The sequence below is a fragment of the Gryllotalpicola kribbensis genome, from assembly GCF_039538245.1.
GTDB lineage: Bacteria > Actinomycetota > Actinomycetes > Actinomycetales > Microbacteriaceae > Gryllotalpicola > Gryllotalpicola kribbensis.
Genome location: NZ_BAABBX010000018.1, coordinates 1 through 56,655 on the forward strand (window position 1 = coordinate 1; position 56,655 = coordinate 56,655).

Below are 56,655 nucleotides of genomic sequence, written 5' to 3' on the forward strand. Positions count from 1 at the left end.
GCCCGTCATCGTCTACAACGACGAGAACCCCCGCGGGAATTGACACCACGCTATGGGACTCGCCCATCGCCACGCCGGCGTAGCCCGGCTCGCGAACCGTCTTCGGCCGTAACGCGCCGCAACGCTTCGTCATGTGGCGCGCCTCGCGTGGCATCCGCCGCGTGGCTCGCCATAGCGTCGCGGTATGACGGTGACCGACGTAGAGAACGCGACAGACTTCGCTGATGCATGGCGCGCATGGCACGCGCGTCATGAGGAGCAGCGGGCGAGTGAATACGGATTCCTCGCCATCACGAGCATCCGATGGCTCGGCGACGTTGCTGAGCGATTCGAGGATGCCCCGGGCGCATGGTCGACGGGCGAGAACGGCATCGTCGTCGAGCTCGCAGAGGGCGAGTCGCTCGAGTTCGGCGGGGCGGTGCTGACCGGGCGCCACGAGTTCGGGCAGCTCGCCGAGCGGGCCACCGAGTTCGCCTACTGGCAGGCGCCAGAGGGCCGCGCGGCCGTCGAGATCGCCCGCCGCGGCGGAAACGACATCATCCGCCCGCGCCACGCGAACGCGCCGATCCGCTCCGCCTACCAGGGGACGCCGGCGTACGAGCCCGACCCGCGCTTCGCCGTCGAGGCGCGCTTCGTCGCCTTCGACGCGCCGCGCGAGGTGACGGTCGGCTCCGTGGTGGACGGGCTGCAGCACGTCTACGACGCGGTCGGCACCATCGAGTTCGAGCTCGACGGCCCGCGCTCGCTGCTCGCCTGGGGCGGGCACGCCGGCGGGCTGCACGTGCTCTTCACCGACCTCACGAGCGGCGTCACGACGTATGCCGCGAACCGCAGCCTGAATACGGCGGCGCCCGACGCCGACGGCCGGGTGCTGCTCGACTTCAACCGGTCGACCAATCTGCCGTGCGCCTATACGCCGTATGCGACCTGCCCGCTGCCGCCCGCCGAGAACCGCCTCGGCGTGGCGGTCGAGGCGGGGGAGAAGGCACCCATTGCGGAGGCGAGCCGATGAGCGCCCACTTCTCCCTCGCCGTCGATCTCGACGGCGCAGGCGCGCACCCGGCGGCCGCCGACGCTGCCGGGCTCACCACCCGCGAGCTGCTTGCCGCCTCGTATCTCGCGGCCCACGTGCGCGAGGCCGAGCGGGCAGGCTTCACCGCCGCGACCTTCCCCGACTCGCCGCTCGCCACCCGCATCGACGCGATTCAGCGCGCGTCGTTCGTCGCGCCGCAGACGAGTGCGCTCGGTCTGATCCCGGTCGCGCACTCCGTGTACTCCGAGCCGTTCCACGTCGCGACGCAACTCGCGACCGTCGACTTCGCCTCCTACGGTCGCGCCGGCTGGATCGTCGGTGTCGACGCCGACCCACGCATCGCGGTCGAGTACGGCCGCGACGCCGTCGGCCCCGAGCTCGCCGCCGCGGTCGCCACCGATGCCGTCGAGGTCGCCCGCCGCCTCTGGGACAGCTGGGAAGACGACGCGGTCATCCGCGACACCACGACCTGGCGCTACCTCGACCGGGACAAGGTGCACTACGTCGACTTCGAGGGCGCAAGCTTCTCGGTGAAGGGGCCGAGCATCATCCCGCGACCGCCGCAGGGCCAGATTCCGGTGTTCACGGATGCCACCTCGGGCGTCGTCGGCGACGTGGCGCTCGTGACCTCCAGTGCTCAGGCCGCGGTCTCAGCAGCACGCGACGCGGGCGCGCGCCTCGTGTGGCTCGAGCTCGAGGTCGCCCTCGATCGCGCGGGGCTTCCCGGCGCCGAGCGCGTCGAGCGGCTCGACGCCATCGCGCCATGGTCGGGCGAGGGCATCGGCCGCTATGTCGGCGACGCCGCAGGGCTCGTCGAGCTGCTCGCCGAGCTGTCGGGCCAGGTCGACGGGGTGCGCCTGCACCCCGCGGTGCTCGCGGAGGACCTCGAGGAGCTCGGCCGCGCCGTGCTGCCCGAGCTGCGCCGCACCGGAACCCACACCCCGCCCGTCGTCGGCACGACCCTGCGCCAGAGCATCGGCCTGCCGGCATCCGTCAACCGCTACGCAAAGGCCAACGCATGAGCGCGACCCAGCCTCAGGAACGCAACCAGATCCAGTTCGGCGTCTTCTTCCAGGGGGTCAACTTCTCGACCATCTGGACGGAGCCCGAGAGCGGCTCGCAGATCGACTTCGAGTCGTTCCGCCGCGTCGCGCAGACAGCCGAGCGCGGGCTGTTCGCGGCGTTCTTCCTCGGCGAGGGGCTGCGCCTGCGCGAGCACCTCGGCAAGCTGCACGACCTCGATGTGGCCGGGCGCCCCGACGCGCAGACGCAGCTTGCCGCGCTCGCCGCCGTGACCTCCAAGATCGGCCTCGTCGCCACGCAGAACGCGACCTACAACGACCCGTTCGACCTCGCGCACCGGCTACAGAGCCTCGACCTGCTCTCGGGCGGCCGCGCCGCATGGAACGTCGTGACGACCGACAACGCGTGGACCGGCGCGAACTTCCGCCGGGGCGGCTACCTCGACCATGCCGATCGCTACACGCATGCCGAGCAGGTCGTCGAGACGGTGCGGGCCATCTGGGATTCGTGGGACGACGCGGACGGCAGCGCCCGACTGGTCGCGCGCGACTTCGGCGCGTTCGACGTGCGCGGGGTCGGCCGGCTGCCGCGCAGCCCGCAGGAGCACCCGGTGCTGTTCCAGGCCGGCGACTCCGACGAGGGGCGCGACTTCGCGGCCCGAAGCGCCGAGGTGATCTTCAGCGCGCACGGCCAGTTCGAGGCGGCCTCGGCGTTCGCGGCCGACATCCGCCGTCGCACGGCGCTCGCGGGCCGCCCGGCCGACGACCTCAAGATCTTCCCGGGCCAGCAGTTCGTGCTCGCCGACACCGAGGCCGAGGCGCACGAGAAGGCGCTGTGGGTGCGCGAGAAGCAGATCACTCCCGCCACCGCGCTCGCCTTCCTCGAGAACATCTGGGGCACGTCGCTGGCCGACTACGACCCCGATGGGCCGCTGCCCGACATCGACCCCGTCGTCGAGGTCACGGGCGAGACCCGCGGTGCGGGTTTCCGGGCGAAGAAATCCAAAGAGACGGCGGATGCCTGGCGCGAACAGGCCGCTGCCGAGAACCTCTCGATCCGCGAGTTCGTCTTCAAGGTGGGCGGTCGCCTCGAGGGCGGCATCATCGGCAGCTACCAGCAGGTCGCCGATCTGCTCGCGCGCTACGCAGACGAGCACATCGTCGACGGTTTCAACATCTCGCCGTTCCTGATTCCGTCGGGCCTCGACGACATCGTCGACCGGCTCGTTCCCGAGCTGCAGGAGCGGGGCGTCTACCCCACGGAGTACCGCGGCGACACCCTGCGCGAGCACCTGGGCCTGCGCCCGCCGCTCACACGCCGCGGAGAGCCGGGGGACGCCGCCCGCCAGACTCCGTCGTTCGACCTCGTCTAGGCGCCCGGCGAGGCGATCAGGCCAGCGCGGCCGCGATCGCCTCGCCGAGTTCGACGGGCTTCGTGAACTGCGGCCAGTGGCCGGTGTCGATGTCGACCCAGGTGATGTCGCGGAACTCGGCGAGCTCTTTCATCCACGGGTGGCCCTGCTCGATCAGCGGCCTGTATTCGGTCGACGGAAACGCGGTGCAGATCATCGTGAGCGGCACGTCGTGCCGCCGATCGTCGTGCAGTTCGACCGGTGCCGTCGTTACGCCGGCGGGCTCTGGAACGGCCTCGGCCCGGATCCGGTCGCGCAGCTCGGGCGTGAGCCCCTTCACCTCGTCGTCGCTGAACGCCGACCAGTCGGGAAGGGGCACGTCATCGCCCTCGACCGGGAACTCGGATTCCATCGGGCCGCGCTCGGGAACCGGGAAGGTGTCGACTTCGATGACCCTCGTGACCCTCTCGGGCCGGGCGTCGAGAGCGCCGTTCGCGATCGCGCTGGCGCCCGAGTGCGCGACGAGCGCCACCGGCCCCTCATTCGCATCGATCTCGGCGATCGCCGCTTCGATCTGCGTCTGCAGCGTGATTCCCGCACGCGGCGCGTCGCGCGACTCGAGGCCGGGCAGCGTCAGCGGGTGCACCGAGTGCCCCGCCTTGGCAACGATCGGCGCGACGTCGCGCCAGGAGGAACTGCCGAGCCAGTAGCCGGGAAGCATGATGACGTCCATGCGCCCAACGTAGGCCCACCCGCCGACATCGCATATCCTGAAGCGGTCGAAGGGGAGTATCCCTACGCACAGCGGTCGTCATCACGAGCTTGCTCCGGGCGCTGTGGCACTTCGGTGCGGGAGAGACTTTCGGAGCCGTTCAACGACCCCGGAAGGCCTCGCACATGCACCTCGAACTCCCGTTCTGGTTCGAGTTCGGCTCCTACGCCGTACTGTTCCTCATCCTCATCGGCGACCTCGTGCTCGCCTACAAGCGGCCGCACGTGCCGAGCCCGCGCGAGAGCGGTCTGTGGATCGGCTTCTACGTCGTTCTCGCGCTGATCTTCGCGGGCATCCTGTGGTCCGTCGGGGGCGCCGAGCACGCGGGCCAGTTCGTCGCAGGCTGGCTCACCGAGTACTCGCTCTCGGTCGACAACCTGTTCGTCTTCGTGCTCATCATGGGCCGCTTCGCGGTTCCGCCGAAGTACCAGCAGGAAGCCCTCATGGTGGGCATCATCTTCGCGCTGGTGTTCCGCGGCGTGTTCATCGTGCTCGGCGCCGGCCTCATCGCCGCGTTCAGCTGGATCTTCTACTTCTTCGGCGCCTTCCTGCTCTACACGGCGATCAGGCAGGCGTTCGAGAAGGAGGGGGAGGACGAGAGCGTCGAGGATGCCGAGGGGCCGGTGGCCCGCTTCCTGAAGCACCACCTGCGCATCGGCAACGAGTTCAACGGCAACAAGCTGCACACCGTGGTGAACGGTCGCCGCGTGCTCACCCCGCTGGTGCTCGTCTTCATCTCACTGGGCACCACCGACCTGCTCTTCGCGCTCGACTCGATCCCCGCCATCTTCGGCATCACGCGCAGCCCCTTCCTCGTGTTCTCGGCCAATGTGTTCGCACTGATGGGCCTCAGGCAGCTCTACTTCCTTCTCGGCCATCTGCTCACGAAGCTCGAGTACCTCAAATACGGCATCGCCGTGATCCTCGCGTTCATCGGCGTCAAGCTCGTCTTCGAGGCGCTGCACACGAACGAGGTGCCGTTCATCAACGGCGGCCACCACGTCGAGTGGGCCCCCGAGTTCTCGACCGTCACCTCGCTCGCCGTCATCGTCGTCACCATGGCGATCGCGACCGCGGCGAGCCTCATCCGCCTGCGGCTGGTGCCCGAGCGGGAGTGATAGCCTCATCGCATGCCGGCTGCGCAGCTCCTCCTCCTTAGCTGCCGCGACGGGGCTTAGTTTCCATAGGCCTTCCCGTCGCGGAGTCTTGTGTTGGGCTGAACCCGCAGGAACCAAGGAGCAACGAAGCAATGAGCGAACCCAGGACGCTGGCAGAGAAGGTCTGGAACGACCATCTCGTTGTCAAAGGCGCTGGCGGCGAACCGGACCTGATCTACATCGACCTCCACCTCGTCCACGAGGTCACGAGCCCGCAGGCGTTCGACGGTCTGCGCCAGGCGGGTCGCCCCGTTCGCCGGCCCGACCTCACGATCGCCACCGAAGACCACAACACCCCGACCATCGGCATCGACAGGCCGATCGCCGATCTCACGAGCCGCACCCAGATCGAGACCCTGCGCAAGAACGCGGAAGAGTTCGGCATCCGCCTGCACTCGCTGGGCGACCTCGAGCAGGGCATCGTGCACGTCGTCGGCCCGCAGCTCGGCCTCACCATGCCGGGCATCACCGTCGTCTGCGGCGACTCGCACACGTCGACCCACGGCGCCTTCGGCGCGATGGCCTTCGGCATCGGCACGAGCGAGGTCGAGCACGTGCTGGCCACGCAGACGCTGCCGCTCAAGCCGTTCAAGACGATGGCGATCAACGTCGAGGGCACGCTGCGCCCCGGCGTCACCGCCAAGGACATCATCCTCGCCGTGATCGCCAAGATCGGCACGGGCGGTGGCCAGGGCTACGTCCTGGAATACCGCGGCAGCGCCATCCGCTCTCTCTCCATGGAGGGCCGCATGACGATCTGCAACATGTCGATCGAGGCCGGCGCGCGCGCCGGCATGGTCGCACCGGACCAGACGACCTTCGACTACCTGAAGGGCCGCCCGCACGCGCCGCAGGGCGCCGAGTGGGACGAGGCCGTCGCCTACTGGAAGACCCTCGCGACCGACGAGGGAGCGGTCTTCGACGCCGAGGTCGACATCGACGCCGACACTCTCGAGCCGTTCGTCACCTGGGGCACGAACCCCGGCCAGGGCGTCTCGCTGTCGGAATCCGTGCCGGACCCGGCGAAGATCGATGACCCGAACGCGCGCGCGAACGCCGAGCGCGCGCTCGAATACATGGATCTCGCGGCCGGCACGCCCATGAAGGACATCAAGGTGGATGCCGTGTTCATGGGCTCGTGCACGAACAGCCGCATCGAGGACCTGCGCGCCTTCGCCTCCATCATCAAGGGCAAGAAGAAGGCAGACGGCGTGCGGGTCATGGTCGTGCCCGGCTCGGCGCGCGTGCGCATCGAGGCCGAGGCAGAGGGCCTCGACAAGGTGTTCGAGGAGTTCGGGGCCGAGTGGCGCTTCGCCGGCTGCTCGATGTGCCTCGGCATGAACCCCGACCAGCTCGCGCCGGGGGAGCGGTGCGCCTCGACGAGCAACCGCAACTTCGAGGGCCGCCAGGGCAAGGGCGGTCGCACGCACCTGGTGTCGCCGGTGGTCGCCGCGGCGACCGCGATCCGCGGCACGCTGTCGAGTCCGTGGGACCTCGGGCCCGAGGGGAGCAACTGATGGAGAAGCTGTCCGTCGTGACCGGGGTCGCAGCGCCCCTCAAGCGGTCGAACGTCGACACCGACCAGATCATCCCCGCTGTGTTCCTGAAGCGCGTCACCAAGACCGGGTTCGACGACGCCCTGTTCTACTCGTGGCGGCAGGACCCCGACTTCGTGCTCAACCAGGCGCCGTACCAGGGCGCCGAGATCCTCGTCGCCGGGCCCGACTTCGGCACCGGCTCGTCGCGCGAGCACGCCGTGTGGGCGCTGCGCGACTACGGGTTCAAGGTCGTGCTCAGCTCCCGCTTCGGCGACATCTTCCGCGGGAACTCGGGCAAGCAGGGGCTGCTGACCGGCGTGGTCGCCGAGGCCGACATCGAGAGGCTGTGGGCCGTGATCGAGGCAGAGCCCGGCACCCGGCTGACCGTCGATCTCGAGGCGCGCGAGGTACGCGCCGGTGACCTGACCGTCGCATTCGAGATCGACGATTACACTCGGTGGCGCCTCATGGAGGGGCTCGACGACATCGGGCTGACCCTCCGCAACGAGGGCAAGATCACCGAGTTCGAGGGCCGTCGCGAAGCGTGGCGCCCGAAGACACTTCCCGTGAGAGCCGGGTAGCTACCAAAGAACCCCAGGGGGTTACGTGAACACACTCCTCGAAGACGCGCAGGCCGCTGGCGCGAGCGTCGGTCTCACCGCAGACCGCATCACGCTGCAGGGCGGCAAACCGCTCGTCGGCCGCATCGAACTCAAGGGCGCGAAGAACCTCGTCACCAAGGCGATGGTCGCCGCGCTTCTGGGCGAGACGCCCAGCGAACTCCGCAGCGTTCCCGAGATCAGCGACGTCCGCGTCGTGAAGGGCCTGCTCGAGGTCCACGGTGTGAAGGTGTCCAGCGTCGGCGACGACACCCTGCTGCTCGACCCGTCGAACGTCGAGAGCGCGCACTTCGAGGTCATCGACGCGTATGCCGGCTCCAGCCGCATCCCGATCCTGTTCTGCGGCCCGCTGCTGCACCGCCTCGGCGAGGCGTTCATCCCCGACCTGGGCGGCTGCCGCATCGGCGACCGGCCGATCGACTTCCACCTCGACGGCCTGCGCCGCTTCGGCGCCGTGGTCGACAAGCAGCCCCAGGGCATCCGCTTGACGGCTCCGAACGGGCTCAAGGGCGCGAAGATCGAGCTGCCGTACCCGAGCGTCGGCGCGACCGAGCAGGTGCTGCTCACGGCCGTCCGTGCCGAGGGCACGACCGAGCTGCGCAACGCGGCCGTCGAGCCCGAGATCATGGACCTCATCAACATCCTGCAGAAGATGGGCGCCATCATCTCGGTCGACACCGACCGCGTGATCCGCATCGAGGGCGTCGAGCGCCTCGAGGGCTACAAGCACACCGCGCTCTTCGACCGCAACGAGGCCGCGAGCTGGGCGGCCGCCGCGCTCGCGACCAACGGCGACATCTTCGTCGGCGGTGCGCGCCAGTCCGAGATGCTCACGTTCCTCAACGTCTACCGCAAGGTCGGCGGCGCGTTCGAGATCCAGGACGACGGCATCCGCTTCTTCCACCCCGGCGGCAAGCTCAAGCCGGTCATCATCGAGACCGACGTTCACCCCGGATTCATGACCGACTGGCAGCAGCCGCTCGTCGTGGCGCTGACCAAGGCCGAAGGCGTCTCGATCGTCCATGAGACGGTCTACGAGCAGCGCTTCGGCTTCACCGACGCCCTCGTCGACATGGGGGCGCAGATCCAGCTGCACCGCGAGTGCCTCGGCGGCGCGGAGTGCCGCTTCGGCCAGCGCAACTTCAACCACTCCGCCGTCATCGTGGGCCCGACCGAGCTGCACGGAGCCGACGTGGTCGTTCCCGATCTGCGCGGCGGCTTCAGCCACCTGATCGCGGCGCTCTCGGCAGAGGGCACCTCGACCGTCAGCAATGTCGGCATCATCGCCCGGGGGTACGAGAACTTCATCGAGAAGCTGCGCGCCCTCGGCGCCGACTTCGTGCTCGAGGCCTAAGGGGTGGCGCTCAAAGAGACCCATCGGCCGTCGATCTTCTGGCCGATGGCGTGGGTCTGCTTCGGCCTGCTCGGCGCGAGCGTCAAGTTCCGCGTCGCGCACCCCGAGCGGATCCCCGCACGCGGCGCGTACGTCATCGCCCCGAACCACTACAGCGAGATCGACCCGGTCATCGTCGGCATGATGCTCTACCGCGCAGGCCGCATCCCGAGCTTCCTCGCCAAGGCGAGCCTGTTCAGGATCCCGGTCGTCGGGTGGTTCCTGCGCCGCAGCGGCCAGGTGCCCGTCGAACGCACGCCCGCGGCGGCCGCGCGAGCGGCCTCGCCGCTCGCCGGAGCGCGAACACTGGTCGAGAAGCAGCGGATCGTGGTCGTGTACCCCGAGGGCACGCTGACGCGTGAGCCCGACATGTGGCCAATGCGCGGCAAGACCGGCGCGGCGCGCATCGCGCTCGAGCAGGGGATTCCCGTGATCCCGGTCGCCCACTGGGGAACGCAGGCCCTGATGGGCAGGTACGCCAAGAAGGTCAGCCTCTTCCGCCGACATCCGATCGACTTCGCCATCGGCGAGCCCGTCGACCTCTCCGAGTTCGCGGGGAAGCCGATCGACCAGCACGTGCTGGCCGACGCGACCGAGAAGATCATGGCGGCGATCACGGCCCAGCTCGAGACGCTGCGCAACGAGAAGGCGCCCGCGCACCGGTGGGACCCCGCGGCGCGGGGCCAGAGCGAGACCGGCCGCTTTGAGTCCTAGAAGAGCAGAGCACCACCACCGCGTGACCGTGGTGGGTGCGGGCAGCTGGGGCACGGCGTTCGCCAAGGTGCTCGCCGACGGCGGCGCCGAGGTCACGATGTGGGCGCGCCGACCTGAGGTCGCCCGCGAGATCCGTGAGACGCACCGGAACACGCAGTACCTGCGCGGCATCAACCTGCCCCGCACCATCACGGCGACGAGCAGCCTGCGCGACTCGCTGCGCGGCGCGCAGCAGCTGTACCTCGCGGTGCCGAGTCAGACGCTGCGCGACAACCTCGAGGCGCTGAAGCCGATGCTTCCCGCCGACATCCCCGTCGTCAGCCTCATGAAGGGCATCGAGAAGTCGACGAACGAGCGCATGAGCGAGGTCATCGCGAGCGTGCTCGACCTCGACGAGGAGCGGATCGCGGTGGCATCCGGCCCCAACCTCGCCCTCGAGATCGCGAAGGAGCAGCCGACCGCCGCGGTGGTCAGCTCGGTCAGCCTCGAGACCGCGCAGACGGTCGCGATGGCGGCCACGAACCGGTACTTCCGGTCGTTCGTGAACACCGACGTCGTCGGCACGGAGTTCGGCGGCGTGCTCAAGAACCTCATCGCCGTCGCGATCGGCATCGTCGACGGCGTCGGCTACGGCGAGAACACGAAGGCGTCGATCATCACGCGCGGCCTCGTCGAGATGACCGACTTCGCCGTGGCGCACGGCGGCCACCCCGACACGCTCTCGGGCCTCGCCGGCCTCGGCGACCTGATCGCGACGTGCCAGTCGCCGCTGTCGCGCAACAACACGGCGGGCAGGCTGCTCGGGCAGGGCTATGCGCTGCACGAGGTCGTCCGGCAGATGAACCAGACGGCAGAGGGTCTCGCCTCGGTGGCTCCGATCCTCGCGCTGGCGCGCGCCCGCGGGGTCACGATGCCCATCGTCGAGCAGGTGCACCAGGTGCTGACCGGTACCCTCGATCCGAAGGACATCGCCCCCCACCTCACGACCGACGACACGCCCACGGGCGAAAGGATCACGGATGACCACGAAGCTCGCACTGGCTCTGCTCTTCGGCGGGCGCTCAAGCGAGCATTCGGTCTCGGTGGCGACCGCGGGCGGGGTCCTGGGGGCGCTTGACCCCGAGAAATACGACATCGTCCCGGTCGGCATCACGCGTGATGGGGCCTATGTGCTCGGCTCGACCGACCCGGCCGACTACTTCATGGGCGACGGGCGGATGCCCGAGGTGCACGACGACGGCAGCCGGGTGGCGTGGCCGCGTGACGCGCGCTCGCACGAGCTGACCGTCGTCGGCCCCGATGGGGCAGAGCGCAGCGTGCGCGTCGACGTCGTCTTCCCGATCCTGCACGGGCTCTGGGGCGAGGACGGCACGGTGCAGGGCATGCTCGAGCTGGTCGACCTGCCGGTCGTCGGCTCCGGTGTGCTCGCGAGTGCCCTCGGCATGGACAAGCACTTCATGAAGACGGTCTTCGTGCAGGCGGGGCTCCCGGTGACGCCGTGGGCGACGATCTCGCGCCGCCAGTGGGCCGAAGACCGGGCATCCGTTCACGCGGCCGCCGAGGCGCTCGGCTATCCCGTGTTCGTGAAGCCCGCGCGCGCGGGTTCCAGCGTGGGCGTGGGCAAGGCGACGGATGCCGCGAGCCTCGCGGTCGCCGTCGAGGGGGCGCTCGCGGAAGACAGCCGTGCGCTCATCGAGCCGGCGATCGTCGGCCGCGAGATCGAGATCGCGGTTCTCGGCGGCCGAGGCGGCGCGGCGCCGCGCGCCTCGCTCGCGGGCGAGGTGCTGCTCACGGGCCGCGACTTCTACGACTTCGAGGGGAAGTACCTCGGCGGCGACGGCGTCGAGCTGCAGCTGCCGGCCGTGCTCAGCGACGCCGAGCTCGCCGAGATGCAGGGCCTCGCGGTGCGCGCCTTCGAGGCGATCGGCGCCGCTGGGCTGTCGCGCGTCGACTTCTTCCTCACCGACGCCGGCTGGCTGATCAACGAGATCAACACCATGCCGGGGTTCACGCCGATCTCGATGTACCCGAAGTGCTGGGAGGCATCCGGCCTGCCCTACCCGGCGCTCATCGACGAGCTCATCGCGCTCGCCCTCGACGCGCAGGGCTGACTGCGCGCTACTGCACGTCGTCGGCGGCGACGCACTTGTGCTTCGACGCCTGCGGGATGCTCGCGACGGCCTGCGCGAGGTCGGGCAGCACGTTCGCGTCGCTGACGCCGCCCGCACCGTGCTTGATCGTCACCTCGACCGCGGGGGTGCGACCGTAGGTGACATAGGTCAGCACCTTGTCATCGGGGTCGTTCGTGAGCACCCAGTCGACCGAGTCCTGACCGCTCGCGACGGTCACGCACGGCTTCGTCGTGGGGCCGAGCGGCGCGACGCCGCAGCGCAGCTGCACGGTGACGGGGTCGCCCCACGCCCCGGTCGCCTGGGCATCGGTGTAGTCCTGCTTCTGGCCGGCCACCTCGGCGGGCAGCTCGACTGTGACGCTCGCACAGGCCGCGTCGTTCGCGTGCGGCGCGGACTCCATCGCGACGGTCGGGGTGCACCCCGCGAGCAGGGTCGCGAAGGCGACGGCGGCGAGGGTTGCGGCGGCGACACGGAGGCGGGACATCTCGATCGCAACGCTAGCGTGGTGGCTATGGCGGAAGCTGAGCGGCCCACCCTCGAGGAGCTGGGCGAGATCGCCGTGCTTGCGCGCATCTTCCCGCGACTGCCCGCAGCGGATGCGGCACTCCTCGGCCCCGGCGACGACGCGGCGCTCCTCGCCGCGCCCGACGGGCGCTTCGTCGTGACGACCGACATGCTCGTGCACGGGCCGGACTTCCGGTGGGAGTTCTCGACGGCAGAGGACCTGGGGTGGAAAGCCGCCGCGACGAACCTGTCGGACGTCGCCGCGATGGGCGCCCGGCCGACCGCGCTGGTCGTCGCGCTCGCGGCGCCGCGGTCGACGCCGGCCGCGGTGCTCGAGTCGTTCGCCGACGGGTTGCGGCTCGCCTGCGCCGAGCTCGCGCCGGGGTGCGGCGTGGTCGGCGGCGACCTGTCGACGTCCGACGTGTTCACGGTGGCCATCACCGCCTTCGGCGACCTCGAGGGGCGGGCGGCCGTGCGGCGCTCCGGGGCGCGGCCCGGCGACGCGGTCGCGGTGGCCGGCGAGCTCGGTGTGGCTGCGCGGGGGCTGCGGCTGCTGTTCGAGCACGGCCGCGACGCCGCGGTGCGCCGCGACGCGCACGCTGTGGGGCGGCAGCTGCGGCCGGTGCCGCCGATCGCCCTCGGCACGGTCGCCGCCGACGCGGGCGCGACGGCGATGATGGACCTGAGCGACGGGCTGGTGCTCGACGCGCGGCGGCTCGCGCAGGCATCCGGCGTGGATCTCGAACTCGACCCCCTCGACGACGACGCGCTGCGCGGGGGAGAGGACCACTCGCTGCTCGCGACGTTCCCGGCGGGCGCACCGCTGCCCGAGGGGTTCCGGCGCATCGGCACGGTGACGCCGGGAACCGGGCGGGTGCTGGTCGGCGGCGACGAGTTCGGCGAGCTCGGCGGGTGGGACCCCTACGAGCAGTGGGACGGCCGGCTCTCGTGACCGTGCCCCCTCACCCGTGCAGCAATATGCTTCGCTCATGACCGATCCGGGGGACCTGCAGAGGCAGGCGGAAGAACTTCAGAAACAGGCGGACGAGCTCAGGCGCCAGGCCGAGGAAGCCCTGCGCGCGGCGCCGGCTGCAGCCGGGCCGCTCGGCCAGGCCGACATCGACAAGATCACGGCGGGCTACGGCTTCACCGACACGAGCCTCGAGCTCGGCGCGCTGCTCAATGGCGAGCCGCTGCCGGGCGCGCAGATCCGCATTCCGCTCGGGATGCTGAACCGCCACGGCCTGATCGCGGGGGCGACCGGCACGGGCAAGACGCGCACGCTGCAGGCGATCGTCGAGCAGCTTTCCGCCAACGGGGTCAGCGTGTTCGCGGCCGACATCAAGGGCGACCTCTCGGGCATCCTGGTCGATGGCGAGCCGAGCGACAAGCTCCTCGCCCGCACGAAGGCGATCGGGCAGGACTGGGCGCCCGCGCACTTCCCGACCGAGGTGTTCTCGCTCGGCGGCAAGGGGAAGGGCGTGCCGATCCGCGCGACGGTCGCCGGCTTCGGCCCGTTACTGCTGGCGCGCGTGCTCGGACTCAACGAGGTGCAGGAGTCGAGCCTCGGCCTCGTCTTCCACTATGCGGAAGAGAAGGGGCTCGCCCTGCTCGACCTCGAAGACCTGCGCGCCGTGCTGCAGTACCTCACGAGCGACGAGGGCAAGGCCGAGCTGGCCGGCATCGGCGGCATCTCGCCGGCGACGGCCGGGGTGATTCTGCGCGAGCTCGTCTCGTTCGCGGCCACCGGCGCAGAGGCGTTCTTCGGCGAGCCCGAGATCGACACGGCCGAGTTCCTGCGGCAGGCATCCGACGGCCGCGGCATCGTCAGCCTGCTCGAGGTGCCCGGCGTCGCCGACCAGCCCCAGCTCTACTCGACGTTCCTCATGTGGCTGCTCGCCGACCTCTACAACTCACTGCCCGAGGTGGGCGACGCGCCGAAGCCGAAGCTCGTGTTCTTCCTCGATGAGGCGCACCTGTTGTTCACGGATGCCAGCAAGGAGTTCATCACCCAGATCACGCAGACCGTGCGGCTGATCCGCTCGAAGGGCGTCGGGGTGTTCTTCGTCACGCAGTCCCCGAAGGACGTGCACGAAGACGTGCTCGCGCAGCTCGGCTCGCGCGTGCAGCACGCGCTGCGTGCCTTCACGCCCGACGACGCGAAGGCGCTGCGGGCGACGGTGTCGACGTACCCGAAGTCGGGCTACGACCTCGAAGAGGTGCTCACCTCGCTCGGCACGGGCGAGGCGATCGTCACGGTCATGAACGAGTCCGGTGCGCCGACGCCGGTCGCGTGGACCCGCATGCGCGCGCCGCAGTCGTCGATGACGACCGCACCTGATTCGGCGATCGACGCCGTCATCGGCGCGTCGCCCCTGATGGCGAAGTACGGCACGCCGATCGACCGCGAGTCGGCCGGCGAGATCCTCACCGCCAAGTTGAACGCCGCGGCCGAGAAGGCGCAGGCCGAGAGCGAGGCGAAGGCGCAGGCGAAGCAGAGCGCGGCGGATGCCCGCGAGCGGAAGGCTCGTCAGACGCAGGCGGCGCAGATCGGCAAGACGGCCGTCAAGGTGCTCACCTCGCGCACCACCCAGACCGTGCTCAAGGGTGTGCTCGACGGCATCTTCGGCACGCGGCGGCGCTAGGCGGCGGGGCTTTCGGCGAACCAGATCGTGGTCTCGCCGTACTTCTTCGGACTTCTCGGGGCGAGTGCGGCGGGCCAGGTCGGCTCGGGGGAGCGGGAGGAGCGCTCGATGACCACGAGCGCGCCCGATGCGAGCAGCGGCACGAGCGCCTCGAGGTCGGCGGCGACCTCGGCATCGGTCACCTCGTAGGGCGGGTCGCTGAACACCACATCGAAGGGGCCCGCCGCCGAGGCGAGGAACGAGGCGACCGCACTCTGCACGACGCTGACGGCCCCGGCATCCGTTCTCGTCGCTTTTGACACGAGCCCCGCGTTCGCTTTGGCGACGCGCGCAGCCGCCGCGTTCTTCTCGACGAGGACAACGGATGCCGCGCCGCGACTGGCCGCCTCGAGGCCGAGCGCCCCCGAGCCCGCGTACAGGTCGAGCACGCGCGCGCCGTCGAGCACGTCGCGCGCCTCGAGGGCAGAGAACAGGGCCTCGCGCACCCGGTCGCTCGTGGGCCGCGTTCCCGACTTCGGAACGGTGAGGGTGACGCGCCCCGCGGCGCCCGCGATGATCCGGGTCATATCCACAAGCTACCGTGCGGCACCCGGCGATGTCGTAGCTGTGTTCTAGACTCCGAAGCATGGTCGGTCTCGACGCCAAGCTCAGCGGTGTGATCGGCGGCCGCTCGGCGACGGCCTTCCACAAGGCGTGGGGGCTCGTGACGGTCGCCGACCTGCTGAGCCACTACCCGCGTCGCTACGTGCACCGCGGCGAGCCGACGCCGCTCGACTCGCTGCCAGACGGCGAGGTCGCGACCGTGATCGCCACGGTGCTGCGGGTCACGAGCAAGCCGTTCAAGACCCGGCGCGGCTCGATTCAGACGATCACGATCGGCGACGGCCGCAGCGAGATGACCGCGACGTTCTTCAACCAGCCCTGGCGCGAGAACCAGCTGTCGAAGGGCGACCGCGGCATGTTCTCGGGCAAGGTGACGCGCTTCAAGGGCGAGGCGCAGCTGACGCATCCCGAGATCAAGCTGTTCAGCGAAGACGAAGAGGTGCCAGACCCGGCGGTCGACGTCGAGCGGGCGCGGCAGTGGGCGATCCAGCCGATTCCGGTCTACCCGGCGACCGCGTCGATCCAGAGCTGGAAGGTCGCCGATGCGATCGCGCACGCGCTCGACGTGCTCGATGAGGAAGAGGTGCTCGACCCCGTGCCTGACGCGGTGCGTGCGGAGCACGGTCTGCTCGGCTACCTCGACGCGCTGCGGCTCATCCACATGCCGCAGACCGACAGCGACTGGCGCCGCGCCCGCGACACGCTGCGCTTCCACGAGGCGTTCGTGCTGCAGACGGCGCTGCTGCAGCAGCGCGCCGTGAGTCGCTCGGCGCACACCCTGCCCCGAAAGGCGATTCCCGGCGGCTTCGCCGAGCGACTCGACGAGGCGCTGCCGTTCGAGCTCACGCCCGACCAGAGCCTCGTCGGCGCCGAGCTCGCCTTCGACCTCGCGCGCGACGTGCCGATGAACCGGCTGGTGCAGGGCGAGGTCGGCAGTGGCAAGACGCTCGTCGCGGTGCGTGCGATGGCGACGGTGGCCGACTCCGGCGGCCAGTCCGCGCTGCTGGCGCCGACCGAAGTGCTCGCGGCGCAGCACCTGCGGTCGATCGTGCGGGCGCTCGGCCCCGAGCTGTCGGCCGAGCTCATGCCCACGCTGCTCACCGGCCAGCTGAGCGCGGCCCAGCGGAAGAAGGCGCTGCTGCGCATCGTGACGGGGCAGGCGCGCATCGTCGTCGGCACGCACGCGCTGCTCTCCGACGCGGTCGAGTTCTTCGACCTCGGTCTCGTCGTGGTCGACGAGCAGCACCGCTTCGGCGTCGAGCAGCGCGAGACACTGCGCGCGAAGGGCAAGACGCCCCCGCATCTGCTGGTGCTCACCGCCACGCCGATTCCGCGCACCGTGGCGATGACGGTCTTCGGCGACCTCGACATCTCGACGATCCGCCAGCTGCCCATGGGGCGTCAGGGCATCGAGAGCTTCGTCGTGCCGCTCGCCGAGCGCCCCGACTGGTTCCCGAACGTGTGGAAGCGCGCCAAGCAGGAGATCGATCAGGGGCGGCAGGTGTTCGTCGTCTGCCCCGCCATCAGCCCGAAAGACGTCGAAGAGGGCGACGAGCTGGACGAGGGCGAAGACGGGGCGGAGGTTTCGGCGAGGCATCCCATCGCCAATGTCGTCGACGTCTTCGGGCATCTCGAGCAGCGCCCCGACCTCGAGGGCGTGCGCATGGGCATGCTGCACGGGCGCATGAGCTCCGATGAGAAAGACGAGGTGATGGCTGCGTTCGGGCGGCGCGAGCTCGACCTGATCGTCGCGACGACGGTGATCGAGGTGGGCGTCGACGTGCCCAACGCATCGACGATGATCGTGCTCGACGCCGAGCGCTTCGGCGTGAGCCAGTTGCACCAGCTGCGCGGTCGCGTCGGCCGCGGCAGCGTTCCGGGGGTCTGTCTGTTCGTGACGTCTGCCGAGCACGACACCCTCGCGCGCGACCGCGTCGAGGCCGTCGCCGCGAATCTCGACGGCTTCGAGCTCGCGCAGATCGACCTCGAGCTGCGCCGCGAGGGCGACGTGCTGGGGGCGCGCCAGTCGGGCGGGCGCTCGTCGCTGCGACTGCTGCGCGTCGCGATCGACGGCGAGGTCATCGGGCAGGCGCGTGCGGCCGCGGCATCCGTGATCGACAGCGACCCGACGCTGCGGAAGCACGCGCCGCTCAAAGAGGCGGTCGACCGGCGGCTCGACGAGTCCGAGCGCGAGTTCCTCTCCAAAGGCTGAGTACGCGGAATGAGAGCCGCTCAGCACCGGTTCGGCGCGGTTAGGCTGAAACCCTATGAGCAGGCTCGCCGTCGTACCGGGCTCATTCGACCCGGTCACCCTGGGGCACCTCGATGTCATCGAACGCGCCGCGCGCCTGTTCGACGACGTCCACGTGCTGGTCGTCCACAACCCCGAGAAGCCCGGCGGGCTGCTGAGCGCCGACGAGCGGGTCGCGGTGATCGAGCAGGCCGTGGCCGACGCCGGACTGCCCGGGTCGATCACCGTGACGCAGTACTCGTCGGGCCTCCTCGCCGACTACTGCACCCAGGTCGGGGCGACGGCACTCGTAAAGGGCATTCGCTCGCACACCGATCTGGTGTATGAGACTCCTATGGCCATCGTGAACGAGCACCTCGCCGGCGTCGAGACGGTGTTCGTGCTGCCTCGCCCCGAGCACGCGCAGGTGTCGAGCACCCTCGTGCGACAGGTGATCTCGCTCGGCGGTGACGTCGGCCCCTACGTGCCCGCGGCGGTGCTCGCGGCGGTGGCCTCCCGATGACCACGATGCCGACCCCGGCGGCGACGGGCCAGACCGCTTCGCTTGCGACCGCGGCCCTCGCCGAGGCGTCCGAGCGCATCATCGCGAGCGTCGAGCGCGTGATCGACGGCAAGCACGAGCAGGTCGTCACCGCGCTCACGGTGCTGCTCGCCGAAGGGCACTTGCTCATCGAGGACGTGCCCGGTGTCGGCAAGACGATGCTCGCCCGCTCGCTCGCGCGCGCCGTGGGCGGCACGATCAGCCGCATCCAGTTCACGCCCGATCTGCTGCCGAGCGACGTGACCGGCGTCAGCGTGTTCAACCAGGCCACGCGCGAGTTCGAGTTCAAGCCGGGCGCTGTGTTCGCGAACATCGTCATCGGCGACGAGATCAACCGGGCGAGCCCCAAGACACAGTCCGCGCTGCTCGAGGCGATGGAGGAGCGCCAGGTCTCCGTCGACGGCGGCACCTACCCGCTCGCCCGCCCGTTCATCGTCGTCGCGACCCAGAACCCCATCGAGATGGAGGGCACGTACGCGCTTCCCGAGGCGCAGCGCGACCGCTTCATGGCGCGCGTCGCGATGGGCTATCCGGATGCCGCGAGCGAGGTCGACATGCTGGGCGCGCGCGACCTCGTGAACCCGATCGACGCGATCGAGCCGGTCGTCGACCTCGACACGCTGCGTCAGATGCTCGCCGGCGTGCGGGCCGTCTTCACGTCAGCCGCCGTCAAGCAGTACGCGGTCGCGATCGCCCGCGCCACGCGCGACGACCAGGACATCAGGCTCGGAGCGAGCCCGCGCGCGACGCTGCAGCTCGTGCGCGCCGCGAAGGCGCGGGCGGCGATCGCGGGTCGCGAGTTCGTGCTTCCCGACGACATCGACGCCCTCGCGGTGCCGGTGCTCGCGCACCGCCTGCTGCCGACGAGTCGCGCGCTCGGGCGCCGCCACGAGGGCACCGCGCTCGTGGCCGACGTGGTCGAGCGCATCGTCGCCGCGACCCCGGTTCCCTCGGGCCACTAGGTGAACGCCGTGTCCCGACCGGTCCCGACGCTGCGCGGCTGGGTCGTGGGTGCGGCAGGCGTCGTGCTGCTCGTCGCCGCAGGCTGGGCCGGCCGCGTCGATCTGCTGTTCGGCGGCCTGCTGCTGACGATCGCGCCGCTCGTGGCGATGGCCGCGGTGGCGCTCGACCGCCCGTGGCTGTCGGTGGCGCGCACCTACTCGCCCGACACCGTCGAAGTCGGCGAGGAGGTGCAGGTCCGGCTCGACGTGCGCAACCAATCGGGGCGCGCGACCGCGTCGATGTCGTGGGTCGACACCGTGCCGGCCGGGTTCGCGCGTCTCGCCTTCCGTGCGCTGCCCTCGCTCGCCAGCGGGCAATCGGTGACCCTGCGCTACTCCGAGCGCGCCGCCCGCCGTGGCGCCTATCTGCTCGGCCCGTTGACCGTGGCGCGCACCGACCCCTTCGGCCTCGCCCGCGGCGGCTACGGAGTCGGCGAGTCGAAGGTCCTGCTGGTGACGCCGCGGGTGCGGGCCTTGGCCGGAAGCGGCGACGACGAGGCGCGCGGCGAGGGCACGGACCCCGAGCTGGTGCGCCACTCCATCCCGAGCACCGACGAGGTCATTCCGCGCGATTACCGGGCGGGTGACCCGCTGCGGCGCGTGCAGTGGCGCGCGACCGCCCGCGCCGGCCGGCTGATGGTGCGACAGGAGGAGCAGCTCAGCAACCCTGAGGCGTGGCTGCTGCTCGACACGCTGCGTGCGCACGCCGGCGGCGCAGAGCCCTTCGAACGGGCGGTCGAGCTCGTGGCATCCATCGGCTCTCATCTGCTCGACGTCGGGTACCAGCTCGGCGTGCACGAGACCGGCGAGCGCCAGCTCGCGGGCAGTTACGAGCTGCCGGGCGGCGACCAACTGCTCGTCGGCCAGCTCGCCGCGATCGAGCAGGTCCGCGAGCCCGGTGGCGACATCGCCGGCCGCTTCGCCGCGAGCCTGCGCGCCACGCGCTCGGGAGTTCCCGTGTTCCTGATCCTCGTCGACGGCGACCCCCAACTGGCCGCGGAATTCGCGCCCCTGCGCCGGTACGCGGCACCCGCGATCGCGTTCCTGATGACATCGAGCGCGGCCGCCGCACGCGAGCTGCTCGAGAGGGCGGGCTGGGTGTGCGTCGAGGCCGACGGGCGAACGGATGCCGCAGCCGCGTGGTCCCTCGCCATGCAGGCGCAGCAGCCCGCCGGCGGCCCTCGTCTCGCGGGGGCGGCCGATGTTCGACCGTAGGAAGCCGCCCGCACGGGCGGCGCTCGCGACGCGCGGAGCGTGGACGGTCTCGCTGGCGCTGTTCTTCGAGGTGCTCGCGTGCAGCATCGCGCTGATCGGGCTCATCCAGGGAGCCGCGTGGTGGACTGCGCTGGTGGGGGCCGCGGCGCTGCTGCTCGCGATCCCCGCCGCGCTGCGCAGCGTCGGCCTGAGCCCCTGGGCCGCCCTCGGGGTCGATGTCGTGGCGTTCGCGCTGCTCATCCAGCTCGCGTTCGTGCCGGGTCTCGCGATCGCCGGCGTCGTTCCGACCGCGTCGTCCATCGGCGGCGTGCTCGACCTGTTCCGGCGGGCAGTGGTGGCCATTCAGGACCAGCACATCCCGGCGGTTGCCCTGCCCGAGCTGGTCTTCTTCATCGTGCTCTTCGGCGGGGTGCTCACGCTCGTGCTCGACCTGCTCGCGGTCGTGCTCCGCGTTCCTGCCGTCACGGCGGTCGTTCTCGGCGGGGTTCTGATCGTTCCCGCCCTGCTGCAGCCGAACGGCCTCAGCCTGGTCTCGCTCGGTGCGGGCGCCGCGGCGTGGTTCTTCCTTCTCGCCGTCGATGGGCGTCTGCGGCGGGCGGCGCGTGGGGGCGGGGCCGTGGCGCTCTCGGTCGGGGCATCCGCGACCGTCCTCGCGCTCGTCGTCGCCGCGACCGCTCCGGGGTTCGTCGAGCAGGGGCGCCTGCCCGTTGCCGGGCCGGTCTCCCTCGGCAACAGCGTCGACCCGCTGATCGATCTGGGGGCCGACCTGCGCCGCCCGAATCCTGTCGACGTGCTGCGCTACACGACGGCCTCGAAGGACCCCCAGTACCTGCAGCTGACGACGCTCGACACCATCCGCGGTACGCACTGGACGCACACGCCGGGCCAGGTCTCGCCGCTGCAGGGCGGGTCTCGCCTCGCCGAGGTGCCCGGGCTCGACTCGTCTCTCGGTATCTCCGCGTCAGAGGTGACGTCGAAGATCTCGGTGCAGAGCCTGCGCAGCACCTGGGTGCCCGCGCCCTACCCCGCGACGAAGGTGACGGGTGGCGGCAACGCGCGCACCTACCAGAGCGACGATCTCACGATCTTCGCCCCGGGCGGCCAGCTGAGCGGCCAGAGCTACACCGCGACGAGCCTCGACCTCGAGCCCACGAAGGCGCAGCTGGCGGGCGTCGGCGGCGACGGTGCCGGTGCCTTCGCCGACGTGCGCGACGACCTGATCCTCCCGGGCGCAGTCCCCGCCGTCATCACCGAGACCGCCGACGAGATCGCCGCGCGCGCGGGAAGCTCGAACGAGTTCGACCTCGCCCTCGCCATTCAGAACTACTTCCAGGGCACGGAACAGGGCTTCGTCTATTCGACGGACTCGCCCGACACCGTCGACGGCGGCAGCCTCGACGTCGTCGCGAAGTTCCTGCAGGTGCGACAGGGGTACTGCGTGCACTTCGCCAGCGCGATGGCGGTGATCGCGCGAGTGCTCGGTATTCCGAGCCGCATCGCGATCGGCTACCTGCCGGGTTCCGCAATCGGCTCGACGGGGAAGCAGACGACCTACCAGGTCGACTCCAGCGACTTGCATGCGTGGCCCCAGCTGTACTTCCCGGGCGTGGGCTGGCTGAACTTCGAGCCGACGGTGAGCCGCGGCTCGGCCCCCAGCTATACGCAGACAACCACCACCGACCCTGCGCAGAGCGCGACGGCCGCGCCCGAGGCCGAGCCGTCGGCGTCCGCGACGCCGACGCAGCGCCCGCGCGACACGCCCTCCGAGCAGGCGGCGGCCGGAACGGGGCCCGTCACCGCGCGCGGGGGAGCGCAGTACCCGATCGGTGCCGCGGCGCTGCTCGCCCTGCTCGCGATACCGGCCTTGGTGCGCCTCGTGCGCCGTCGTGCGCGGCTCGCGCGTCTGCGGCGCGGGGGCGCGCCGCCCGACGTCGCGTGGGCCGAGATCCGCGACACCGCCCAGGACCTGGGGTTCGCGGCGTCACCGACCGAGACGCCGCGTGCGTTCGCCGCGCGGCTGCGCTCCGAGTGGCATCCGGATGCCACGCACCAGCGGGACCTCGACGACATCCTGCGCGAGGTCGAGCTGAGCGAGTTCGGCCCGCCGCGGGCAAGGCAGGCGGGGCCGGGAAGCGCCGCGCTCGCGGCTGCGACCGCGCGCGTGGTCGCGGCGATGCGCGGGTCACGGCATTGGACGACGCGGATCGTCGCCGCGCTCGCCCCGCGCTCGCTCGTGAACGCGCTGAGCGGCCGCGAGCGGGCGGCCATGCGCGCCTCGACGTATGATTGAAGGTTGTGAGCGCCGCCAAGAACCCCTACTCGGTCGCCGTCTTCGACCTGATGCACCAGCCGGGTCAGAGCAAGGAACTGACGATCGACCTCGATGTGCCCGAGAAGCTGGGCGAGGGCATGATCGCCGTGCCTGCCGGGGCGCCGATGCACATCGACCTGCGGCTCGAGGTGCTGCATGACGGCATCCTCGCCTCGGGCGACATCGACGTGACCGCGGAAGGGCAGTGCGTGCGCTGCCTCACCGACGTGTCGCAAGCGCTCCAAGTCGATTTCCAAGATCTGTTCGCGTACACTAGCGACGAAGCTTTTGACTTCGAGGTTCACGACGACCACGTGGATCTTGAACCTCTGGTCAGGGATTCGGTGGTGCTGTCACTGCCATTCCAGCCGGTGTGTCGCCCCGACTGCCCTGGTCTCGACCCAGAGACCGGTGAGCGGTTGGCGGATCACCCGGACCGCAAGCCCCGTGAAAACACAGACCCTCGTTGGGCTGCGCTTGCGGACTTCCGAGCTTCCGAAGACACCGAAGCCGGCACCCCCGGCACCGACACAGAAGAGAGATAGCCATGGCTGTTCCCAAGCGCAAGCAGTCGCGCTCCAACACGCGTGCCCGTCGCTCGCAGTGGAAGGCAGAGGTCCCCACGCTCGTCAAGACCGTCGAGGGCGGCCGAGTGACCTACAGCCTGCCGCACCGCGCGAAGGTCGTCACCGACTCGCAGGGCACCGAGCTGTTCCTCGAGTACAAGGGCCGCAAGGTCGCCGACGTCTAGGCAGCGCGTGCCTGACGGCAATCGTCCTGAAGGGCGTCCGGAAGCGGACGCCCTTCAGTCACGTCTGGGTGTCTCCATCGACCCCGAGCTGCTGACGCTGGCGCTCACGCACCGCTCCTTCGCGTACGAGAACGGCGGCCTGCCGCACAACGAGCGTCTCGAGTTCCTCGGCGACTCGATCCTCGGGCAGGCGGTGACCGTGCGGCTCTACCGCGATCACCCCGACCTCGATGAGGGCGAGCTCGCGAAGCGGCGCGCGTCGGTCGTCTCAGGTGTCGCCCTCGCCGAGGTCGCCCGCACCCTGGGGCTCGGCGAGTTCCTGCGGCTCGGGCGGGGGGAAGAGCTCACGGGCGGCCGCCAGAAGGTGTCGATCCTCGCCGACACCGTCGAGGCGATCATCGGTGCGACCTATCTGTCGGCCGGACCCGATGAGGCGACGGCCCTCGTGCTGCGGCTCATCGGCCCGCTCATGAGCGACCCCGCGCGCTTCGGTGCGGCGCTCGACCCGAAGACCGCTCTGCAGGAGCTCGCCGACGAGCGCAAGGCGCCCGCGCCGGTCTATGTGGTCGAGGGCACCGGCCCCGATCACGCCAAGGTCTTCCACGCGACCGTCACGGTCGACGGTGTCGCGACCGGCCACGGCGAGGGCACGAGCAAGAAGCACGCCGAGATGGCCGCGGCGCTCGACGCCTGGACCCGGGCGACGGGCACCGGTGCCTGAACTCCCCGAAGTCGAGGTCGTGCGCCTCGGCCTCGCGCCCGCCGTCACAGACGCGATCGTGACCGCCGTCGATGTGTACGACGAGCGGGCGATCACCCGCCACGACCACCGGCGCGGCTCCTTCGCAGATCGGCTCACCGGGCGCAGCATGCTGGCTCCGCAGCGGCGCGGCAAGTTCATCTGGATCCCTCTCGAGCCGGCTGGTCGACTCGCCGCAGGCGAAGGGAGGCCGGACGCGCTGCTCGCGCACCTCGGCATGACCGGCCAGCTGCTGCTGCGCGACGCGTGGGCGAGGCCAGAGGACGAGCCGCACGTGCGGGTGCGCATCGAGCTGAGGCATCCGTCGCACGCAGAGCTCGCCGTCTTCTTCCGCGACCAGCGCACCTTCGGCTCGCTCGCGCTCGATGAATTGGTGAGCACGGATGCCGGGGACGCGGTGCCCAGCCAGGTGCTGCACATCGCCCGCGACCCGATCGACCCGCTCTTCGACGACCGAGCCTTCCTGGCATCGCTCATGCGGAAGAACAGCGCCATCAAGCGGGTGCTGCTCGACCAGCGCGCCATCAGCGGGGTGGGGAACATCTACGCCGACGAGGCGCTCTGGGCCGCCCGCATCCACCCCGAGCAGCCGGCGAGCTCGCTCAGCCGCGCCAAGACTCGGCTGCTGCTCGACGAGATCCGCTTGGTGCTGGGCAAGGCGCTCACCGAGGGCGGAACGAGCTTCGACGCGCAGTACGTGAACGTGAACGGGCAGGCGGGGTACTTCGCGCACTCGCTCAACGCGTACGGGCGCGAGGGCAGGCCGTGCCCGCGGTGCGGCACCCCGATCGTGCGGGTGTCGTTCATGAACCGCTCCTCGCACTACTGCCCGCGCGACCAGCGGCTGCGGTGATCTGTTAGCTTCCCTGGCTATGAGCAGGGATCTGCCGGTCGACCTTGCGCGGGTCTTCGCGGTGGTCGTGGTCGTCGTCGTCCACATGCTCATGATCGGGGTCGGCCTGCACGACGGCGAGCTCGTGGTGACGCAGCCGCTGCAGCAGCAGTCGTGGTACGTGCCCGCGACCGTCTTCGGGCAGGTGATGCCGCTGTTCTTCGCGCTCGGCGGCTTCGCCACCATGACCTCGTACCGCCGGCACGAGCCGGCGGCTGCGGAGTTCATCCGCAAGCGCACCCTGCGGCTGGCACGGCCGTCGGTGCCGGTGTTCGTCGTCTTCGCGCTCGCCGGCTGGCTCGCTCTGCTGCTCGGCGTCGACCCGCACCTGGTCGATCTCATCCTTCAGGGGGCGGGAACGCCGCTCTGGTTCTTCGCCGCCTATCTGCTGTGTCAGGCCTGCGCCCCCGTGATGGTGCGGCTGCATCGCTGGCATCCGCTCATCACCTTCGCCGTGCTCGCCGCGTGCGCGGTCGCGGTCGACACAGCTCGGCGACAGAGCGGGCACGTCTCGATCGGCTGGCTCAATTTCTTCTTCGTCTGGCTCTTCGTGCAGCAGCTCGGGTTCGTCTACGCAGACGGCGTGTTCCAGCGCCGCCGCTGGCTCACGTCGGGCGTCTTCGTCGCGAGCTCCGCTCTGCTCGCGGTGCTCGTGGTCAACCGCATCTACAACACCGACATGCTCTACAACCTCAACCCGCCGTCTGTGCCGCTGATCCTGCTCGGCATCGCGCAGCTCGCCCTGCTCGTGCTGCTGCACCCGCTGATCGACAGGCTGATGCGCGCCCGCGCCGCGCAGGTGGTGGTGTTCGCCATCGGAACGCGCCTCATGTCGGTCTACGTGTGGCACATCACCTGCCTGCTGCTCGTCAGCGGGGTCGCGCTGCTCATTCCGCACGGGCTGCCCGACCCCGGCTCGGCGGCCTGGTGGGCATCCCGCCCGCTCGTGCTGCTCGCGACCTTCGCGCTGATCTTCCTCATCTCGCTGTGGGCGGCGCGGTTCGAGCGGGTCCCGCACATCCCTGACGGCCTTCGCGCGCCCGGGCTGCCATGGGTGCTGGCCGCAGCGGCGGTCGCGTTCGCCCCGATGTTCGCGATCACCGACTGGGGAATGGATCGCTGGCTCGCCCTCGCAGGGCTCGTGGGGCTTGTCGTGACCCTGGTGCTGCTGCGTCCTCGGGTACCGTAGGCACAGCCCGTTGAAAGGACGTGTCCGTTGCACCTGAAGAGCCTGACCCTGAAGGGGTTCAAGTCCTTCGCGCAGCCGACGACGTTCGCCTTCGAGCCCGGTGTGACCTGCGTGGTCGGCCCGAACGGCTCCGGGAAGTCCAACGTCGTCGACGCGCTCGCGTGGGTGATGGGGGAGCAGGGCGCCAAGACCCTGCGCGGCGGCAAGATGGAGGACGTCATCTTCGCCGGCACCGCGACACGCGGGCCGCTCGGCCGCGCCGAGGTGACGCTGACCATCGACAACTCCGACGGCGCGCTGCCGATCGAGTACACCGAGGTCACGATCTCGCGCACGCTGTTCCGCAACGGCGGCAGCGAGTACGCCATCAACGGCGAGTCGTGCCGCCTGCTCGACGTGCAAGAGCTGCTCTCCGACTCCGGCCTCGGCCGTGAGATGCACGTCATCGTCGGGCAGGGCCAGCTCGACCAGGTGCTGCACGCGACCGCCGACGAGCGCCGCGGCTTCATCGAAGAGGCCGCCGGCATCCTCAAGCACCGGCGCCGCAAAGAGAAGACGCTGCGCAAGCTCGAGGCGATGCAGACGAACTTGACGCGCCTGTCCGACCTCGCGGGCGAGATCCGCCGGCAGCTCAAGCCACTCGGCAAGCAGGCCGAGGTGGCGCGGCAGGCGCAGACGGTCGCCGCGGTCGTGCGGGATGCCCGCGCGCGGCTGCTGGCCGACGAGGTCGTCACCCTGCGCTCCCAGCTCGAGAACTACGGCCGCGACGAGCAGGCGCGGCACTCAGAGCGCATCGTGCTGCAGGAGCAGCTCGAGCAGAAGCGCCTGCGCATCGGCCGCATCGAGGCGGCGATGGTCGGCGACGCGGTCGATCAGGCGCGCTCGATCGCCCACGGTCTCGAGTCGGTGCAAGAGCGCCTGCGCGGGCTCGACACGCTCGCTCGCCAGAAGATCGCGCTGCTCTCCGTCGAAGCGCAGACTCCCGAGGCGGTGCCTGGGGTGACGCAGGCGGCGGTCGACGAGGCGCGCGCAGAGGCCGAGACGCTGCGCAGCGCGGTGACGGATGCCGAAGCGGCGCTCGCCGCCGCACAGGAGGCCACTCGCACGACGCGCGCACGGCTCGACGCCATCGACGAAGAGGTTGCGGCGCAGGCCGAGCTCATCTCGAAGCACGACCTCGAGCTCACGAAACTCGCCGGCCAGGCCGACGCCGCGGCTCAGCGGCTCGCGGCGCTGCGCGGCGAGGTGCTGCGGCAGCAGAACCAGCTCGACGCGGCAGCGCAGCGGCGTACGGCCGCCGAAGAGGCGCTCGCCGACAGCGAGGGCGACTCGCCCCTCGGGCCCGACGCGCAGAGCGAGCTCTCTGAGGCCTACGAGCTGGCTCAGGCATCCGTCTTCGACGCGGAAGCCGAGATCGAGAGACTGCGCGACCAGCTGCGCACGCTCGAGCGCGAGCGCGACGCCCTCACCGGGCAGGTCGGCGCGCTCGGCCGCGCGCTCGACATCGGCGGCGGCTCGGCTGACATCGTGAAGGCAGGGCTCGACGGGGTGCGCGGGCTCGTCGCCGACGCGGTGCAGGTCAAGCCGGGCTACGAGGCTGCGATCGCCACGGCGCTCGGCACGCTCGCCGACGCCGTTCTCGTCGACACGCGCGAACACGCCCGGGCCGTGCTCGAGCACGCCGCCGCGCACGAGCTCGGCCGCATCGACGTGGTCGTCGCGTCTGCGAGCGAGATGAACCCCGTGTGGCCGACGCTGCCCGGCGCACTGTCGGCGCGCGAGGTCGTGACCGCCCCGAGCGGCGTGCTCGGGGTGCTGGCGTACACGGCCGTCGTCGACGATGTCGCGGCGGCGCTCGAGCTCGGCCCGAGGCTGGCGCGCGCAGAGCTCGGCGGCCCCGTCACGATCGTGACCACCGGCGGCGAGCTGATCACCGAGTATGTCTGGCGCGGCGGCTCGGGCGAGAGCGCGGGCCGCATCGGGCTGCTGGCCGAGCGCGACGCGGCGGCCGCCCGCCTCGAAGAGCTCGAGTCGGCGATCGCGCAGGCGAAGGCCGAGCACGACGAGCAGCGCGAGACCCTGCAGGCGGCGAAGCAGGCGTCCGCGGCCGCGCTCACGCAGCTGCGCGCCTATGACGCCCAGCTCGCCGAATACACCGAGAAGACCAGCCGTCTGACGGCGCAGCTCGAGGCGGCGAACGCCGAGTCCGAGCGCATCGCGCGCAGCATCGCCGAGTCTCAGGCGAAGGCGGCCGAGGCCGAGCAGGCCGCCGCCGCGGCGAAGCGCGCGCACGAGACCCACGCGTCGAAGCCGCGCCCCATCCTCGACGTGAGCCAGCGTGACGCCGTCTACGCCGAGGTCGAGAAGGCGCGCGAGGCCGAGGTGCAGGCGCGCCTCACGGTCGAGACCGCGCGCGAGCGCGTCCGCGCCCAGCTGCAGCGTGCCGAGCAGCTCGCGCAGCGACAGAAGGCCGAGCGGGCCGCTGCGGAGGAGGCGGCGCGGCGTGCCGTCATCCGTCGCCATCAGCTGGACGCCGCGCAGGCGGTCGCCGCGGACCTGCCGGCCGTGCTGGAGTCCGTCGACCGCTCGCTCGCCCAGGCGCGGCTCGAGCTCGCGAACGCCGAGCGGCAGCGTGCGAGCCAGAACGAAGAGCTCGCGGGTCTGCGGCGCGAGGAATCCGCGCTGCGCGAGCGGCTGCAATCCGTCAGTGAGAACGTGCACGGCCTCGAGCTGCAGATCTACGAGAAGAAGCTGCACCTCTCGAGCCTGCTCGAGCGCGCCGGCAGCGAGCTCGGCCTCGTCGAGGACGTGCTGGTCGCCGAGTACGGCCCCGAGGTCGAGATCCCCGCCGAAGAGGAGGGCGGCGAGCCGACCGTCTTCGACCGCGCCGAGCAGCAGAAGCGGCTCGACAAGGCGCAGCGCTCGCTCGATCAGCTCGGCCGGGTGAACCCGCTCGCCCTCGAGGAGTTCGCGGCCCTCGAGCAGCGGCACCAGTTCCTCACCGAGCAGCTCACCGACCTGCAGAACACCCGCCGCGACCTGCTGACGATCATCGAAGAGCTGGATGCCACGATGCAGACGGTCTTCCAGGCCGCCTTCGAAGACACCAAGAACGCGTTCGCCGAGGTGTTCCCGATCCTGTTCCCGGGCGGCGCCGGCAGCATCCATCTCACCGACCCCGACGACCTGCTCACCACCGGCATCGAGGTCGCGGTACGGCCGGCGGGCAAGAAGATCGAGCGGCTGTCGCTGCTCTCCGGCGGTGAGCGCTCCCTCGCGGCCGTGGCCTTCCTCGTTGCGATCTTCAAGGCGCGGCCGAGCCCGTTCTACATCATGGACGAGGTCGAAGCGGCTCTCGACGACGCAAACCTCGGCCGCCTCCTCACGATCTTCGAGAACCTGCGCGAGTCGAGCCAGCTCATCGTCATCACGCACCAGAAGCGCACGATGGAGATCGCCGATGCGCTCTACGGCGTCTCGATGCGGCAGGACGGCGTGAGCGCCGTCGTCGGCCAGCGGGTCGGCACCGCCGCATAACTAGAATTGTCCGCATGGCAGAAGCTCGCTCGTGGTCGTTCGGCGGCGCACTCCGGAACCTCTTCACCGGCCAGCAGAAGCGGGTCATCGATGAGGACACCTGGGACGAGCTCGAGGTCGCGCTGATCGGCGCCGACTTCGGCCCCGACATCACCGAGAGCGTCATCGACGAGCTCAAAGCCAAGGTCGAGCGTTACAAGACCACCGACTACGCCGACCTGCAGCGCATGCTGCGCGAGGGCCTGGAAGAGCGCCTGTCGAAGTTCGACACGACCCTGAAGCTCACCGAGCGCCCCGCTGTCGTGCTGGTCGTCGGAGTGAACGGCGTCGGGAAGACCACGACGATCGGCAAGTTCGCGAAGTTCCTCACCAACTACGGCCGCTCGGTCGTCGTCGGCGCGGCCGACACCTTCCGCGCGGCGGCCGTCGAGCAGCTCGGCACCTGGGCCGAGCGCGCCGGCGTCCAGATCGTCAAGCCGCAGCAGCAGGGTCAGGATCCGGCATCCGTCGCCTTTCAGACGGTGGACTTCGCCAAGCGCAACGGCATCGAGATCGTGATCGTCGACACGGCCGGCCGCCTGCACACCAAGGGCGGGCTCATGGACGAGCTCGGGAAGATCAAGCGCGTCGTCGAGAAGCAGGCGCCGATCGCCGAGGTGCTGCTCGTGCTCGACGCGACCACCGGTCAGAACGGTCTCATGCAGGCGCAGGCGTTCCTCGAGAGCGCGGGGGTGACCGGGCTCGTGCTGACGAAGCTCGACGGCTCGGCGAAGGGGGGCTTCGTGCTCGCCGTGCAAGAGAAGACGGGCATTCCGATCAAGCTCGTCGGCCAGGGCGAGGGCATCGGTGACCTGACCGGCTTCACGCCGCACGTGTTCGCGCAGCAGCTGGTCGGCTGAGTTTTCTTAAGGGGCGAGCGGATGTCTGTCGAGCACGACTATTTCGGGGTGGTCGGTTCCACCGGCGGCGGGGGACTCTACTGGGACGACACGCTCGAGGTCGGCGACCAGTTCGTCGATCTGGTGCTCACCGCCGAGGACGAGGACCTCGTGAGCGCGTCGTCGCTCGATCTCGCCGCGGCGATGGCCCAGGGGCTCGAGGCGTTCGACGGCCGAGCCCGTGAGGCGCTCGTCGCGCAGCTCTCCGAGCGGCAGTCGGCGACCACGACCTTCATCGACCGCCAGGTCGACAGCAAGGGCGAGGACCTGCAGACCCTGCTCGACCTGATGGTCGACAACTCGGGCGACATCGCGATCGATGTGCTCAAGTCGTTGCAACTCGTGCGGGTCGTGCTCCACCCCGAGCACACAGAAGGCGACGACGCCTTCGCGACCTTCGACTACGCGATCGACCCCGACGAGTCCGATGAGCTGCTGGTGGTCTCGTTCGGCGCCGACGGCGATGTCATCGACGTCGAGGACGTGCCCGAGTAGCAGGCCCCCGTCAGACGCCCCCGGTAGAATCGTCGCACCATGGCGATCTTCGGCTCACTCTCCGACCGGCTCACTGAGAGCCTCAAGAACCTCCGCACCAAGGGCAAGCTCTCCGCGAGCGATGTCGACGGCACGGTTCGCGAGATCAGGCGCGCCCTGCTCGAGGCCGACGTCGCGCTCGACGTCGTCAAGAAGTTCACGGCGGCGGTGCGCGAGCGCGCCCTCTCCGATGACGTGAACCGCGCGCTGAACCCGGCGCAGCAGGTCGTTCAGATCGTCAACGAAGAGCTCATCGAGATCCTCGGCGGCGACCAGCGCCGCCTCGAGTTCGCGAAGAACCCGCCCACGATCATCATGCTCGCGGGCCTGCAGGGCGCGGGCAAGACGACGCTCGCCGGGAAGCTCGCGAAGTGGCTGAAGAAGGAGGGCCACACGCCGATGCTCGTGGCGGCCGACCTTCAGCGCCCGAACGCCGTCACGCAGCTGCAGGTGGTCGGCGAGCAGGCGGGCGCGTTCGTCTACGCGCCCGAGCCCGGCAACGGCGTCGGCAACCCGGTCAAGGTCGCGAAGGATGCCGTCGACGAGGCGCGGCGCCGCCAGTACGACACCGTGATCATCGACACCGCCGGCCGTCTCGGCGTCGACGCCGAGCTGATGAAGCAGGCCGCCGACATCCGCAAGGCGACGAGCCCCGACGAGGTTCTGTTCGTCATCGATGCCATGATCGGCCAGGACGCGGTCGCCACGGCGAAGGCGTTCCAGGAGGGCGTCGACTTCACCGGCGTCGTGCTGTCGAAGCTCGACGGCGACGCGCGCGGCGGCGCCGCGCTCTCGGTGGCATCCGTCACGGGCCGCCCCATCATCTTCGCCTCGACGGGCGAGAGCCTCGACGACTTCGAGCCCTTCCACCCCGACCGCATGGCGAGCCGCATCCTCGACCTCGGCGACATCCTCACCCTGATCGAGCAGGCCCAGCAGGCGTTCGATGAGGAAGAGGCGCGCCAGGTCGCAGAGAAGTTCGCGACCGACAGCTTCACCCTCGACGACTTCCTCAAGCAGATGCAGCAGCTGCGCAACATGGGCTCGATCAAGAAGATGATCGGCATGCTGCCGGGCGCGGGCGGCATGCGCCAGCAGCTCGACAACTTCGACGAGCGCGAGATCGTGCGCACCGAGGCGATCATCCAGTCGATGACACCGGCCGAGCGCCGCACGCCCAAGATCCTGAACGGCTCGCGCCGCCTGCGCATCGCCAAGGGCTCCGGCATGACGGTGACCGACGTGAACCAGCTCGTGAACCGCTTCGAGCAGGCATCCAAGATGATGAAGACCGTCGCCAAGGGCGGCGTGCCCCAGGTGCCCGGCATGGGGCCGATTCCCGGCGCCGGCTACGCGGGCGGCCGCGGCAAGCAGCAGCAGAAGAAGAAGGGCTCGCGCTCGGGCAACCCGGCCAAGCGGGCAGCCGAGAACGCTGCGCTGGCCTCCGGCGTCAAGCCGGGCGCCCCTGCAGAGCCGACCGGTGCCAGCTTCGGTCGGGGGAGCGCGCAGCAGACGCCCGATCTCGAGCAGATCCAGAAGCTGTTCGGCCGCTGAGCCGACTGCCCGCCGTGCATGCCCGCGCAGGCATCCAATCGCCGGTAGCGTGAAATCGTGCAGTTGATCTCTAGAGGAACCACACACAAGCTCGAAGGCACGCTGGAGATCCCGGTCTCCAAATATCACGCACACCGCGCCCTGGTGCTGGCCGCTCTGGCCGAGGGCACGAGCGTGATCACGGGGATCTCGTCGACCCGACAGGTCGAGTGGACGGTGAGCGTTCTGCGCGCACTCGGCACCGGCATCGAGATCACGGATTCCGGTTACGTGGTCACGGGAACGGGCGGTCGCTTCCACGGTGCGCCGGTCAACGAGCGCGGCTCGCGCGGCGAAGACGGCCTGCTGAACGTCGGCTCCTCTGGAACGACCCTCTACTTCATCACCGGCCTCATGTCGCTCTCCGACCGGCCCACGACGGTCACGGGCATGAAGTACTTCCGCCGCCGGCCGATCAAGGCGCTGCTCACCGCTCTCACCGAGATGGGCCTCGAGCTCGAGTCGACCAACGACTGCCCGCCGATCACCGTTCAGCCGAAGCGCCCCAAGGGCGGCGACGTCCACATCGCGGGCACGCTGTCGCAGTGGGTCTCGGGGCTCCTGCTCACGGCGATGTTCGCCGAGACCGACACCACGATCCACATCACGGGCGGCCAGCTCAACGAGCAGCCGTACGTCGACCTCACGGTGCGCATGATGCGGCACTGGGGCTTCCGCGTCGACGTCAGCGAGGACTGGCTGACCTACACGGTCCCCGCGAACCAGACCGGCACCGCCGCCGACTACACGATCCCTGCAGACATCGGATCGGCGGCTTTCGGCATCGCGGCCGCCGCGCTGCACCCCTCCGACGTCCTCTTCCGCGGCCTGCCGGCGGCGACGACCGCCGAGGTCGACCACCCCGAGGCCGAGTTCCTCGACATCGCCGCGAGCATGGGCGTCCCCATGGTCATCGACGACGAGACGGGCTGGGTGCGCATCAAGCACGACGGCATCACCCTCAAGCCGTTCGACATCGACGCGACGCCGATTCCCGACCTGCTGCCCATCCTCTCGGTGATGGCCAACTTCGCCGAGGGCACGAGCCACCTGCGCAATGTCGGCCACGTCCGCCTCAAGGAGTCCGACCGCGTCGCGGCCATGCTGCAGCTCAACAAGATGGGCGGCGACGCCACCCAGGAGCCGACCGAGCTGCACCTCAACGGCACGGCCGGTGCGCGCGGGAAGGGCGCGAAGCTCTCGAGCTTCAACGACCACCGCGTGCTGATGTCGCTGGCGATCGCGGGCACGAAGTCCGACGGCGAGACGAGCCTCACCTACCCTCGCGCCTACCGCATCTCATACCCGACCTTCCTCGAGGCGATGACCTCGATCGGGCTCGACATCGACGTCGACGCGCCGTCGAAGGGCGAGGGTGACGACGACGAGACGCAGGTGCAGGCATCCGCCCCCGTCAGCGCTGAGCCGCTCGTGCTGCCGATCGCGGTGCGCGAGTACGCCCGGACGAAGGCCGACGAAGCCGCCGTCATCGAGGTGGGCGGCACGGCGCCCGTGACGACGACGTGGGGCGAACTGCAGGCCGAGGCCGACAAGGTCTCGCAGCTGCTGCTCGAGCTCGGCGTCGAGAAGGGCGAGTCGGTCGGCGTGCAGCTGCCCAACTGGAGCGAGTTCGTCGCGATCTCGCTCGGCGCGATGCAGATCGGCGCCGTCGTGACGCCGATCATGCCGGTGTTCGGCCCGCGCGAAGTCGCCATGACCCTGTCGCGCTCGCGCGCCCGCGTGCTGTTCCTGCCGAACCTGTTCCGCAAGCGCCACGCCTCGATCGAGCTCGTCTCGGTCGCCGACGAGGCGCGCCAGCAGGGCCGCAAGCTGCACCTCGAGCACGTCATCGTGCTGCAGGCCGAGAACCGCGACGGCGGCGAGGCCGTCAACGTCCCGCCGATTCCCGAAGAGGCGGTGGCGCGCGCCGAGGCCGCGTCGTGGACGTGGCGCTATTACGAGAACGCGCTCGGCTCGGTCGACCCCGATCTCGAGCAGATCGCCGATCGGATGCCTGCGGCCGACGACGTCTGCCAGCTGCTGTTCACCTCGGGAACGACGGGGGAGCCCAAGGGCGTTCAGCACCCCTACCGCACGCTCGGCCTCGCAACGGCGCTGCACGTCCAGCGCTCGGGCCTGACCGCAGACGACCGGGTGTACATCCCGAGCCCGCTCGCTCACCAGACCGGCTTCCTCTACGGCATGCTGCTCGCGTGGCGCCTCGGCGTCGCCTCCGTCATCCAGCCCGTGTGGGACGGCCAGGTCGCGCTCGACCAGGCGTTCGGCCAGGCGAAGGCGAGCTTCGTGCAGGCGGCCACGCCGTTCCTCACCGACCTCGTGGCCCTCGTCGAAGGCGGGCAGCCCAAGCCTGAGTCGCTACGCATCTTCGTCGCGACCGGCGCCGCCGTGCCGCGCGAGCTCGCGGGCCGCGCGACGACCGTGCTCGACACCGCTGTGCTCGGCGCGTTCGGCACGACCGAGACCTGCCTCGCCACGCTCTCGGGCCCGGGTGACCAGCCCGAGAGCATGTGGGGCACCGACGGCCGCGTCCTCGACGGCATCCGCCTGCGCATCGTCGACGACGAGGGCGTCGAGGTTCCGGTCGGCACCGAGGGCAATTTCGAGTTCGCATCGCCCACGCTGTTCGGCGGCTACCTCGAGCGCCCCGATCTCACCGCCGACGTGTTCACGGAGGACGGCTGGTACAAGACCGGCGATCTCGCCTTCGTCGATGAGGCGGGCTACCTGCACATCACGGGCCGCGTGAAGGACGTCATCAACCGCGGCGGCGAGAAGATCCCCGTCGTCGAGATCGAGAACCTGCTGTACCAGCACCCGCTCGTCGCCGACGTCGCGATCGTGGCCATGCCCGACCCCCGTCTCGGCGAGCGCGCGTGCGCCTTCATCGTGAGCGCGAAGGCCGATGGCAGGCTCGAGTTCGCCGCCATGCAGGAGTACCTCAACACCCACGGCGTCTCGAAGTACTACTGGCCCGAGCGCCTCGAGTACATCGACGAGCTGCCGCGCAATGCGGTCGGCAAGATTCAGAAGAACGTGCTGCGCGAGCAGGCTGCCGCCCTCGTCGCCGGTGACAAGTAAAGGAAGACACAGTGACCGTCGCTGAATTCGACGACGCGGAGTTCGCCGCGCTCAAGGCCGAGATCACCGCGTGGGTGCAGGGGCCGGGCGAGGAGTGGGCCGAGAAGATCGAAGAGACCGGGGATGTCCCGGCCGAGCTCTTCGACGAGCTGAAGAGCCGCGGCTGGCTGAGCCTCGCCGCCCCCGCCGAGCTCGGCGGTCGCGGCATCCCGTTCAGCCGCTACCTCGAGCTGCTCGAGCAGATCTCGAAGTCGCACGGCTCGATCCGCATGCTCGTGCACGTCATCAACGGCACCTGGCGGGCGATGGCGCCGTATGCGAGCCCCGAGCTGCTCGACGAGGTCGTGAAGCCCTCGATCGCCGGCGACAAGCTCGTCGCGTTCACGCTGACCGAGCCCGACAACGGCACGGGCGCCGACATCACGACGACCGTGCGCCGCGAGGGCGACGAATACGTCATGAACGGCGTGAAGCACCTGATCACCTTCGGGGTGAAGGCCGACTACCTGCTCATCGCCGCCCGCCTCGAAGGCTCGACGGGCAACGACGGCACCGTCGCGTTCGCCATGCCGAACCGCCTGCCGGGCGCCGAGGTCATCGACGACTCCGACACGATGGGCGTGCGCGGCACCGACCACGCGATCCTCAAGTTCAACGAGGTGCGGATTCCCGCGAAGTACCGCCTCGGCGACGAGGGCCAGGGCCTCGAGGTCGCCCTCGGCGGCTTCCTGCTGCCGAGCCGCGTCTCGGTGGCGATGAGCGCCGTCGGCCTGGCCGAGCGCGCCCAGGAGCTCGCGATCGAGTTCTCGAAGGAACGCGTCACCTTCGGCAAGCCGCTCGCGCAGCGCCAGGTGATCCAGTTCTACATCGCCGAGAACTTCGGGCGGATCGCCGCCGCGAAGGCGCTCATCATCCAGGCGGCTCGCGCCTACGAGCAGGGTGCCCCCGAGGCATCCGCTCTCTCGAGCGCGGCCAAGATGATCGCCGTCGAGATGCTCGCGACGGTCACCGACAACGCGCTGCAGGTCTTCGGCGGCCGCGGCTACTGGAAGAAGAACCCCATCGAGCGCGTCTATCGCGACGCGCGCGCCCAGCGCTTCGAAGAGGGCACGAACGAGATCCAGAAGCTCGTCGTCGCCCGCGCCGCCATCACCGGCGAGGCGAACACGGAAGGAATCCTGAATTGGTAGACAGCACGCCCCGCGTCGTCGTCATCACCGGCGCGAGCCGCGGCATCGGCCGGCTGCTCGCTGAGAAGCTCGGTGCCGAGGGCGCGCATGTCGTCATCAACTACAAGAAGAACGCCGACCTCGCCGAGGAGTCGCTCGCGGCCGTGCGCGCCGCGGGCGGCGACGGCATCACGGTGCAGGCCGACGTCGAGGTGCCCGAGGGCATCGAGGCGCTGTTCGCCGGTGTCGACGAGCACTACGACCACATCGACGCGTTCGTCGCGAACGCGGCCGCAGCGGCGTTCAAGCCGATCACCGAGATGAAGGTGCACCACATCGACCGCAGCTACGCGATGAACGCGCGCAGCTTCGTGCTCGGTGCCCAGCAGGCCGTGAAGCGGATGCCGCGCGGCGGCCGCATCCTCTACATCTCGAGCTACGGGTCGCTGCGCGCCTTCCCGACCTACGCGGCGCTCGGCGCCTCGAAGGCCATGGCCGAGCAGTACATGAAGTACATGGCGGCCGAGTTCGGCCCGAAGAACATCACCGTCAACGCGGTCAACGGCGGCCTGATCGACACCGACTCGCTGGACTACTTCTACAACAAGGTGCCGGGCATGGCGCCGATGGACTCCGTGATCTCGAAGCTGCCGCTGCAGCGCCCCGCGAAGGCCGACGACATGGCCGACGCCGCGCAGTTCCTGCTCTCCGACAAGGCCGGCTACATCACCGGCCAGGTGCTCACGGTCGACGGCGGCCTCACGATCATCGCCCCGCCGTTCTGGTCCGACACGACCGGCGGGCTGCACGCCTCCGTCTTCGGCGAGTGATGGAGCTTCTCCGCCGCCCGTGGCGGCTCGGATCCCTTGAGCTGCCCCATCGCGTGGTGATGGGCAGCATGCACACGGGTCTCGAGCCGCGCGGCGACGGCGGAGAGGCCCTCGCCGCGTTCTACCGCGAGCGCATCGAGGGCGGCGCGGCGCTCGCGATCACGGGCGGCATCTCGGTCAACGAGGAAGCCCGCGGCGGCCCCGACTACGTGGTCATGACGGACGCCTCGACCATCGCCTCGTATCGGCGGGCGACTCGTGCCGTGCACGACGCGGGCGGATTCCTGTCGGCCCAGCTGTTCCACGCCGGCCGCTATGCCGTGGGGGAGTGGGCCGTCGCCCCGAGCCCCGTGCCGTGGCGCGCCGCCCGAGGGCTCGTTCCGCGCGAGCTCACGGGCGCCGACATCGAGCGGACGATCGCCGACTTCGCCGCCTCGGCGGCTGCGGCCCGCGAGGCGGGCTTCGACGCCGTCGAGCTGATGGCGTCGGAGGGCTATCTGCTCAACCAGTTCCTCTCGCCGCTCACCAATCAGCGCACCGACGAGTGGGGCGGCGACAGCGTCGCGCGCATGCGCTTTCCGCTCGCGGTCTTCGAGGCCGTCCGCGCGGCCGTGGGCTCGGACTTTCCGGTCTCGGTGCGCATCTCGGCCACCGACCTGATGCCGGGCTCGACCACAGAGGCCGAGGTGGATGCCTTCGCCCTGGCCCTCGCCGATGCCGGCGTCGACGCGCTGAGCATGGGCGTCGGGTGGCACGAGTCGAGGGTGCCGACGGTGCAGGCATCCGTGCCCCATGGCGCCTGGATCGCCTACGGCGAGCGGCTCGCCGACAGCGTGCACGCGCGCCACCCCGGCCTTCCCGTCATCGGCAGCAACCGCGTGATCGACCTGCGCGACGCCGAGGGCGTGCTCGCGCGCGGCCACGTCGACGCGGTCGCGCTGGCCCGGCCGTTCCTCGCCGACCCTGAGATCGTGAACCGCTCGTTCGCGGGCGAGTTCGCGCTGATCAACTCGTGCATCGGCTGCGACCAGGCCTGCATCGACCGCTCACTGGTGTTCCGCGAGATCAGCTGCCTCGTCAATCCGCGCGCCGGGCGCGAGACCGAGTTCCCGCTCGGTATCACGAACGCGCGCAAGAGCGTCGCCGTCGTGGGCGGCGGGCCGGCCGGCCTCGCCGCGGCCGACGACCTCGCTCGCCGCGGCCATGACGTCACGCTGTTCGAGGCGCGCGCCGAGCTCGGCGGCCAGTTCGGGCTCGCCGCCCGCGTGCCCGGCAAAGAGGACTACGCGCTCACGGTGCGCTCGGCGGCCAAGCGGCTGGCAGCCGCCGGTGCCCAGGTGCGCACGAATGAGCGGGCGGATGCCGCGCGCCTCGCCGCCTTCGACGGGGTCGTCGTCGCCTCGGGCGTCACTCCGCGTGCCGTCGACATCGCGGGTGCCGGGCTGCCCCACGTGCTGAGCTACGAGCAGGCCATCCGGCAGGGCGTTCCGGCCGGCACCGTCGCCATCATCGGCGGTGGCGGCATCGGCGTCGATCTCGCCGCCTTCCTCGTCGAGTCGCACGACGAGAAGACCCGCGCCCTCGCCTTCGAAGAGCGCTTCGGTCTTGACGGCGCGGCCGAGTTCGCGCGCTCGCGCCCCACCAGGGCGCTGCACAGGCCGCGCCCCGGTGACGAGGTGACGGTGCTGCGCCGCAGCGGCAAGTTCGGCCAGGGCGTCGGCATCACGAGCCGCTGGGTCAACGTCGGCGCCCTGCAGCACGCCGGCGTCCGCATGCTCTCGGGAATCGACTACCGTCGCATCACGCCGGAGGGGGTCGAGGTCGTGCACGCCGACGGCACGATCGAGCTGATCCCCGGCGATACGGTCGTCGTGTGCGCCGGGCAGGAGCCGCACGAGGATCTCTCCGCCGAACTCGTTTCCGCAGGCATCCCTCATGAGATCGTGGGCGGCGCGCGCGACGCGCGGTCCGTCGATGCCGTGCGCGCGACGAGCGAAGGGCTCGCGGCGGCGCGCGCGCTGGCCGATTAGTCCCCCTGCCCGATCGTCTGGCAGAATGGAATGTCGGTTTTATGCGTTCCGACCCTCTATCCGAACGCGTGAGACCTCCATCAGACCTCCTGCGCGGGTGTGCACCCCACAGCCTGCGCAGTCAGTTCGCTTACAACCTTTGAAATCAACAGGAGAACTGTGGCTGTCAAGATCCGCCTCAAGCGCCTCGGCAAGATCCGTGCCCCGTACTACCGTGTCGTCGTCGCCGACTCGCGCACCAAGCGCGACGGTCGCGTGATCGAAGAGATCGGCAAGTACCACCCCACCGAGAACCCCTCGGTCATCGACATCGACTCCGAGCGCGCGCAGTACTGGCTCGGCGTCGGCGCACAGCCGACCGAGCAGGTCGCGGCGCTGCTCAAGCTGACCGGCGACTGGGCGAAGTTCAAGGGCGAGAAGGACACCGAGTCGAAGGTTCAGGTCGCTGAGCCGAAGACCCCCTTCGTCGCCGACGAGAAGAAGAAGCCGGTCCTCAAGCCGAAGACCGAGACCCCGGCCAAGGCCGAGGCTCCTGCGGCCGAGGCTCCCGCCGAGACCGAGACCGCTGCCGACGAGGCTGCTGAGTAGGTTCCCCCACGATGCTCGCTTCCGCTGTCACCCACCTCGTCAAGGGGATCGTCGACCACCCCGACGACGTTGAGGTCGCGCAGACGAGCTCACCGCGTGGCGAGGTCCTCGAGGTTCGCGTGAACCCCGAGGACCTCGGCCGCGTGATCGGCCGCGGCGGTCACACCGTCAGCAGCCTGCGGACCGTCGTCAACGCCTTGGCGAAGGGTGAGCGCGTCCGCGTCGACATCGTCGACACCGACCGCTGATGGCGGCCGACTCCGTGCCGTCCGAACGGCCTGCATCCGGCACGCAGCTCCGCGTCGGGCGCCTGACCAAGGCCCACGGCCTCAAAGGCGCGATCAAGCTCGAGCTGTACACCGACGACCCCGAGCGCCGCTTCGTTCCCGGCGCCGTGTTCTCGCTCCAGGTTCCCGACACATCGAAGTGGCACGGGAAGAGCCTCGAGCTGCGCGAGCTGCGCTGGTACAACGGCCACCCCGTGGGCTTCTTCGTCGGCGTCGACGACCGCACCGAGGCCGAGACGCTCATCAAGGCCATCCTCTGGGTCGACGCCGTCGACGACGCTCCCGAAGAGGACGCCTGGTACGACCACCAGCTCGTCGGCCTGACCGCGCTGCGCGACGGGGCACCCGTCGGCACCGTGGCGCGCGTCGACCACCTGCCCGCGCAGGATCTGCTCGCGATCGAGACGGATGCCGGCGAGGTCCTGGTGCCGTTCGTGTCGGCCATCGTCCCCGCGGTCGACCTCGCCGCAGGCACGCTGACCGTCACCCCGCCCGCGGGCCTCTTCGAAGAGCTGCCCGACGACGACGCCGCGCCCGAGGCCTGATAGCTCGCTTTCACCGCCCGGAAACATCCGGGTGCAGTCGCCGGAAACACGGCTCTCATACGTTCGAGCCATGACGGTACCGGCGCTTCTCGCAGTCGTCGAGGGCGGGAGCGACGTCATCGACGACGGCGCCGTCGAGCAGCTGCTCAGCGCGGTGCGGCGCGCCGCCCCCGAGCTGCGTGTGGTGCCGGCGGTCGTCGACGTGCATCAGGTCGAGCTCGAGCCGCTGCTCACCGCCGAGTTCGGCGACGGCGAGCCTGTCGTCGCGGTGCCGGTCATGCTGTCGCCGCCCGCGCATCTGCACCGGGATCTCGAGCGGTGCCTCGCCGCGGGTTCCCCGCGCCGCGCCACGCTCACGGCCGCCCTCGGTGCCGACGACTCCATCGTCGCGCTGCTCGCCGAGCGACTGCGCAGCGCCGGTCTCGGGGCAGACGATGTCATCGTGATGGCCGCCGCGGGCTCGAGCGATCACCAGGTCGTGCGCGACAGCGTCGACGTCGGGCGCAGGCTCGCGCATGCGCTCGAGCGCTACGTCACGGTCGGATTCCTGTCGGCGGCCGTCCCGCGGCTGGCCGCCGCGGTCGAGACCATGCGCGGGCTCCACCCGGGCAGTCGCGTGGCCGTCTCGAGCTACCTGCTCACCCCGGGGCGGTTCGCGGAGTCCGTCGTGGACGTGGGCGGAGACGTCGTCGCCGGCCCTCTGCTGATGCGGGGCCGTCGGCCGCCCCAGGCGCTCGTCGACCTCGTGCTGAACCGCTACCGGCAGGGGGCGTCCGAGCTGGCGCCCCTGCGGCGGGTGTAGCGGTGCGGCATCCGTCATAATTCTCTGATGCGCATCGACATCGTCACGATCTTCCCGACGTTCTTCGATGCCCTCGACATCTCGCTCCTCGGCAAGGCGAAGACGAGCGGCCTGCTCGAGCTCGCGGTGCACGACCTGCGCGACTTCACGCATGACAGGCATCGCACCGTCGACGACACGCCCTACGGCGGGGGGGCGGGCATGGTCATGAAGCCCGAGCCCTGGGGTGAGGCGCTCGACGAGGTGCTCGACGGCGCGGAGGACCCGCTCGTCATCTTCCCGTCGCCCGCCGGCGAGGTCTTCACGCAGGCGACTGCGCGGGCGCTCGCGACCGAGCAGCACCTGGTCTTCGGGTGCGGGCGGTACGAGGGCATCGACCAGCGGGTCTTCGACGAGGCATCCGAGCACGCGCGCGTCAGGCTCGTGAGCATGGGGGACTACGTGCTCAACGGCGGAGAGGTGGCGGTGATGGCGATGATCGAGGCGATCGGCCGTCTCATCCCGGGCGTCGTCGGCAACCCCGAGTCGCTCGTCGAGGAGAGTCACGAGAACGGGCTGCTCGAGTACCCGAGCTACACGAAGCCCGCCGTCTGGCGGGGGCGCGAGGTGCCGCCCGTGCTGCTGTCGGGCAACCACGGGGCGATCGCCGAGTGGCGGCGCGAGCAGCAGCTCGAGCGCACGCGGCGGGTGCGCCCCGATCTGCTCGCCGACTGATTTGGCTGCTCTGCCGCGCTCTGGCAGAATGGATGTTTGTGCCGCGCGCGGCCCTGCCACAGGGGAGCGCAATCGGGCGGCACCGCCTACATCTTCATCATGCTGCGTTTGTCAGCACAGACCAGCGGCCGACCTGTGGCGGTCGCAGAGAGCGAACAGCCATGCACATCCTCGACCAGGTGGATGCCGCCAGCCTCAAGTCCGATGTCCCCGAGTTCCGCCCCGGCGACACCGTCAAGGTGCACGTCAACATCGTCGAAGGCAACCGCTCCCGCGTCCAGGTCTTCCAGGGCGTCGTCATCGGCCGCTCGGGCCACGGCGTGCGTGAGACCTTCACCGTCCGCAAGGTGAGCTTCCAGGTGGGCGTCGAGCGCACCTTCCCGGTGCACTCGCCGATCATCGACAAGATCGAGGTCGTCACCCGCGGTGACGTCCGTCGCGCGAAGCTCTACTACCTGCGCGAGCTGCGTGGCAAGAAGGCCAAGATCAAGGAGAAGCGCGAGGCGTAAGCCGCGCCGCCTTCTGACTCGGAACGCGTAACGCATTCAAAAAGACAGAGCCCCCGACCCCCTTAGACTGGGCCGGGGGCTCTGCTCGTTGAGGCCCCGAGACAAGGGCGAGATGGCAGAGAGCATGACGGATCCGGCGGCGACCCGAGGGGCGCAGCGCACCGCCACCCGAAGCAGGGGCCGAGCCGTGTGGCTGTTCATCCGCGACATCGTCGTCATCTTCATCGTCGCGCTGCTGGTCTCGTTCCTCATCAAGACGTTCCTGATCCGGTCCTTCTACATCCCCTCGGCGTCCATGGAGGACACGCTGATGGGCGGCCCGGGCGCACCCGACAACGACCGCATCATCGTCAACGAGCTCGAGCCGAAGCTGCTGCCCGTGCACCGCGGCGACATCGTGGTCTTCACCGACCCGGGCGGCTGGCTGACGGCGAGCGAGAACGTCCCGGCGGCTGAGCCGAGCAACCCGGTCGCGCGCGGCCTCAGCGACTTCTTCACCTTCATCGGACTCGGCACCAACGACAGCGACAACCATCTCGTCAAGCGCGTCATCGGGCTGCCGGGCGACCACGTGGTGTGCTGCAACGCGCTCAACCAGATCACGGTCAACGGAGTGCCCCTGAAGGAGCCGTACACGACGGTGCAGCCGGGGGAGCAGGCCGCGAGCAAGACCTTCGACGTCACCGTGCCGCCCGGCAAGCTGTGGGTGCTCGGCGACAACCGTGCCGACTCGGCCGACTCGAGCCAGCATCAGAATCTGCCGAGCAAGGGCTTCGTTCCGGAATCCGATGTCGTCGGCCGCGCCTTCGTGATCAGCTGGCCGATCTCCCGCTGGAGCTGGCTCTCCAACTACCCCGACGTCTTCCGCGGCGTCGCGAAGAACGGCTCGTGACCCCCGTCTCCTCTGCCGCGCCGACGCTCGAGGCCGAGCGCGAGCTGTTCGCTTCCGGGGCGCGCTACGTCATCGGCGTCGACGAGGTCGGCCGCGGCGCGCTTGCCGGCCCTGTCGCCGTGGGCATGGTCGTGATCGGCGCGCAGATGCCGGCCCACCCCGAGCGGCTGCGCGACTCGAAGCTGCTGTCCGAGGCGGTCCGCGAGGAGCTCGCGCCGCTGTGCGCCGGGTGGGGGCTCTTCTCGGCCGTGGGCGAGGCGAGTCCCGCCGAGATCGACGAGCACGGCATCATCGCCGCACTCGGGCTCGCCGGGTGGCGCGCGCTCGGCGCGCTGCGGGCGGCCGGGGCGCCGCTCGACGAGGCATCCGTTCTGCTTGACGGCAATCACGACTACCTGAATCCCGTGCTCGAGACGCGCATGGCCGTGACGACCCGCATCAAGGGCGACATGACCTGCGCGTCGGTCGCCGCGGCATCCGTCATCGCCAAGGTGCACCGGGACCGGTTCATGGTCGGGCTGCACGACGCCTTCCCGGCTTACGGGTGGGCCTCGAACAAGGGCTATGCGGCCCCCGCGCACCTGGCAGCCATCGCCGAGCTGGGGCCGTGCGACCACCACCGCCGGACCTGGATCCACTGAGGCCCCGCGTGTGCGCGCGGCCCTAGACTGAGTCCAAATGGACGAGGACGAATTCGACGACTACGACCGTGAGGTCGAGCTGGCTCTGTACCGCGAGTACCGCGATGTCGTCAGCCAGTTCAAGTACGTGATCGAGACCGAGCGCCGGTTCTATCTGGCCAACGAGGTCGAGTTCGTGCGGCGTGACACCGAGCACGACTTCTACTTCGAGCTGACCATGCACGACGTCTGGGTGTGGGACGTCTATCGTGCCGACCGGTTCGTCAAGTCCGTACGGGTGCTGACCTTCAAGGACGTCAACATCGAAGAGCTGTCGTCCAAGGAATTCGAGCTTCCGAAGGAGCTCGCGCTCGACGAGTAGCGCGCGTCATTCCGCTCACAGGGGCCGGTTGCCTGCACTTGTCCACGATTCGGGCCTCCTGGCCCGCGGGGCGGTGGATGCCTCGGCCACGCTGTCGGCATGGCAGAGAAAGACGTGCTCGGCAGATCCGGCGAACAGCTCGCCGCGAGCTTCCTCGAAGCCGGCGGCTACCGCATCGTCGGGCGGAACTGGCGGGGGAGCCGGGGCGAGCTCGACATCATCGCCGAGCATGAGGGCACGACCGTGTTCGTCGAGGTCAAGACGCGGTCGAGACTCGGGTTCGGGCATCCGTTCGAGGCGGTCACGCCGGCCAAGCTGAGAGCGCTGCGGCGGCTCGCGGGCGAGTGGTGCGCCCAGTCCGAGAGCGTGCGCGGGCGCATCCGCCTCGACGTGATCGCCGTGATCGGCGGCCTCGACGGGCCGGCCCGCATCGAGCACCTGCGCGGTGTGGGCTGATGGGCGTCGCACGCACGCTCGCGGTCGCGCTGCAGGGGCTGCGTGGCGCACTGGTCGACGTCGAGGCATCGATCACGTCCGGCCTGCCGAAGTTCACCCTGATCGGTCTGCCCGACGCATCGCTGTCCGAGGCGGCGCACCGGGTGCTCGCCGCCGCCTCCAATTCGGGCGCGTCGCTGGCGCAGAGCCGCGTGATCGCGAACCTCTCGCCCGCGACCCTGCCGAAGCACGGCTCGGCGTTCGACCTCGCCATCGCACTCGCCGCCATGGCCGCAGCCGGAAGCATCTCCTCGGCGTCCATCGCGGGCACCGTGCACCTCGGCGAGCTGGGGCTCGACGGCAGGGTGCGGCCCGTGCTCGGGGTGCTGCCAGCGGTGCACGCCGCGGTCCGCGCCGGCGCGCGCCGGGTCATGGTTCCGCTCGGGAACCTCGCGGAGGCGCAGCTGGTGCCTGACGTCGAGGTGATTCCCGTCGCGTCCCTACGCGACGCGGCGATCCGGCACGGCGGCGACTTCACGCCGATCCCCGTCGAGCCGGTGCTGGCCGCACCGGTCTCGCCGCGCGCCATCGACGACCTCGACCTGTCAGAGGTGATCGGGAACGATGACGCCGTGCGCGCTCTCGTCGTCGCGGCGGCGGGCGGCCACCATGCGTATTTCCTCGGGCCGCCTGGGGCCGGCAAGACCATGCTGGCCGAGCGGATGCCGGGGCTGCTGCCCGACCTCGACGAGCGGGCCGCGCTCGAAGCCACGTCGATCCGCTCGCTCACGGAACTCGGCTCGGTGAGCGAGCTCGTCACACGCCCGCCGTTCGAGGCTCCCCATCACACGGCCTCGGCCGCGGCGCTCGTCGGCGGCGGCAGCACCCGCATCCGCCCGGGCGCCGCCGTACGCGCGTCGCACGGCGTCCTCTTCCTCGACGAGGCGCCCGAGTTCCAGCCCGCTGCGCTCGATGCGCTGCGGCAGCCGCTCGAGTCCGGTGTCATCACCATCAGTCGCGCCCACCATCAGGCCGAGTTCCCCGCGCGGTTCCAGCTGGTGCTCGCCGCGAATCCGTGCCCGTGCGGGCTCTACGGGGTGTCGGCCGACAAGGAGTGCACCTGCGGGCCCGGCCGCCGGCGGGCCTACCTCAATCGCCTGTCCGGCCCGCTGATGGACCGCATCGATCTGCAGCTCACGGTGAACCGGCTCGCGCCCGCGCAGCTGCTGGCCGCAGGCGACAGGCCGCGACGGACCAGCGCAGAGGCGCGGCACCAGGTCGAGCTCGCCCGCGCCGCCGCCCGCGAGCGCTTCGCGGGCGCCGGGTGGGAGATCAACGGGCGGATTCCGAGCAAGTGGCTCACCGAGGGGCCGGGCCGGCTGCCGAAACGCATCACCTCGTCTCTCGACCGCCACTACCAGCGGCACGCCATGACGATGCGCGGGTACGTGCGCGTCTTGCGCGTCGCCTGGACGCTTGCGGACCTCGATGGTGCCGTCTCGCCGGGGGCCGAGCATGTCGGGGCGGCGATCGCGCTCCGGGAGGGGGACAGCGCATGACACCATCGATCGGTATCGGGGCCGGCGAGCGTGCAGAGCTCTGGGACAGGTTGCGGCCGGGCAGGGCGAGCGACGACGCCGAGCTGACCGCCCGTGTGATCTGGAGCGCCCTCGCCGAACCCGGGGACGGCGTCGCCGGTCGGCTCATCGACGACCTCGGGGCCGCCGACGCGATCGAGCTGGTCTATCGTGACGAGCCTTTCGCCTCGCCGAGCGCTCTGCGCCACGAGGCGACGGCGGTGGCGACCGCCGTTCATGCCGCCTACTCGGTGCGCGGCCTCGAGCCGCCTGCGGGGGTCCGGGCCGGGTTCCTGCGCTGGCAGCCCCGCATGTCACCGATGTTCATCCGCTCAGTGTTCGCGATGGCCGCCGCATCGGGCACGGAGCTTCTCGTGCCCGATGATCCGCAGTGGTCGGCCGGCTTCGCGGGCCTGGGCGATCACGCACCACTGCTGCTGTGGGGGCTCGGCAATGTCGAGCTGCTGGCGGGCTACGGCACGTCCGCGGCGATGGTGGGCACGCGGGCCGCGACCGGCTACGGAACCCACGTCGCTACCGAGCTGTCGGCGGGGCTCGCCGAGCGCGGGTGGACGGTGGTCTCGGGCGGCGCGTACGGCATCGACGCCGCGTCGCATCGTGCGGCGCTCGCGACGCACGGGAACACCGTGGCGGTGATGGCGGGCGGGCTGAACAGCTTCTACCCGATCGGCAACAGCGAGCTGATCGCCCGCGTCGCCCGCGAGGGCCTGGTCGTCGCCGAGGTGCCGTTCGGCACACCGCCGACGCCGTTCCGCTTCCTCGCCCGCAACCGCATGATCGCGGCGATGGCGAGCGCCGTGGTCGTCGTCGAGGCGGGCGCGCGTTCGGGATCGATCAACACCGCCAATCACGCCTCAGACATCGGGCGGCCCATCGGCGCCGTCCCCGGCCCGATCACCAGCCCGTCCTCGGTGGGGTGTCATCGGCTTCTGAAGGAGGGCAGAGCGGAGGTGGTCGAAGGCGTCGACGACATCATTCGGATCGCACACGGCGAGATCGACGAGCCAGAGCCGCTTGCCGATCCGGAGGATCCCCGCTACGGCAGAGCGCTCTCGGCGCTCAGCACCCGCAGCGCCCGCCCGGTGGCCGAGGTCGCCAAGCGCAGCGGCTTGGGCGAGGGCGAGACGGCGGGGCTGCTCGGTGTGCTGCTGCTCGACGGACGGGTGCGCAAGACCGACGCGGGGTGGGTGTCGCTCCCGCGCCGGGCATGAGGGCGCTGCATGCTGATGGAGTGAAGCTCTCCGATGCGATCGTGCGCTTTCTCGAGCACGCGCGCTACGAGCGCGGACTGTCCGAGGCGACGATCTCGTCGTACCGCGCCGATCTCGGCAGGCTGCAGAGCTTTGCGGCCGAGGCGGGCGTCACCTCGCTCGGCGACCTCGATCTCGAGGTGCTGCGGGCGTGGCAGTGGCAGGGCTCCGAAGCAGGTCTCGCCGCGTCGACACTCGCCCGGCGCAGTGCAGCGGCGCGCAGCTTCACGGCCTGGGCCGCGCGCACCGGCCTGCGCGAGACAGACCCGGGCGTGCGGCTGACTTCGCCGAAGCGGGGGCGGCACCTGCCGCGAGTGGTGCCGCAGCAGCAGATGTCCGAGCTTCTCGAGAGAGCTGCGCAGCGTGCCGAGACCGGGGATCCGACGGCGGTGCGCGACCGTGCCCTGCTCGAGCTGCTGTATGCGAGCGGCGTCCGCGTCTCCGAGCTCGTCGGCCTCGACGTGGCCGATCTCGACTTCGATCGCCTCACCATGGTCGTCACCGGCAAGGGGGCGAAGCAGCGCACGGTGCCGTTCGGGGTGCCTGCGCTCGGCGCCGTGGTCGACTATGTGCGCACCGCTCGTCCGACTCTCGCGGCGCGTGCCGACGGTGACGCGGGCGACGCGCTCTTCCTCGGAGCCACGGGGCGGCGCCTCAGCACACGGGCCGTCTACGAGGTCGTCTCGCGCGCGCTCTCCGCGTTCCCGGGCGGCGGCCCGCACGGGCCGCACACGCTGCGGCACACGGCGGCCACGCACCTGCTCGACGGCGGCGCCGATCTGCGTGCCGTGCAGGAGCTGCTCGGGCACGCGAGCCTGGGCACGACGCAGATCTACACGCATGTCTCGGTCGAGCGGCTGAAGCAGAGCTACGCGCAGGCGCACCCTCGCGCCTGACGCGGGCGCGGCAGTGTCGTCACTGCAGCGGCAGCAGGACCGCGGGCGGGATGCCGGCGAAGTACAGCATCGGCGAGACGTATTCGCCGTCGACGCGCACCCCGACGTGCAGGCACACGCCGTCGCAGTGACCGCCGCGCGCGACGGTGCCGAGCGCGTGGCCGGCCGTGAGCATCGTGCCCGTGTCGGCCGTCGCCGTCACGGGCTCGAAGCTCACGAGCACATGCTCATCGACGCGCAGGGTGACGACAGGCCGGTCGACGACGACGCCCGCGAACTGGACGACCGCGTCGGCCGGGGCGAGAACGACATCGCCAGGCGCGGCCGCGAAGTCGACCCCGCGATGCCCCGCCGCGTAGGGCCCGGGCGGGGCCAGGAAAGGGTGCAGCACCGCCGCAGGGGGAGAGGTGGGCCACCGCCAGTGAGGTGCCGCAGGCGCGGCATCCGTCGCGGAGGCTGACGCGGGGACGAGCGTGAGCGCGAGGGCGACCAGGACGCACCACGTGATCTTCGCTGCCGACATGCCCGTCAGCATCCCAGGGCGGCCGGGCGGATTCCCCGGGCAAAGGGGCTTTCGGTGCGCAATCCGTTGCGCCCGGGGTCTGTGGAGGGAAAGAGTGGTCGCAGGAGAGAGGGGAGCACGCGATGTCAGTCGGACAAATCGAGCAGATCGACCCGAGGTTCCGCCGCCGGGTCACCGGCCTCGCAATCGCCGCCGCCGTGGGCGGCTTCCTATTCGGTTTCGACTCATCGGTCATCAACGGCGCCGTCGACGCGATCGGGAAGCAGATCGTGGCCCCCGCCGTGTCCGGCCCCGCCGAAGACTTCGTGAAGGGCTTCGTCGTCGCCGTGGCGCTGCTCGGCTCCGCCCTCGGCGCCTGGATCGCCGGCGGCCTCGCCGACCGCTGGGGTCGGCCGCGGGTGATGCTGCTCGGGGCCATCCTGTTCTTCGTCAGCGCCATCGGCGCAGGCCTCGCACAGACCGTCTGGGATCTCGGAGCCTGGCGCGTCATCGGCGGTCTCGGCATCGGCATCGCCTCGGTGATCGCCCCCGCCTATATCGGTGAGGTCGCGCCCAAGAGCGTGCGCGGCGGGCTCGCCTCGCTCCAGCAGCTCGCCATCACGATCGGCATCTTCGTCGCGCTGCTGTCGGACTTCGTGCTGAACAGCGCCGCGGGCAACGAGGCGACAGCCTCGCTCTGGCTGAACCTCGGGGCATGGCGGTGGATGTTCATCGTCGGCGTGATTCCTGCGATCGTGTACGGCTACCTCGCGCTGCGCATTCCCGAGTCACCGCGCTATCTCCTGCTCGTCGGCAAGCGCAAAGAGGCAGAGCAGGTCTTCTCGACGATCGTGCCCCACGACGAGGTGGAAGGCGCGATCAGCGACATCGAGAAGGCGATCGCCGAGGACAAGAGGAACGCGAAGGCCACGCTGCGCGGCCCGTCGTTCGGCCTGCATCCGATCGTCTGGGTGGGCATCATCCTGTCCGTCTTCCAGCAGTTCGTCGGCATCAACGTCGTCTTCTACTACTCGAACTCGCTGTGGACAGCCGTCGGGCTCGGCGACCACGCGTTCCTGCTCAGTGTCATCAGCGGCGCAGTGAACGTCGCCGTCACCTTCATCGCGATCGCCCTCGTCGATCGTCTCGGCCGCCGCCTGCTGCTGCTCATCGGCTCGGTCGGCATGGCGATCCCGCTCGGACTCGAGGCGGTCGCGTTCAGCTTCGCGACTCTGCACGACGGCCAGCTCTCGCTGCCGACCGGCTGGGCTGTCGTCTCTGTGATCTCGGCCAACGTGTTCATCATCGCGTTCGGGGCGACGTGGGGCCCGCTCGTGTGGGTGCTGCTCGGCGAGATCTTCCCGAGCCGCATCCGCGCCCGCGCGCTGGGCGTCGCTGCGGCTGCGCAGTGGATCGCGAACTTCATCATCTCCGAGACGTTCCCGCCGCTGTCGGCCTGGTCGCTGCCGTGGACCTACACGATCTACGCCGTCTTCGCCGCGCTCTCGTTCATCTTCGTGCTGCTCCGGGTCCCCGAGACGAAGGGCGTCGCGCTCGAGCACACCGAGGAACTCTTCCTGGCGCACCATCCCGAACTGCGCGGCACGAACTGATAGACTTTGTGAGCACCCCGCTCGTCGGGGTGACTACGCGTGCCCAGGTGCCGACACCACGTCGGCGGCACAGTTCCCTCAGGTCCCGCACCGGCTCATCCGGGTGCGGGCGGGAGCGTGTCGGGCACTAGGACTATCAACCTCAACCACAAAGGAACAATCATGGCCGTCGTCACCATGCGCCAGCTGCTCGACAGCGGTGTCCACTTCGGGCACCAGACCCGCCGCTGGAACCCGAAGATGAAGCGCTTCATCCTCACCGAGCGCTCGGGCTCCTACATCATCGACCTTCAGCAGTCGCTCACGTACATCGACAAGGCGTACGACTTCGTGAAGGAGACCGTCTCCCACGGCGGCACCATTCTCTTCGTCGGCACGAAGAAGCAGGCCCAGCAGGCGATCGCCGAGCAGGCGACCCGCGTCGGCCAGCCCTACGTGAACCAGCGCTGGCTCGGCGGCCTGCTCACCAACTTCAGCACCGTCTCGAAGCGCCTCGCTCGCATGAAGGAGCTCGAGGAGCTCGACTTCGAGGGCAACACCAGCGGCTTCACCAAGAAGGAGCTGCTGATCAAGAAGCGCGAGCTCGACAAGCTGCACAAGTCGCTCGGCGGCATCCGCAACCTGACGAAGACCCCGAGCGCGATCTGGGTCGTCGACACCAAGAAGGAGCACCTCGCCATCGACGAGGCCAAGAAGCTCGGCATCCCGGTGGTCGGCATCCTGGACACGAACTGCGACCCCGACGAGGTCAACTACCCGATCCCGGGCAACGACGACGCGATCCGCTCGGTGGCTCTGCTCACCCGCATCGTCGCCGACGCCGCTGCCGAGGGTCTCGTGTCCAAGCACGGTCAGACCGAGGGTGAAGAGGCCGAGCCGCTCGCCGAGTGGGAGCAGGAGCTCCTGAACGCGGGCGAGACCGCCGACGAGGCCACCCCGGCGCAGTCGAGCGCCGAGACCGCGAAGATCGCGGACGCCGAGCCGGCCGCCAGCGCCGAGTAAGACTCGCACCCCGTCACCGCTCACAACACTCATACCAGGGAGTTCCAGCAGAATGGCAACCATCAGCATCGCCGACATCAAGGCGCTGCGTGAGCAGCTCGGCACCGGCATGGTCGACACCAAGAAGGCCCTCGAGGAGGCCGATGGCGACCTCGAGAAGGCGACCGAGATCCTGCGCCTGAAGGGCGCGAAGGGCAACGCCAAGCGCGCCGACCGCTCGACGAGCGAGGGTCTCGTGGCCGCTCGCGAGAAGGGCAACGAGGCGTGGCTCATCGAGCTCGCGTGCGAGACCGACTTCGTGGCCAAGAACGACAAGTTCATCGCGCTCGCCGACGGCGTGCTCGAGGCCGTCGTGCTCGCCGGCGCGAAGACGCTCGAGGAGGCGCTCGCCGCCCCCGCCGCGACCAAGACCGTCGCCGACGTCATCGAGGACCAGGCCGCCGTCATCGGCGAGAAGATCGTGCTGCGCCGTGTGGCCTACCTCACCGGCGACGCGTTCGCGATCTACCTGCACAAGACCTCGAAGGACCTGCCCCCGCAGGTCGGCGTGGTCGTGGCCTACACGGGCTCTGACGAGGAGACCGCTCGCAGCATCGCCCAGCACATCTCCTTCGCGAACCCCGACTACCTGACGCGCGACGACGTGCCGGCCGAGAAGGTCGAGAACGAGCGCCGCATCGTCGAGGAGATCTCGCGCCAGGAGGGCAAGCCCGAGGCGATCCTCCCGAAGATCGTCGAGGGCCGTCTCGGCGCCTACTACAAGCAGGTCGCCCTGCTCGAGCAGGACTACGCGAAGGACAACTCGCTCACCGTCGGCAAGGTCGCGCAGAACGCCGGCCTGACCGTCACCGGTTTCGCCCGCTTCAAGGTCGGCGCGTAAGCCACTCCATGGGGGTCCGGATGCTTCAGGCATCCGGGCCCCTTTTTCGCGCCCGTCCACATCGCGACCGGCGCACCCGATAGCCTCGACGACAGAGCAGAACGACACGGAAGGACGACCCCACGACATGGCCGACGACAAGAAGCGCAGAGTCCTTCTGAAGCTCTCCGGTGAGGCGTTCGGCGCCGGCTCCCTCGGGGTGAACCCCGATGTGATCGCCGCGCTCGCGCGCGAGATCGCCGAGGCCGCGCGCTCCGTCGAGATCGCGGTGGTGGTCGGCGGCGGGAACTTCTTCCGCGGCGCCGAGCTCAGCCAGCGCGGCATGGATCGCGGGCGTGCCGACTACATGGGCATGCTCGGCACCGTCATGAACGCGCTGGCGCTGCAGGACTTCCTCGAGCAGGCGGGCGCCGAGACGCGCGTGCAGTCGGCGATCGCGATGACGCAGGTCGCCGAGCCGTACATCCCGCGGCGCGCAGAGCGCCACCTCGAGAAGGGCCGCATCGTCATCTTCGGCGCCGGCGCCGGCCTGCCGTACTTCTCGACCGACACCGTCGCGGCGCAGCGGGCCCTCGAGATCGGCGCCGACGCCGTGCTCGTGGCCAAGAACGGCGTCGACGGCGTCTACACCGCCGACCCCAAGCACGACCCGACCGCCACCAAGATCGACCATCTGACGTACCAGGACGCGCTGCGGCGCGGCCTGAAGGTCGTCGACTCGACGGCGTTCAGCCTGTGCATGGACAACCGGATGCCGATGCAGGTGTTCGGCATGCAGCCCGACGGCAATGTCAAGGCCGCGCTGCTGGGTGAGCCCATCGGCACGCTGGTGACGCACTGAGCGCCTGCCGTCAGCCCGCCGGTCGCGTCGATAGAATCGACGGGACAGTTCTACGAAGGAGCTACCGTGATCGCTGATGTCCTGTCCGACGCGACAGAACGCATGGGCAAGTCCGTCGAGGCCGCGAAGGAGGACTTCTCGGAAGTGCGCACCGGGCGCGCGAACCCGCAGCTGTTCTCGCGCGTGCTGGTCGACTACTACGGCAGCCCGACGCCGCTGCAGCAGCTGGCCTCGCTGCAGGTGCCCGAAGCGCGCGTCATCCTGATCCAGCCCTTCGACAAGACGGCCCTCAAAGAGATCGAGAAGGCGATCGTCGCCCGCCCCGACCTCGGGGTCACGCCGAACAACGACGGCAACATCATCCGCATCACCATGCCCGAGCTCACGGAAGAGCGGCGCAAGGACTACGTGAAGGTCGTGCGCGCCAAGGCGGAGGAGGCGCGGGTGTCCATCCGCAACATCCGCCGTCGGGCCAAGGACGAGCTCGACGGCCTCAAGGAGGTCGGCGAGGACGAGATCGCCCGAGCCGAGAAGGAGCTCGACTCGCTGACGAAGAAGCACGTCGACCAGATCGACGAGGCTCTCACCCGCAAGGAAGCCGAACTCCTCGAGGTCTGATCCCATGGCGCAGCGGCCCCAGGGCCCCGACTTCAAGGCGCAAGCCCAGGCCGCCCGCGCCGATCTCGAGCGACAGCTCCAGGAGTCGCGCGCGCAGTTCGACAACGCCCGCGCGCAGTTCGACGAGGTGAACAAGCGCATCCGCGCCCGCACCGGCCGAGACCTGGTGCTCGCGATCGCGATCGGCCTCGGGGCAGGCGTGCTCGTGCTGGCGAGCCTGCTGTTCGTCACCGAGCTGTTCATGGTGTTCGCCGCGGCCGCGGTCGCCATCGCGGTCGTCGAGCTCGGCACCGCGCTGCGGGCGAGCGGGCGCGACATCCCGCGCACCGCGAGCGTCATCGCGGCACTGGCGGTCGTTCCTGCCTCCTACTACCTCGACGCGGAGTGGCGCTGGGTCGTCACCATGGCGGGGATCGCCTTCGTCGTGCTGTGGCGGGTCGTCGAGTACGCCTGGCCGAGCCGGCGTGGCGGCCGAGAGACGCTCCTGCGCGACATCACGGCGTCCATACTCGTTCAGGCATATGTCGCGCTGCTGGCGAGCTTCGCCGTGCTGCTCGTCTCGCCGCAGGCCTCGCCCGGTGGTCGCTGGTGGCTCCTCGCCGCCATCGTCGTCGTCGTGGCGACCGACACCGGCGCCTACGCCGCGGGTCTGAACCTCGGGCGGCACAAGATGGTTCCGACGATCAGCCCCAGCAAGACGTGGGAGGGCTTCGCGGGCGCCGGGGCGGCGGCGATCATCGCCGGCATCCTGCTGTCGCTGTTCATGCTGCACGTGCCGTGGTGGTTCGGCTTCGTCTTCGGCCCGGTGCTGCTGCTGACCGCGACCGTCGGCGACCTGGCCGAGTCGCTGATCAAACGCGACATCGGCATCAAGGACATGAGCGCCTGGCTGCCCGGCCACGGCGGCATCCTCGACCGCCTGGACTCGATCCTCCCGTCCATGGCGGCGACCTATGCTCTGTACCTGATCTTCTATCCGCTGTTCTCGTGAGCTGACGCTCTCACCCGACCCGAACCGAGGAGCTCCATGTCGAGTTTTCCCACCGTCGGCCGCGGCAAGCGCGGCTACGACCCCGAGCAGGTCGACGGCTTCCTGTCGAAGGCCCGCTCGGTGTTCGACGGCCGTGCCCGCGGCCTCACGGCGGTCGACATCCGGCGCACCGCGTTCGATCTGAGGAAGGGCGGCTACGAGCCGGGTGCGGTGGATGCCGCGCTCGAGCGCCTCGAGGACGTCTTCGCCGAGCGCGAGCGGCAGCAGGCTCGGAGTGAACTCGGAGAAAAGGAATGGTTCGGCCGGGCGCGCGAGCTGGCCCAGGTGATCGTGAACCGTCTCGACCGCCCCGACAAGCAGCGCTTCACGCGCACGAGCCCTTTCACGCTGGGCTACAGCACGGTCGAGGTCGACCGCTTTTCCGCCCGTCTGATCAGGTATTTCTCCGAGGGGCTCGCGGTGAGCGTCGACGAGGTGCGCACCGTCACCTTCCGCCCGCAGCGCGGCGGCTACGCCGAGGCGCAGGTCGATCTGCTGCTCGACTCGGTCACCGACGTGATGCTG

At 70.2% G+C, this 56,655-nt stretch carries 54 protein-coding genes (1 of these 54 only partly in view); 50 read left to right on the forward strand and 4 right to left on the reverse strand.

Annotated elements, in window-relative coordinates; genetic code table 11:
• Positions 1-184: 184 nt before the first annotated feature.
• Genes ABD716_RS15755 through ABD716_RS15765 form a run of 3 tightly spaced genes read left to right on the forward strand, consistent with a single transcriptional unit; the run spans position 185 to position 3,428 of the window.
• Complete coding sequence (locus ABD716_RS15755) at positions 185-1,012, forward strand: DUF1684 domain-containing protein (protein WP_344778627.1); 828 nt, start codon at positions 185-187, stop codon at positions 1,010-1,012.
• Complete coding sequence (locus ABD716_RS15760) at positions 1,009-2,055, forward strand: LLM class flavin-dependent oxidoreductase (protein ID WP_344778629.1); 1,047 nt, start codon at positions 1,009-1,011, stop codon at positions 2,053-2,055. The genes ABD716_RS15755 and ABD716_RS15760 overlap by 4 nt, the downstream gene beginning before the upstream one ends.
• Entirely contained in the window at positions 2,052-3,428 is a 1,377-nt protein-coding gene (locus tag ABD716_RS15765; protein WP_344778631.1) for an NtaA/DmoA family FMN-dependent monooxygenase, read from the forward strand. Before ABD716_RS15760 ends, ABD716_RS15765 begins: the two co-directional genes overlap by 4 nt.
• Positions 3,429-3,444: 16 nt before the next feature.
• Here the strand turns inward: ABD716_RS15765 and ABD716_RS15770 are convergent, their stop codons facing one another.
• Positions 3,445-4,140 (reverse strand): alpha/beta fold hydrolase, encoded by a 696-nt coding sequence (locus tag ABD716_RS15770; RefSeq protein ID WP_344778633.1) that lies wholly within the window; start codon positions 4,138-4,140, stop codon positions 3,445-3,447.
• Between the two features lie 164 nt (positions 4,141-4,304).
• Here ABD716_RS15770 and ABD716_RS15775 point away from each other — a divergent pair, with 164 nt between their 5' ends.
• The 7 genes from ABD716_RS15775 (at position 4,305) to ABD716_RS15805 (ending at position 11,712) form a co-directional block, all read left to right on the forward strand.
• Positions 4,305-5,297, forward strand: a complete 993-nt coding sequence (locus ABD716_RS15775; protein ID WP_344778635.1) for a TerC/Alx family metal homeostasis membrane protein — start codon at positions 4,305-4,307, stop codon at positions 5,295-5,297.
• Between the two features lie 131 nt (positions 5,298-5,428).
• Positions 5,429-6,853, forward strand: a complete 1,425-nt coding sequence (gene leuC, locus ABD716_RS15780; protein ID WP_344778637.1) for a 3-isopropylmalate dehydratase large subunit — start codon at positions 5,429-5,431, stop codon at positions 6,851-6,853.
• Complete coding sequence (gene leuD / locus ABD716_RS15785) at positions 6,853-7,455, forward strand: 3-isopropylmalate dehydratase small subunit (RefSeq protein WP_344778639.1); 603 nt, start codon at positions 6,853-6,855, stop codon at positions 7,453-7,455. Before leuC ends, leuD begins: the two co-directional genes overlap by 1 nt.
• 25 nt (positions 7,456-7,480) lie before the next feature.
• A complete protein-coding gene (gene murA, locus ABD716_RS15790) occupies positions 7,481-8,848 on the forward strand; it encodes a UDP-N-acetylglucosamine 1-carboxyvinyltransferase (protein ID WP_344778641.1) in 1,368 nt (455 codons plus the stop codon).
• 3 nt (positions 8,849-8,851) lie between these two features.
• Positions 8,852-9,601, forward strand: a complete 750-nt coding sequence (locus ABD716_RS15795) for a lysophospholipid acyltransferase family protein (protein ID WP_344778642.1) — start codon at positions 8,852-8,854, stop codon at positions 9,599-9,601.
• A gap of 28 nt (positions 9,602-9,629) precedes the next feature.
• Positions 9,630-10,718: an NAD(P)H-dependent glycerol-3-phosphate dehydrogenase gene (locus ABD716_RS15800; RefSeq protein ID WP_344778838.1), complete on the forward strand. Its 1,089-nt coding sequence runs from the start codon at positions 9,630-9,632 to the stop codon at positions 10,716-10,718.
• Complete coding sequence (locus tag ABD716_RS15805) at positions 10,621-11,712, forward strand: D-alanine--D-alanine ligase family protein (protein ID WP_344778644.1); 1,092 nt, start codon at positions 10,621-10,623, stop codon at positions 11,710-11,712. The genes ABD716_RS15800 and ABD716_RS15805 overlap by 98 nt, the downstream gene beginning before the upstream one ends.
• 7 nt (positions 11,713-11,719) lie before the next feature.
• On the opposite strand, the gene ABD716_RS15810 is transcribed toward ABD716_RS15805, so the two are convergent.
• Positions 11,720-12,217, reverse strand: a complete 498-nt coding sequence (locus ABD716_RS15810; protein WP_344778646.1) for a DUF3515 family protein — start codon at positions 12,215-12,217, stop codon at positions 11,720-11,722.
• 27 nt (positions 12,218-12,244) lie between these two features.
• Here ABD716_RS15810 and thiL point away from each other — a divergent pair, with 27 nt between their 5' ends.
• Entirely contained in the window at positions 12,245-13,189 is a 945-nt protein-coding gene (thiL, locus tag ABD716_RS15815) for a thiamine-phosphate kinase (RefSeq protein ID WP_344778648.1), read from the forward strand.
• Between the two features lie 37 nt (positions 13,190-13,226).
• Positions 13,227-14,882 carry a helicase HerA-like domain-containing protein gene (locus tag ABD716_RS15820; protein WP_344778650.1) on the forward strand — a complete coding sequence of 552 codons (1,656 nt, stop codon included), beginning with the start codon at positions 13,227-13,229 and terminating at the stop codon, positions 14,880-14,882.
• Here ABD716_RS15820 and rsmD read toward each other — a convergent pair.
• A complete protein-coding gene (rsmD, locus tag ABD716_RS15825; protein ID WP_344778652.1) occupies positions 14,879-15,448 on the reverse strand; it encodes a 16S rRNA (guanine(966)-N(2))-methyltransferase RsmD in 570 nt (189 codons plus the stop codon). The two genes, ABD716_RS15820 and rsmD, sit on opposite strands and share 4 nt — an antisense overlap.
• Positions 15,449-15,507: 59 nt before the next feature.
• Between rsmD and ABD716_RS15830 the strand changes: the two genes are divergently transcribed.
• From ABD716_RS15830 to ABD716_RS15980, 31 genes are all read left to right on the forward strand, one after another.
• Positions 15,508-17,697, forward strand: coding sequence for an ATP-dependent DNA helicase RecG (locus ABD716_RS15830; RefSeq protein ID WP_344778654.1), 2,190 nt, complete (start codon positions 15,508-15,510; stop codon positions 17,695-17,697).
• 55 nt (positions 17,698-17,752) lie between these two features.
• On the forward strand, positions 17,753-18,238 hold the full coding sequence (gene coaD, locus ABD716_RS15835) for a pantetheine-phosphate adenylyltransferase (protein ID WP_344778656.1): 486 nt from the start codon (positions 17,753-17,755) through the stop codon (positions 18,236-18,238).
• Positions 18,239-18,243: 5 nt separating this feature from the next.
• The gene (locus ABD716_RS15840) at positions 18,244-19,239 is read left to right on the forward strand and encodes an AAA family ATPase (protein ID WP_344778840.1); all 996 of its coding nucleotides are present in this window, start codon (positions 18,244-18,246) and stop codon (positions 19,237-19,239) included.
• A 9-nt stretch (positions 19,240-19,248) separates the two neighbouring features.
• Positions 19,249-20,493 (forward strand): DUF58 domain-containing protein, encoded by a 1,245-nt coding sequence (locus ABD716_RS15845; protein ID WP_344778658.1) that lies wholly within the window; start codon positions 19,249-19,251, stop codon positions 20,491-20,493.
• Positions 20,480-22,783 (forward strand): transglutaminase TgpA family protein, encoded by a 2,304-nt coding sequence (locus tag ABD716_RS15850; protein WP_344778660.1) that lies wholly within the window; start codon positions 20,480-20,482, stop codon positions 22,781-22,783. The genes ABD716_RS15845 and ABD716_RS15850 overlap by 14 nt, the downstream gene beginning before the upstream one ends.
• Before the next feature lie 5 nt (positions 22,784-22,788).
• On the forward strand, positions 22,789-23,349 hold the full coding sequence (locus ABD716_RS15855; RefSeq protein WP_344778662.1) for a YceD family protein: 561 nt from the start codon (positions 22,789-22,791) through the stop codon (positions 23,347-23,349).
• A gap of 2 nt (positions 23,350-23,351) precedes the next feature.
• Positions 23,352-23,555: a 50S ribosomal protein L32 gene (rpmF, locus tag ABD716_RS15860; protein WP_344778665.1), complete on the forward strand. Its 204-nt coding sequence runs from the start codon at positions 23,352-23,354 to the stop codon at positions 23,553-23,555.
• A 7-nt stretch (positions 23,556-23,562) separates the two neighbouring features.
• Positions 23,563-24,276: a ribonuclease III gene (rnc, locus tag ABD716_RS15865; RefSeq protein ID WP_344778667.1), complete on the forward strand. Its 714-nt coding sequence runs from the start codon at positions 23,563-23,565 to the stop codon at positions 24,274-24,276.
• Positions 24,269-25,168: a bifunctional DNA-formamidopyrimidine glycosylase/DNA-(apurinic or apyrimidinic site) lyase gene (mutM, locus tag ABD716_RS15870; protein WP_344778669.1), complete on the forward strand. Its 900-nt coding sequence runs from the start codon at positions 24,269-24,271 to the stop codon at positions 25,166-25,168. Before rnc ends, mutM begins: the two co-directional genes overlap by 8 nt.
• A 19-nt stretch (positions 25,169-25,187) precedes the next feature.
• On the forward strand, positions 25,188-26,396 hold the full coding sequence (locus tag ABD716_RS15875) for an acyltransferase family protein (protein ID WP_344778671.1): 1,209 nt from the start codon (positions 25,188-25,190) through the stop codon (positions 26,394-26,396).
• A gap of 27 nt (positions 26,397-26,423) precedes the next feature.
• Positions 26,424-29,933, forward strand: coding sequence for a chromosome segregation protein SMC (gene smc / locus ABD716_RS15880; protein ID WP_344778673.1), 3,510 nt, complete (start codon positions 26,424-26,426; stop codon positions 29,931-29,933).
• A gap of 14 nt (positions 29,934-29,947) precedes the next feature.
• Positions 29,948-30,832 (forward strand): signal recognition particle-docking protein FtsY, encoded by an 885-nt coding sequence (gene ftsY, locus ABD716_RS15885; protein WP_344778675.1) that lies wholly within the window; start codon positions 29,948-29,950, stop codon positions 30,830-30,832.
• A 21-nt stretch (positions 30,833-30,853) separates the two neighbouring features.
• On the forward strand, positions 30,854-31,366 hold the full coding sequence (locus ABD716_RS15890; protein ID WP_344778677.1) for a DUF2004 domain-containing protein: 513 nt from the start codon (positions 30,854-30,856) through the stop codon (positions 31,364-31,366).
• A gap of 39 nt (positions 31,367-31,405) precedes the next feature.
• Positions 31,406-32,959, forward strand: a complete 1,554-nt coding sequence (gene ffh / locus ABD716_RS15895; protein ID WP_344778679.1) for a signal recognition particle protein — start codon at positions 31,406-31,408, stop codon at positions 32,957-32,959.
• A gap of 57 nt (positions 32,960-33,016) precedes the next feature.
• Entirely contained in the window at positions 33,017-36,097 is a 3,081-nt protein-coding gene (aroA, locus tag ABD716_RS15900; protein WP_344778681.1) for a 3-phosphoshikimate 1-carboxyvinyltransferase, read from the forward strand.
• An 11-nt stretch (positions 36,098-36,108) separates the two neighbouring features.
• Complete coding sequence (locus ABD716_RS15905; RefSeq protein ID WP_344778683.1) at positions 36,109-37,287, forward strand: acyl-CoA dehydrogenase family protein; 1,179 nt, start codon at positions 36,109-36,111, stop codon at positions 37,285-37,287.
• Positions 37,281-38,096: an SDR family oxidoreductase gene (locus tag ABD716_RS15910; protein WP_344778685.1), complete on the forward strand. Its 816-nt coding sequence runs from the start codon at positions 37,281-37,283 to the stop codon at positions 38,094-38,096. Before ABD716_RS15905 ends, ABD716_RS15910 begins: the two co-directional genes overlap by 7 nt.
• Complete coding sequence (locus tag ABD716_RS15915; RefSeq protein ID WP_344778687.1) at positions 38,096-40,126, forward strand: FAD-dependent oxidoreductase; 2,031 nt, start codon at positions 38,096-38,098, stop codon at positions 40,124-40,126. The genes ABD716_RS15910 and ABD716_RS15915 overlap by 1 nt, the downstream gene beginning before the upstream one ends.
• A 159-nt stretch (positions 40,127-40,285) precedes the next feature.
• Complete coding sequence (gene rpsP, locus ABD716_RS15920) at positions 40,286-40,714, forward strand: 30S ribosomal protein S16 (protein WP_344778689.1); 429 nt, start codon at positions 40,286-40,288, stop codon at positions 40,712-40,714.
• An 11-nt stretch (positions 40,715-40,725) separates the two neighbouring features.
• Positions 40,726-40,962 carry an RNA-binding protein gene (locus ABD716_RS15925; RefSeq protein ID WP_344778691.1) on the forward strand — a complete coding sequence of 79 codons (237 nt, stop codon included), beginning with the start codon at positions 40,726-40,728 and terminating at the stop codon, positions 40,960-40,962.
• Entirely contained in the window at positions 40,962-41,546 is a 585-nt protein-coding gene (rimM, locus tag ABD716_RS15930; RefSeq protein ID WP_344778693.1) for a ribosome maturation factor RimM, read from the forward strand. The genes ABD716_RS15925 and rimM overlap by 1 nt, the downstream gene beginning before the upstream one ends.
• 70 nt (positions 41,547-41,616) lie before the next feature.
• The gene (locus tag ABD716_RS15935; RefSeq protein ID WP_344778695.1) at positions 41,617-42,348 is read left to right on the forward strand and encodes a sirohydrochlorin chelatase; all 732 of its coding nucleotides are present in this window, start codon (positions 41,617-41,619) and stop codon (positions 42,346-42,348) included.
• A 27-nt stretch (positions 42,349-42,375) separates the two neighbouring features.
• Complete coding sequence (gene trmD / locus ABD716_RS15940; RefSeq protein ID WP_344778697.1) at positions 42,376-43,062, forward strand: tRNA (guanosine(37)-N1)-methyltransferase TrmD; 687 nt, start codon at positions 42,376-42,378, stop codon at positions 43,060-43,062.
• A gap of 161 nt (positions 43,063-43,223) precedes the next feature.
• The gene (gene rplS / locus ABD716_RS15945; protein ID WP_344778699.1) at positions 43,224-43,571 is read left to right on the forward strand and encodes a 50S ribosomal protein L19; all 348 of its coding nucleotides are present in this window, start codon (positions 43,224-43,226) and stop codon (positions 43,569-43,571) included.
• Between the two features lie 112 nt (positions 43,572-43,683).
• Positions 43,684-44,463, forward strand: coding sequence for a signal peptidase I (gene lepB, locus ABD716_RS15950; protein ID WP_344778701.1), 780 nt, complete (start codon positions 43,684-43,686; stop codon positions 44,461-44,463).
• Positions 44,460-45,104, forward strand: a complete 645-nt coding sequence (locus ABD716_RS15955) for a ribonuclease HII (RefSeq protein WP_344778703.1) — start codon at positions 44,460-44,462, stop codon at positions 45,102-45,104. The genes lepB and ABD716_RS15955 overlap by 4 nt, the downstream gene beginning before the upstream one ends.
• Positions 45,105-45,141: 37 nt before the next feature.
• Positions 45,142-45,465 (forward strand): DUF2469 domain-containing protein, encoded by a 324-nt coding sequence (locus tag ABD716_RS15960; RefSeq protein WP_344752209.1) that lies wholly within the window; start codon positions 45,142-45,144, stop codon positions 45,463-45,465.
• A 99-nt stretch (positions 45,466-45,564) separates the two neighbouring features.
• Complete coding sequence (locus tag ABD716_RS15965; protein WP_344778706.1) at positions 45,565-45,921, forward strand: YraN family protein; 357 nt, start codon at positions 45,565-45,567, stop codon at positions 45,919-45,921.
• Entirely contained in the window at positions 45,921-47,459 is a 1,539-nt protein-coding gene (locus ABD716_RS15970) for a YifB family Mg chelatase-like AAA ATPase (RefSeq protein WP_344778708.1), read from the forward strand. Before ABD716_RS15965 ends, ABD716_RS15970 begins: the two co-directional genes overlap by 1 nt.
• Positions 47,456-48,709: a DNA-processing protein DprA gene (gene dprA / locus ABD716_RS15975; protein WP_344778710.1), complete on the forward strand. Its 1,254-nt coding sequence runs from the start codon at positions 47,456-47,458 to the stop codon at positions 48,707-48,709. Before ABD716_RS15970 ends, dprA begins: the two co-directional genes overlap by 4 nt.
• Before the next feature lie 20 nt (positions 48,710-48,729).
• Positions 48,730-49,644, forward strand: coding sequence for a tyrosine recombinase XerC (locus tag ABD716_RS15980; protein ID WP_344778712.1), 915 nt, complete (start codon positions 48,730-48,732; stop codon positions 49,642-49,644).
• A 19-nt stretch (positions 49,645-49,663) separates the two neighbouring features.
• On the opposite strand, the gene ABD716_RS15985 is transcribed toward ABD716_RS15980, so the two are convergent.
• The gene (locus tag ABD716_RS15985) at positions 49,664-50,167 is read right to left on the reverse strand and encodes a peptidoglycan DD-metalloendopeptidase family protein (protein ID WP_344778714.1); all 504 of its coding nucleotides are present in this window, start codon (positions 50,165-50,167) and stop codon (positions 49,664-49,666) included.
• Positions 50,168-50,289: 122 nt separating this feature from the next.
• Here ABD716_RS15985 and ABD716_RS15990 point away from each other — a divergent pair, with 122 nt between their 5' ends.
• The 7 genes from ABD716_RS15990 to ABD716_RS16020 all read left to right on the forward strand — a co-directional run.
• Positions 50,290-51,759, forward strand: a complete 1,470-nt coding sequence (locus ABD716_RS15990) for a sugar porter family MFS transporter (protein ID WP_344778716.1) — start codon at positions 50,290-50,292, stop codon at positions 51,757-51,759.
• Positions 51,760-51,921: 162 nt separating this feature from the next.
• Positions 51,922-52,761, forward strand: a complete 840-nt coding sequence (gene rpsB / locus ABD716_RS15995) for a 30S ribosomal protein S2 (RefSeq protein ID WP_344778718.1) — start codon at positions 51,922-51,924, stop codon at positions 52,759-52,761.
• A gap of 52 nt (positions 52,762-52,813) precedes the next feature.
• The gene (tsf, locus tag ABD716_RS16000; RefSeq protein WP_344778720.1) at positions 52,814-53,641 is read left to right on the forward strand and encodes a translation elongation factor Ts; all 828 of its coding nucleotides are present in this window, start codon (positions 52,814-52,816) and stop codon (positions 53,639-53,641) included.
• A gap of 127 nt (positions 53,642-53,768) precedes the next feature.
• Positions 53,769-54,482, forward strand: a complete 714-nt coding sequence (gene pyrH, locus ABD716_RS16005) for a UMP kinase (RefSeq protein ID WP_344778722.1) — start codon at positions 53,769-53,771, stop codon at positions 54,480-54,482.
• Between the two features lie 66 nt (positions 54,483-54,548).
• On the forward strand, positions 54,549-55,100 hold the full coding sequence (gene frr, locus ABD716_RS16010) for a ribosome recycling factor (protein WP_344778724.1): 552 nt from the start codon (positions 54,549-54,551) through the stop codon (positions 55,098-55,100).
• A 4-nt stretch (positions 55,101-55,104) separates the two neighbouring features.
• Positions 55,105-56,091, forward strand: a complete 987-nt coding sequence (locus tag ABD716_RS16015) for a phosphatidate cytidylyltransferase (RefSeq protein WP_344778726.1) — start codon at positions 55,105-55,107, stop codon at positions 56,089-56,091.
• A 36-nt stretch (positions 56,092-56,127) separates the two neighbouring features.
• A protein-coding gene (locus tag ABD716_RS16020; RefSeq protein WP_344778727.1) for a DivIVA domain-containing protein crosses the window boundary here: on the forward strand, positions 56,128-56,655 show its 5' portion. Its footprint extends 12 nt past the window's final position; the window shows 528 of its 540 coding nt (coding positions 1-528); it begins with the start codon at positions 56,128-56,130; its stop codon lies off the right edge, out of view.

What these genes read in the sequence shown, in the direction of transcription:
- ABD716_RS15755 (WP_344778627.1), top strand. Translation starts at nt 185, where the DNA reads ATGACGGTGACCGACGTAGAGAACGCGACAGACTTCGCTGATGCATGG.
- ABD716_RS15760 (WP_344778629.1), top strand. Translation starts at nt 1,009, where the DNA reads ATGAGCGCCCACTTCTCCCTCGCCGTCGATCTCGACGGCGCAGGCGCG.
- ABD716_RS15765 (WP_344778631.1), top strand. Translation starts at nt 2,052, where the DNA reads ATGAGCGCGACCCAGCCTCAGGAACGCAACCAGATCCAGTTCGGCGTC.
- ABD716_RS15770 (WP_344778633.1), bottom strand. Translation starts at nt 4,140, where the DNA reads ATGGACGTCATCATGCTTCCCGGCTACTGGCTCGGCAGTTCCTCCTGG.
- ABD716_RS15775 (WP_344778635.1), top strand. Translation starts at nt 4,305, where the DNA reads ATGCACCTCGAACTCCCGTTCTGGTTCGAGTTCGGCTCCTACGCCGTA.
- leuC (WP_344778637.1), top strand. Translation starts at nt 5,429, where the DNA reads ATGAGCGAACCCAGGACGCTGGCAGAGAAGGTCTGGAACGACCATCTC.
- leuD (WP_344778639.1), top strand. Translation starts at nt 6,853, where the DNA reads ATGGAGAAGCTGTCCGTCGTGACCGGGGTCGCAGCGCCCCTCAAGCGG.
- ABD716_RS15805 (WP_344778644.1), top strand. Translation starts at nt 10,621, where the DNA reads ATGACCACGAAGCTCGCACTGGCTCTGCTCTTCGGCGGGCGCTCAAGC.
- ABD716_RS15810 (WP_344778646.1), bottom strand. Translation starts at nt 12,217, where the DNA reads ATGTCCCGCCTCCGTGTCGCCGCCGCAACCCTCGCCGCCGTCGCCTTC.
- thiL (WP_344778648.1), top strand. Translation starts at nt 12,245, where the DNA reads ATGGCGGAAGCTGAGCGGCCCACCCTCGAGGAGCTGGGCGAGATCGCC.
- ABD716_RS15820 (WP_344778650.1), top strand. Translation starts at nt 13,227, where the DNA reads ATGACCGATCCGGGGGACCTGCAGAGGCAGGCGGAAGAACTTCAGAAA.
- rsmD (WP_344778652.1), bottom strand. Translation starts at nt 15,448, where the DNA reads ATGACCCGGATCATCGCGGGCGCCGCGGGGCGCGTCACCCTCACCGTT.
- ABD716_RS15830 (WP_344778654.1), top strand. Translation starts at nt 15,508, where the DNA reads ATGGTCGGTCTCGACGCCAAGCTCAGCGGTGTGATCGGCGGCCGCTCG.
- coaD (WP_344778656.1), top strand. Translation starts at nt 17,753, where the DNA reads ATGAGCAGGCTCGCCGTCGTACCGGGCTCATTCGACCCGGTCACCCTG.
- ABD716_RS15840 (WP_344778840.1), top strand. Translation starts at nt 18,244, where the DNA reads ATGCCGACCCCGGCGGCGACGGGCCAGACCGCTTCGCTTGCGACCGCG.
- ABD716_RS15850 (WP_344778660.1), top strand. Translation starts at nt 20,480, where the DNA reads ATGTTCGACCGTAGGAAGCCGCCCGCACGGGCGGCGCTCGCGACGCGC.
- rpmF (WP_344778665.1), top strand. Translation starts at nt 23,352, where the DNA reads ATGGCTGTTCCCAAGCGCAAGCAGTCGCGCTCCAACACGCGTGCCCGT.
- ABD716_RS15875 (WP_344778671.1), top strand. Translation starts at nt 25,188, where the DNA reads ATGAGCAGGGATCTGCCGGTCGACCTTGCGCGGGTCTTCGCGGTGGTC.
- ftsY (WP_344778675.1), top strand. Translation starts at nt 29,948, where the DNA reads ATGGCAGAAGCTCGCTCGTGGTCGTTCGGCGGCGCACTCCGGAACCTC.
- ABD716_RS15890 (WP_344778677.1), top strand. Translation starts at nt 30,854, where the DNA reads ATGTCTGTCGAGCACGACTATTTCGGGGTGGTCGGTTCCACCGGCGGC.
- ffh (WP_344778679.1), top strand. Translation starts at nt 31,406, where the DNA reads ATGGCGATCTTCGGCTCACTCTCCGACCGGCTCACTGAGAGCCTCAAG.
- ABD716_RS15915 (WP_344778687.1), top strand. Translation starts at nt 38,096, where the DNA reads ATGGAGCTTCTCCGCCGCCCGTGGCGGCTCGGATCCCTTGAGCTGCCC.
- ABD716_RS15925 (WP_344778691.1), top strand. Translation starts at nt 40,726, where the DNA reads ATGCTCGCTTCCGCTGTCACCCACCTCGTCAAGGGGATCGTCGACCAC.
- rimM (WP_344778693.1), top strand. Translation starts at nt 40,962, where the DNA reads ATGGCGGCCGACTCCGTGCCGTCCGAACGGCCTGCATCCGGCACGCAG.
- ABD716_RS15935 (WP_344778695.1), top strand. Translation starts at nt 41,617, where the DNA reads ATGACGGTACCGGCGCTTCTCGCAGTCGTCGAGGGCGGGAGCGACGTC.
- trmD (WP_344778697.1), top strand. Translation starts at nt 42,376, where the DNA reads ATGCGCATCGACATCGTCACGATCTTCCCGACGTTCTTCGATGCCCTC.
- rplS (WP_344778699.1), top strand. Translation starts at nt 43,224, where the DNA reads ATGCACATCCTCGACCAGGTGGATGCCGCCAGCCTCAAGTCCGATGTC.
- lepB (WP_344778701.1), top strand. Translation starts at nt 43,684, where the DNA reads ATGGCAGAGAGCATGACGGATCCGGCGGCGACCCGAGGGGCGCAGCGC.
- ABD716_RS15960 (WP_344752209.1), top strand. Translation starts at nt 45,142, where the DNA reads ATGGACGAGGACGAATTCGACGACTACGACCGTGAGGTCGAGCTGGCT.
- ABD716_RS15965 (WP_344778706.1), top strand. Translation starts at nt 45,565, where the DNA reads ATGGCAGAGAAAGACGTGCTCGGCAGATCCGGCGAACAGCTCGCCGCG.
- ABD716_RS15970 (WP_344778708.1), top strand. Translation starts at nt 45,921, where the DNA reads ATGGGCGTCGCACGCACGCTCGCGGTCGCGCTGCAGGGGCTGCGTGGC.
- dprA (WP_344778710.1), top strand. Translation starts at nt 47,456, where the DNA reads ATGACACCATCGATCGGTATCGGGGCCGGCGAGCGTGCAGAGCTCTGG.
- ABD716_RS15985 (WP_344778714.1), bottom strand. Translation starts at nt 50,167, where the DNA reads ATGTCGGCAGCGAAGATCACGTGGTGCGTCCTGGTCGCCCTCGCGCTC.
- ABD716_RS15990 (WP_344778716.1), top strand. Translation starts at nt 50,290, where the DNA reads ATGTCAGTCGGACAAATCGAGCAGATCGACCCGAGGTTCCGCCGCCGG.
- rpsB (WP_344778718.1), top strand. Translation starts at nt 51,922, where the DNA reads ATGGCCGTCGTCACCATGCGCCAGCTGCTCGACAGCGGTGTCCACTTC.
- tsf (WP_344778720.1), top strand. Translation starts at nt 52,814, where the DNA reads ATGGCAACCATCAGCATCGCCGACATCAAGGCGCTGCGTGAGCAGCTC.
- pyrH (WP_344778722.1), top strand. Translation starts at nt 53,769, where the DNA reads ATGGCCGACGACAAGAAGCGCAGAGTCCTTCTGAAGCTCTCCGGTGAG.
- ABD716_RS16015 (WP_344778726.1), top strand. Translation starts at nt 55,105, where the DNA reads ATGGCGCAGCGGCCCCAGGGCCCCGACTTCAAGGCGCAAGCCCAGGCC.